Source organism: Methylomonas sp. BG-2, assembly GCF_057766305.1.
Window position 1 is genome coordinate 1 of record NZ_JBYMAP010000004.1, and the last position, 43,581, is coordinate 43,581.

General features: G+C 58.1%; 43 protein-coding genes, 1 tRNA gene and 1 riboswitch. Of the genes, 19 read left to right on the top strand and 25 right to left on the bottom strand.

What is annotated here, in order from left to right:
* Together AC3B8H_RS00805 and katG are read right to left on the bottom strand one after the other, a co-directional pair.
* The coding region (locus tag AC3B8H_RS00805; protein ID WP_488439725.1) for a HupE/UreJ family protein at window positions 1-392 on the bottom strand (392 nt) is incomplete at its 3' end.
* A 639-nt stretch (window positions 393-1,031) separates the two neighbouring features.
* Complete coding sequence (gene katG / locus AC3B8H_RS00810; RefSeq protein WP_488439726.1) at window positions 1,032-3,254, bottom strand: catalase/peroxidase HPI; 2,223 nt, start codon at window positions 3,252-3,254, stop codon at window positions 1,032-1,034.
* 373 nt (window positions 3,255-3,627) lie between these two features.
* Between katG and AC3B8H_RS00815 the strand changes: the two genes are divergently transcribed.
* Window positions 3,628-4,503 carry a LysR substrate-binding domain-containing protein gene (locus AC3B8H_RS00815; protein ID WP_488439727.1) on the top strand — a complete coding sequence of 292 codons (876 nt, stop codon included), beginning with the start codon at window positions 3,628-3,630 and terminating at the stop codon, window positions 4,501-4,503.
* Window positions 4,504-4,656: 153 nt separating this feature from the next.
* On the opposite strand, the gene AC3B8H_RS00820 is transcribed toward AC3B8H_RS00815, so the two are convergent.
* From AC3B8H_RS00820 to AC3B8H_RS00835, 4 genes are all read right to left on the bottom strand, one after another.
* A complete protein-coding gene (locus AC3B8H_RS00820; protein WP_488439728.1) occupies window positions 4,657-6,981 on the bottom strand; it encodes a TonB-dependent receptor family protein in 2,325 nt (774 codons plus the stop codon).
* Between the two features lie 106 nt (window positions 6,982-7,087).
* Window positions 7,088-8,413: an ATP-binding protein gene (locus AC3B8H_RS00825; RefSeq protein ID WP_488439729.1), complete on the bottom strand. Its 1,326-nt coding sequence runs from the start codon at window positions 8,411-8,413 to the stop codon at window positions 7,088-7,090.
* Entirely contained in the window at window positions 8,410-9,075 is a 666-nt protein-coding gene (locus tag AC3B8H_RS00830; RefSeq protein WP_488439730.1) for a response regulator transcription factor, read from the bottom strand. Before AC3B8H_RS00830 ends, AC3B8H_RS00825 begins: the two co-directional genes overlap by 4 nt.
* 111 nt (window positions 9,076-9,186) lie before the next feature.
* On the bottom strand, window positions 9,187-9,588 hold the full coding sequence (locus AC3B8H_RS00835; RefSeq protein ID WP_488439731.1) for a hypothetical protein: 402 nt from the start codon (window positions 9,586-9,588) through the stop codon (window positions 9,187-9,189).
* A 109-nt stretch (window positions 9,589-9,697) separates the two neighbouring features.
* On the opposite strand from AC3B8H_RS00835, the gene AC3B8H_RS00840 reads away from it, so the two are divergent.
* From AC3B8H_RS00840 to AC3B8H_RS00855, 4 genes are all read left to right on the top strand, one after another.
* Entirely contained in the window at window positions 9,698-11,098 is a 1,401-nt protein-coding gene (locus AC3B8H_RS00840; protein WP_488439732.1) for an exonuclease domain-containing protein, read from the top strand.
* 108 nt (window positions 11,099-11,206) lie between these two features.
* Window positions 11,207-11,833 (top strand): transcriptional repressor LexA, encoded by a 627-nt coding sequence (gene lexA / locus AC3B8H_RS00845; protein WP_488439733.1) that lies wholly within the window; start codon window positions 11,207-11,209, stop codon window positions 11,831-11,833.
* A 14-nt stretch (window positions 11,834-11,847) separates the two neighbouring features.
* On the top strand, window positions 11,848-11,997 hold the full coding sequence (locus AC3B8H_RS00850) for a hypothetical protein (protein WP_157197959.1): 150 nt from the start codon (window positions 11,848-11,850) through the stop codon (window positions 11,995-11,997).
* Window positions 11,998-12,019: 22 nt separating this feature from the next.
* Complete coding sequence (locus AC3B8H_RS00855) at window positions 12,020-12,352, top strand: NGG1p interacting factor NIF3 (protein WP_488439734.1); 333 nt, start codon at window positions 12,020-12,022, stop codon at window positions 12,350-12,352.
* Window positions 12,353-12,887: 535 nt separating this feature from the next.
* Here the strand turns inward: AC3B8H_RS00855 and AC3B8H_RS00860 are convergent.
* The 4 genes from AC3B8H_RS00860 to AC3B8H_RS00875 form a co-directional block, all read right to left on the bottom strand.
* Window positions 12,888-13,427: a hypothetical protein gene (locus tag AC3B8H_RS00860; protein ID WP_488439735.1), complete on the bottom strand. Its 540-nt coding sequence runs from the start codon at window positions 13,425-13,427 to the stop codon at window positions 12,888-12,890.
* A 102-nt stretch (window positions 13,428-13,529) separates the two neighbouring features.
* The gene (locus AC3B8H_RS00865) at window positions 13,530-14,372 is read right to left on the bottom strand and encodes an endonuclease/exonuclease/phosphatase family protein (RefSeq protein ID WP_488439736.1); all 843 of its coding nucleotides are present in this window, start codon (window positions 14,370-14,372) and stop codon (window positions 13,530-13,532) included.
* A 30-nt stretch (window positions 14,373-14,402) separates the two neighbouring features.
* Window positions 14,403-14,615 carry a DUF6447 family protein gene (locus tag AC3B8H_RS00870; protein ID WP_488439737.1) on the bottom strand — a complete coding sequence of 71 codons (213 nt, stop codon included), beginning with the start codon at window positions 14,613-14,615 and terminating at the stop codon, window positions 14,403-14,405.
* A 252-nt stretch (window positions 14,616-14,867) separates the two neighbouring features.
* Window positions 14,868-16,025 (bottom strand): PilT/PilU family type 4a pilus ATPase, encoded by a 1,158-nt coding sequence (locus tag AC3B8H_RS00875; RefSeq protein WP_488439738.1) that lies wholly within the window; start codon window positions 16,023-16,025, stop codon window positions 14,868-14,870.
* Window positions 16,026-16,143: 118 nt separating this feature from the next.
* Between AC3B8H_RS00875 and AC3B8H_RS00880 the strand changes: the two genes are divergently transcribed.
* From AC3B8H_RS00880 to AC3B8H_RS00895, 4 genes are read left to right on the top strand one after another with little or no spacing between them, the layout of a single operon-like run.
* Window positions 16,144-17,187, top strand: coding sequence for a tRNA (5-methylaminomethyl-2-thiouridylate)-methyltransferase (locus AC3B8H_RS00880; RefSeq protein WP_488439739.1), 1,044 nt, complete (start codon window positions 16,144-16,146; stop codon window positions 17,185-17,187).
* Window positions 17,184-17,408: a sulfurtransferase TusA family protein gene (locus tag AC3B8H_RS00885; protein WP_488439740.1), complete on the top strand. Its 225-nt coding sequence runs from the start codon at window positions 17,184-17,186 to the stop codon at window positions 17,406-17,408. The genes AC3B8H_RS00880 and AC3B8H_RS00885 overlap by 4 nt, the downstream gene beginning before the upstream one ends.
* A gap of 45 nt (window positions 17,409-17,453) precedes the next feature.
* Window positions 17,454-18,668: a bifunctional glutamate N-acetyltransferase/amino-acid acetyltransferase ArgJ gene (argJ, locus tag AC3B8H_RS00890; RefSeq protein ID WP_488439741.1), complete on the top strand. Its 1,215-nt coding sequence runs from the start codon at window positions 17,454-17,456 to the stop codon at window positions 18,666-18,668.
* Window position 18,669: 1 nt separating this feature from the next.
* On the top strand, window positions 18,670-19,626 hold the full coding sequence (locus AC3B8H_RS00895) for a Nudix family hydrolase (protein ID WP_488439742.1): 957 nt from the start codon (window positions 18,670-18,672) through the stop codon (window positions 19,624-19,626).
* Here the strand turns inward: AC3B8H_RS00895 and yacG are convergent.
* The 7 genes from yacG to thiC form a co-directional block, all read right to left on the bottom strand.
* A complete protein-coding gene (gene yacG / locus AC3B8H_RS00900) occupies window positions 19,611-19,814 on the bottom strand; it encodes a DNA gyrase inhibitor YacG (protein WP_488439743.1) in 204 nt (67 codons plus the stop codon). The two genes, AC3B8H_RS00895 and yacG, sit on opposite strands and share 16 nt — an antisense overlap.
* On the bottom strand, window positions 19,814-20,584 hold the full coding sequence (gene zapD, locus AC3B8H_RS00905; RefSeq protein WP_488439744.1) for a cell division protein ZapD: 771 nt from the start codon (window positions 20,582-20,584) through the stop codon (window positions 19,814-19,816). The genes yacG and zapD overlap by 1 nt, the downstream gene beginning before the upstream one ends.
* Window positions 20,581-21,192: a dephospho-CoA kinase gene (gene coaE / locus AC3B8H_RS00910; RefSeq protein WP_488439745.1), complete on the bottom strand. Its 612-nt coding sequence runs from the start codon at window positions 21,190-21,192 to the stop codon at window positions 20,581-20,583. The genes zapD and coaE overlap by 4 nt, the downstream gene beginning before the upstream one ends.
* Window positions 21,192-22,058 (bottom strand): prepilin peptidase, encoded by an 867-nt coding sequence (locus AC3B8H_RS00915; RefSeq protein WP_488439746.1) that lies wholly within the window; start codon window positions 22,056-22,058, stop codon window positions 21,192-21,194. The genes coaE and AC3B8H_RS00915 overlap by 1 nt, the downstream gene beginning before the upstream one ends.
* Window positions 22,059-22,106: 48 nt before the next feature.
* Window positions 22,107-23,324 (bottom strand): type II secretion system F family protein, encoded by a 1,218-nt coding sequence (locus tag AC3B8H_RS00920; protein WP_488439747.1) that lies wholly within the window; start codon window positions 23,322-23,324, stop codon window positions 22,107-22,109.
* A gap of 2 nt (window positions 23,325-23,326) precedes the next feature.
* Complete coding sequence (gene pilB / locus AC3B8H_RS00925) at window positions 23,327-25,042, bottom strand: type IV-A pilus assembly ATPase PilB (protein WP_488439748.1); 1,716 nt, start codon at window positions 25,040-25,042, stop codon at window positions 23,327-23,329.
* 147 nt (window positions 25,043-25,189) lie between these two features.
* The gene (thiC, locus tag AC3B8H_RS00930; protein ID WP_488439749.1) at window positions 25,190-27,058 is read right to left on the bottom strand and encodes a phosphomethylpyrimidine synthase ThiC; all 1,869 of its coding nucleotides are present in this window, start codon (window positions 27,056-27,058) and stop codon (window positions 25,190-25,192) included.
* A gap of 33 nt (window positions 27,059-27,091) precedes the next feature.
* Window positions 27,092-27,200, bottom strand: a riboswitch (TPP riboswitch).
* Window positions 27,201-27,314: 114 nt separating this feature from the next.
* Between thiC and recD the strand changes: the two genes are divergently transcribed.
* Both recD and AC3B8H_RS00940 read left to right on the top strand, forming a co-directional pair.
* A complete protein-coding gene (gene recD / locus AC3B8H_RS00935) occupies window positions 27,315-28,973 on the top strand; it encodes an exodeoxyribonuclease V subunit alpha (protein ID WP_488439750.1) in 1,659 nt (552 codons plus the stop codon).
* Window positions 28,970-29,389, top strand: a complete 420-nt coding sequence (locus AC3B8H_RS00940; protein ID WP_488439751.1) for a hypothetical protein — start codon at window positions 28,970-28,972, stop codon at window positions 29,387-29,389. The genes recD and AC3B8H_RS00940 overlap by 4 nt, the downstream gene beginning before the upstream one ends.
* 53 nt (window positions 29,390-29,442) lie before the next feature.
* Here AC3B8H_RS00940 and ispB read toward each other — a convergent pair whose 3' ends face one another.
* A complete protein-coding gene (gene ispB / locus AC3B8H_RS00945) occupies window positions 29,443-30,447 on the bottom strand; it encodes an octaprenyl diphosphate synthase (RefSeq protein ID WP_488439752.1) in 1,005 nt (334 codons plus the stop codon).
* Between the two features lie 209 nt (window positions 30,448-30,656).
* Between ispB and rplU the strand changes: the two genes are divergently transcribed.
* From rplU to proB, 4 genes are all read left to right on the top strand, one after another.
* The gene (gene rplU, locus AC3B8H_RS00950) at window positions 30,657-30,968 is read left to right on the top strand and encodes a 50S ribosomal protein L21 (RefSeq protein ID WP_064030963.1); all 312 of its coding nucleotides are present in this window, start codon (window positions 30,657-30,659) and stop codon (window positions 30,966-30,968) included.
* Window positions 30,969-30,987: 19 nt separating this feature from the next.
* Window positions 30,988-31,245 (top strand): 50S ribosomal protein L27, encoded by a 258-nt coding sequence (rpmA, locus tag AC3B8H_RS00955; RefSeq protein ID WP_488439753.1) that lies wholly within the window; start codon window positions 30,988-30,990, stop codon window positions 31,243-31,245.
* A gap of 82 nt (window positions 31,246-31,327) precedes the next feature.
* Window positions 31,328-32,374 carry an Obg family GTPase CgtA gene (gene cgtA / locus AC3B8H_RS00960; RefSeq protein WP_488439754.1) on the top strand — a complete coding sequence of 349 codons (1,047 nt, stop codon included), beginning with the start codon at window positions 31,328-31,330 and terminating at the stop codon, window positions 32,372-32,374.
* Window positions 32,361-33,482, top strand: coding sequence for a glutamate 5-kinase (gene proB / locus AC3B8H_RS00965; protein ID WP_488439755.1), 1,122 nt, complete (start codon window positions 32,361-32,363; stop codon window positions 33,480-33,482). The genes cgtA and proB overlap by 14 nt, the downstream gene beginning before the upstream one ends.
* A 17-nt stretch (window positions 33,483-33,499) precedes the next feature.
* Here the strand turns inward: proB and apbC are convergent, their stop codons facing one another.
* The gene (apbC, locus tag AC3B8H_RS00970) at window positions 33,500-34,588 is read right to left on the bottom strand and encodes an iron-sulfur cluster carrier protein ApbC (protein WP_488439756.1); all 1,089 of its coding nucleotides are present in this window, start codon (window positions 34,586-34,588) and stop codon (window positions 33,500-33,502) included.
* Window positions 34,589-34,777: 189 nt separating this feature from the next.
* On the opposite strand from apbC, the gene AC3B8H_RS00975 reads away from it, so the two are divergent.
* On the top strand, window positions 34,778-36,118 hold the full coding sequence (locus AC3B8H_RS00975) for a L,D-transpeptidase family protein (protein WP_488439757.1): 1,341 nt from the start codon (window positions 34,778-34,780) through the stop codon (window positions 36,116-36,118).
* A gap of 7 nt (window positions 36,119-36,125) precedes the next feature.
* Here AC3B8H_RS00975 and AC3B8H_RS00980 read toward each other — a convergent pair whose 3' ends face one another.
* From AC3B8H_RS00980 to AC3B8H_RS00995, 4 genes are all read right to left on the bottom strand, one after another.
* Window positions 36,126-38,396, bottom strand: coding sequence for an EAL domain-containing protein (locus AC3B8H_RS00980; RefSeq protein ID WP_488439758.1), 2,271 nt, complete (start codon window positions 38,394-38,396; stop codon window positions 36,126-36,128).
* Window positions 38,393-38,731 (bottom strand): hypothetical protein, encoded by a 339-nt coding sequence (locus AC3B8H_RS00985; RefSeq protein ID WP_488439759.1) that lies wholly within the window; start codon window positions 38,729-38,731, stop codon window positions 38,393-38,395. The genes AC3B8H_RS00980 and AC3B8H_RS00985 overlap by 4 nt, the downstream gene beginning before the upstream one ends.
* Before the next feature lie 262 nt (window positions 38,732-38,993).
* Complete coding sequence (locus AC3B8H_RS00990; RefSeq protein WP_488439760.1) at window positions 38,994-39,257, bottom strand: EexN family lipoprotein; 264 nt, start codon at window positions 39,255-39,257, stop codon at window positions 38,994-38,996.
* A 256-nt stretch (window positions 39,258-39,513) separates the two neighbouring features.
* Entirely contained in the window at window positions 39,514-39,912 is a 399-nt protein-coding gene (locus tag AC3B8H_RS00995; protein WP_488439761.1) for a hypothetical protein, read from the bottom strand.
* 214 nt (window positions 39,913-40,126) lie between these two features.
* Here AC3B8H_RS00995 and metG point away from each other — a divergent pair, with 214 nt between their 5' ends.
* From metG to AC3B8H_RS01010, 3 genes are all read left to right on the top strand, one after another.
* The gene (gene metG / locus AC3B8H_RS01000; protein ID WP_488439762.1) at window positions 40,127-42,187 is read left to right on the top strand and encodes a methionine--tRNA ligase; all 2,061 of its coding nucleotides are present in this window, start codon (window positions 40,127-40,129) and stop codon (window positions 42,185-42,187) included.
* Window positions 42,188-42,201: 14 nt separating this feature from the next.
* Entirely contained in the window at window positions 42,202-42,756 is a 555-nt protein-coding gene (locus AC3B8H_RS01005; protein WP_488439763.1) for an RnfABCDGE type electron transport complex subunit B, read from the top strand.
* Between the two features lie 184 nt (window positions 42,757-42,940).
* A tRNA-Arg gene (locus AC3B8H_RS01010) sits at window positions 42,941-43,017 on the top strand.
* 173 nt (window positions 43,018-43,190) lie between these two features.
* On the opposite strand, the gene AC3B8H_RS01015 is transcribed toward AC3B8H_RS01010, so the two are convergent.
* Together AC3B8H_RS01015 and AC3B8H_RS01020 are read right to left on the bottom strand one after the other, a co-directional pair.
* The gene (locus AC3B8H_RS01015) at window positions 43,191-43,325 is read right to left on the bottom strand and encodes a hypothetical protein (RefSeq protein ID WP_488439764.1); all 135 of its coding nucleotides are present in this window, start codon (window positions 43,323-43,325) and stop codon (window positions 43,191-43,193) included.
* Window positions 43,326-43,347: 22 nt separating this feature from the next.
* On the bottom strand, window positions 43,348-43,581 hold a 234-nt coding region (locus tag AC3B8H_RS01020; RefSeq protein ID WP_488439765.1), incomplete at its 5' end, for a hypothetical protein.

Here is a 43,581-nt window from a genome sequence, read left to right on the forward strand (position 1 = left end):
AACACCGCCACCAACCCGATGTTGAACAGTCCGACGCCCAACGGCACTCTAGCCCCCAAGACCAACGATAACCCCAGCGTCGATATCGCAACCATCGTGACCGCCTCGGCACTGGGAATTTCGACGGAGACCAACGTCAAACCGCAGCCGATTGCCATGGCCACCACAAACCCCAACGGCAGCAAACCGCGCCAAAGACCGGGGGTTTGCGCAATCCACAATCCGACGGCCAGCATCGTGAGCAGATGATCCGCGCCGCTCACCGGATGGAGCAAACCACCGATAAAGCCGAGGGATTCAGCCGCCCAATGCAACGGATGGGCCTCGACAACCAGAGGCTGCATGAGGAATACCGCAATCATGCGTTGTAAAAAACCTGCCTTGCCATTCATCGCTACCTCCAATCAACGCTGTTGAATACTGACCGATACCCCAGGCGTCTTGCCGGAAAACAACGAAAAACTTGGCCCGGCCGATAGGATTCAATCCAGGCAACCGCGCCAAGAGCGGACTATGACAACTGTGAAGACATGGCGGAACCGAGAAGATCGGCACTTGGACCGTAGTCCAACAATAGGCCGATCCCTAGCCATGAGGGTATCGCTACGCCTTGCCCAAGCCAACCTGAAATACCTCAACGCCGGCTGGACGAATAGGGCGAGCATATTCTAGCAGAGATATGAACTAATAAAAATATTTCATAATGATTCGGAATTTTTCGGTCCCTGCTCAACGCCGGTGCCCAAAGCCGCTAGAACCGGTCTCGGCGGCGGATGCCGACAGGGCCGAGTTCCCACCTTTTGACAGCGGGTGGGAATTTTGTCGATTGACAGCATAAGGCGCCGGTGTTCGAGTGCAAGAAGCGATCGCGACAACGGCCTGGGGCGCCCGACCCGGCCGGCCGAGAACGGATTCAGGCGCGCCGCCTTCCGACACCGCCGAGCCTCGTCTTTATCGTGAAGCAAGGTGGGATTCGCAAGCCGCCCCACTTGACCGGACAGGTGACAAGTGGGGCGGCGAGCAAACGGTAGTCAACGCGCGTCGAATCGATCCAAATCCATCACCTTGGCCCACGCATTGGCAAAATCCCGGACGAACTTGTCCTTGGCGTCGTCGAATGCATAGACTTCAGCCACCGCCCGCAACTCGGAGTTGGAGCCAAAGATCAAGTCCACCGGCGTCGCGGTCCATTTCAGCTGGCCGGTCGCCCGGTCCTTGCCCTCGTAAATGCCTTCGGTCGCGGACTTGCTCCATTGGGTACCCATATCCAGCAGATTGACGAAGAAATCGTTAGTCAATTCGCCGGGCCGGCTGGTGAAGACGCCGTGTTTGGCGTGGCCGGCGTTGGCATCCAGCGCCCGCATGCCACCGATCAGCACCGTCATTTCCGGCACGCTCAAGCTCAGGTAGCTGGCGCGCTCGACCAGCATTTCGGTTGGTGAATGGGCGCTATCCTTTGCAAAGTAATTGCGGAAACCGTCGGCTTTGGGTTCCAGTACCGCTGCGGAATTCACGTCGGTTTGTTCCTGAGAGGCGTCCATCCGGCCCGGCTTGAACGGTACCTGTACTTTAAAACCGGCTTTCTTGGCGGCTTCTTCCACCGCCGCCGAGCCGCCCAGCACGATCACGTCGGCCAGCGAGACTTTTTTGCCGCCTTTCAGCGAGCGGTTAAAGTCGTTCTGGATGGCTTCCAGTTTAGCCAACACCTTGGCCAGTTCGGCGGGATCGTTGGCTTCCCAATCCTTCTGCGGCGCCAGCCGAATCCTGGCGCCATTGGCGCCGCCGCGCATGTCGGTGCCTCTAAAGGTTGCCGCCGAGGCCCAGGCAGTCCGTACCAGCTCCGGTATCGTCAAATCCGACGCCAGAATGGTCGATTTCAATTTCGCAACGTCCTTGGCGTCAATCAGTTTGTGATCCACTTTGGGAATCGGGTCTTGCCAGACAAAGTCTTCGGCCGGCACTTCGGCGCCGACATAGCGGGCCTTGGGTCCCATATCGCGGTGCAACAGCTTGAACCAAGCTTTGGCGAAGGCGGTTTCGAATTCTTTCGGGTTATCCAGAAAGCGTTTGGAAATCTTTTGATATTCCGGGTCCATTTTCAGCGCCAAGTCGGTCGTAAACATGATCGGCGGGTGGCGCTTGGTCGTATCGTGGGCGTCCGGCACGAAGTTTTCGCCCTTGTTATCCTTGGGTATCCACTGCGTCGCGCCGGCCGGACTCTTGGTTTGCTGCCAATCGAAGGTGTACAACCAGGTCAGATAGTCGTGGGTCCAGCGGGTTGGGTTGGTCGACCAGGCGCCTTCCAGGCCGCTGCTGATGGTATCGACGCCGTTGCCCGCGCCGCATTGGTTGGCCCAGCCCAAGCCTTGCTGTTCGACGCCGGCCGCGGCCGGCTCCTTGCCGACGCATTCGTCGGGTTTATGCGCACCGTGAGCCTTGCCGAAGGTGTGGCCGCCGGCAATCAATGCCACGGTTTCCTCGTCGTTCATCGCCATCCGCCCGAAGGCTTCGCGGATATGTTTGGCGGCGGCCAACGGATCGGGGTTGCCGCCCGGGCCTTCCGGATTGACGTAGATCAGGCCCATTTGCACGGCGGCCAAGGGTTTGGCCAGTTCGCCTTTGGCGTCGTGGCGTTCGTCGGCCAGGAATTTTTTCTCCATGCCCCAATTGACGTTCTCGGCTTCCCAATCATCGGCACGGCCGCCGGCAAAACCGAGGGTTTTGAAACCCATATCCTCCAGCGCCACGTTTCCGGCCAACACCATCAAGTCGGCCCAGGACAGTTTGGCGCCGTATTTTTGCTTGACCGGCCACAACAGGCGGCGAGCCTTGTCCAGATTGACGTTGTCCGGCCAACTGTTGAGCGGCTCGAAGCGTTGCTGGCCGCCGGACGCACCGCCGCGACCGTCAAAGATGCGGTACACGCCGGCGCTATGCCAAGCCATGCGGATGAAGAAAGGCCCGTAGTTGCCGTAGTCCGCCGGCCACCAGGGTTGCGAGGTATGCAAGACAGCGATGATGTCTTGTTTGACCGCTTTCAAGTCCAGGGTTTTGAATTGTTCGGCGTAGTTGAAGGCCTTGCCCAACGGGTTGGATTCGGCCGAGTTTTGGCGCAGCGGTTGCAGATTCAGTTGCTCCGGCCACCAAAAGCTGTTGGTGGTGGGCTGCGTGTCGGCCTGTGCCGGCATCGCGTGCAACGCCGCGGTAATAGCGACCGCCAAAGCGGAAGCCAGGAAGGTTTGTCGGGTTTTCATGATGCACCTCTAGTCCTGATGATGGTTGGTCGAAATGCTTGCCATTGCCCAATCGGTCGACTTCGCCGCTAACAGGCCAAGCGAGGGCAAGCAAAATTGTAGTGCCAATGTTCGGAATCGGCCGGTTCGGCCCTCGGCCGCGACGGCATTCCCGAACCGGTGATGTGTTATCCAAGGACAGCGCTCGAATTTCGCGCTCGCCTTGAAACGTTGTCGGCGGGGCTATTCAACCGAACTACGCCATCGAATTGAAATTGATTTCCTGGATGGGCCGATAGCTCGCATCAATAGCAGCGGAACCCGCGCAATCATGGATAATGTTTCCGGCCGCCGGTTCAATTCGGCACAGCTTAACCACAGGGGGTTACCACGAATGAATTTGCGCGATTTAAGCTATCTGGTCGCGGTAGCGGATTTAAGAAACTTCAGCCAAGCCGCCGAACATTGTTCGATCAGCCAGCCTACCTTGAGCACGCAGATCAAAAAGCTCGAGGATTATCTGGGCGTGGACTTGTTCGTGCGGGATAAAAACCACGTGGATTTAACCGAGGCCGGCCGCGAGATATTGCCCATCGCCCGCCGCATTCTGGACGACGCCCGCTCGATACGGCAAATCGCCGCCCACGCCAGCGGACGGCACCGCAATCAGTTGTCGTTGGGCGCCTTCCCCACGCTGGCGAGTTACGTGCTGCCTGAGTACGTGTTTCGGCTCAAGCAACACTATCCGGAGCTGAAATTGCAGTTGGTCGAGGAAAAAACCCAGGCTCTGATCGCACTGCTGCTGGGCAAAAAGCTGGACGCGGCGCTGCTGGCGCTACCGGTGAGCATCGACGCGCTGGAGCAGCGCGGCTTATTTGAAGACCCGTTCACGTTGGCGGTTTGCGCCGACCACCCGCTGGCCGAGTTGGACGAGGTCGAGCTGGGCATGGTGGCCCAAGAGCATCTGCTGTTGCTGGACGAAGGCCACTGTTTACGCGATCAAGCGTTGAAGCTGTGCGATCCGTCCCGCTTCGTCGAACACGATTTCCGGGCGTCCAGCCTGGAAACCCTGCGCTACATGGTCAAGAACGGCGTCGGCGTAACCTTGATGCCATCCGTCGCGGTACAACCGGACGACAAGGACATTCGCTACATCCCGATCCGCCAGCGGCCCAGCCGTACCATCGCGCTGGTATGGCTGAAGACCCATCCCCGCGCCGGCTTGCTCGAGGACCTGGCCGGACTGCTGGCATACAAGCCCGTGGTCTGACATTCGATCCGCCGCCGAAGCGCGCCGCGTTGGACGTACTTTACTGGCAAGCGGAGCTTCCTCCCCGAGCCGGACACCTTCGATAGCGGCAAAAGCCGCCCCCAAGTTTTGCGATTTGGGGGACGAAGCAGGGCGAACGCGATTGCACGCCCGCTAAAACTCGTACTTGAAACCCGCCTGCACCAAGCGCGGCATGCCGGGCTGTATGCCCCGCACCCGATCGGCGATATAGGTGTTGTCCAGCAAGTTTTTCATCGCCACGAACAAGGTCAAATCCTTCCGCACTTTGTACGAGCTGGCGAAGTTGACGACCACGTAGTCGTTGATTTTGCCGTAAGTGCCGCCCAGCGCGGCGCTGCTGGTGGGCCCGCTCGGGTGATCGGCGCCATTCTCCAGATTCAAGAAATCCGCATATTGCTCGCTGACGAAAGCCGCTTCCAAATGCGCATCGAAGCCACTGGGATGCGAGTAACCCAAGGTCGCGGTCAACAAGCTTTCCGGTGCGTACGGCGCCCGCTTGCCCGCCGCGGAACCGAACACATAACCGCCCGGACAGCTCGTGGGTATTGCCCCGCTGGACAAGGCCATGCAACGGAAGGCCTCGGTTGTCTCGGCGGTCGGCAGCCACATGTAGGCAATTTGCGCGTAAGGATTGTGGGTCCAATTGAACACATCGCCGAAATCGGCCCGCGCCAGCCATTCGATGCCTTCGTAAAGGGCCTTGCCTTGCGCGACCGGCACGGTGCCGCCGCCGACCGTCCCCAATACCGTCAGGGCGTCGAAATCGTTATGAAAATAGGTCAACTCGGTTTTGACGCCGCGAGCCGGCCGGGCTCGGATACCGAACTCGGCATTCCAGCTGATTTCCGGGCCGATTTCGGCCGAGCCGCCGGTGTCGTTGTAAATCGCGTCCTCGACCCTGGGCGGCGCGAAACCTCGGTGGATACCAAAGAACAGCGTGGCCTGATCGATCGGCGAATACGTCATCGCGAACGACGGCAAGATTTCCGTCAGGCTGCTTTGACCCGTTGTGCCAAGCAGCAGGTTTTTACGTTCATAACCGACGGACTCGACCCGGACGCCCGGCGTGAACGTCCAATCGCGCCAGATGAATTGATTCTGCAAGAACCCCGAATAAGCGTCGGCGAACCGTTGGTTGTTTTCGGTCAATTGGCCGTAATTGCCGCCGCCAGGATTGCTGGCGTCGCGCGCGTCCGCCGAACTGCCGCGAATAAAACGCCGATACTGGTTCTCGAAATGCGCCCGAAAACCGGCATCCAGTTGGCTCTCGATGCCGAACAAGTGGTGCCTGGCATGCAAGGTCGGCGCCACGCCCCAGGTTTCGTAGGTTCGTAAACGGCCGGAGTTGTAATTGCACAAATCCATATCCACCGGGATGCCGTTTTGCCGGTCTTGCACATAAGTGGCAATTCCTCGGCCGACACACTGGTTTTCGGTCGGAAATTCGTTCTGCTGCCGCCACCAGTTGCGCTCGTAGGACGACCAGTAAAAGCTGGTCTCCAAGGTCACGTCGTCGTTGAAACCGTGCTCGTAGGTGGCCGAGGTGGACCAGCGGTCGTTAATGAAACTGGCGTTTTTATCCGGATTGTAGCGGGCACCGAGCTTGCGGTATTCGGCGTCGGTCAAGCCGAAGGCGGCGCCTTGCTCGTCCTGGTGGTAAAAGTCGCCGCGCAGGGTCAAGCGGTTGCGGGCGTCGAAATCGATGATGCTTTTCAGGTTGGCGTCGTCCACCACGGCGAAGGTATTGTCGCGATTTTCCATGCCTTCCTTGTGAATGAAATCGACCACGCCGCCAACCGCGTCCAGGCCTTGCACGTGCTTGAGCATGCCGCCGTAGCGGGCGTGGCCGTTGAGATAGTCGCGGTTGCCGCCGGTAAAACCGACAAAACCGCCCGGCGTGGTTGGCACCTTCGGCGTCAAATAATTGATCGCGCCGTTGATGGTTTGCGGGCCGAACTGAGTCAAGTCGGCGCCTTTATAGATCTCGATGCCGTCGTAGCGTTCGATCGGCGGATGGTAGTAAATGTCGTTGTCGCCGTAGGGCGCGAAATTGAAGGGTATGCCGTCTTCCAGAAACAACACCTTGGTGGAGCGGAACGGGTTCTGGCCGCGAAAGGCGATATTCGGCCGCAAGCCGAAGCCTTCCTCGTCACGCACGTAAACGCCCGGCGCCTTGCGCAGCGCTTCGTTGACGGTGAACACCTGATCGCGTTCCAGGGTTTTCTTGGTTATCACCGAGGTGGAGCCGGAGAAGGTCGCGGCCTTCTCGACGCTTTCGGCGACTTCGACGCTGGGCAAGGCCTCGCTTTGGTCGGCGTCCGCTGTTTGATTTCGAGGCGACTCGGCCGCTTCGCCGGCAAACGCGCCCTGGGCCAGCGCGCCGAGGATCAGCGCCGGCCATATTCCGTTGTTATTCCGCATTTCGTTCAATTCCCGTTCGAATTTGAGTAGGCGCATCCGCCGCCCCGGCCGGCTTTCCCGCCGGAATCCGCCGGCCGAAGCCCGGATGCTTAACGCAATTTAACGAACTCGCGTGAATCGAAACTGAAAAACGGTCAATGAATTAACGGCTCAACGGCAGGCGCAGCGTCACCAAAAAACCGCCCAAGGCCTTGCTGCGACCGAACTCCAAACTGCCTTTGTAACTCTCGACGATATCGGCGACGATGCCCAAACCCAGACCGTGGCCTTGCACCGACTCGTCCAACCGATTGCCGCGCCGGGTCAATCCCGGCAATTCGGCTTCGGCGCAACCCGGCCCGTCGTCGGCGACCCGCAACAGCACCTCGTCGGCAAAGGCCAGTTCGACGTCAACGCGCCGCCGCGCCCATTTGCAGGCGTTGTCCAGCAAGTTGCCTAGCATTTCCATCATGTCTTCCCGATCGAAATGCACCGATGCGTCCGGCGCGGTCAACTGAATATCCAGGTCTTTATCGGCGTAAATCGCCCGCAGGGTTTTTTTCAGCGCGACTAATTCCTGGCGCGGATTGAAGGCGGCGCTGGCTTGCTGGTCGCCGGCGATCCGGGCCCGTTTCAGTTCCCGCTCGATGCAGCGCCGGATGGTTTCGGTTTGGCCCCGCACTTGCCCGCGCAAGTCGGGATGATCCAGAAATACCGGCTCTTCGGCGACCCGGAACAACAAGGCCATCGGCGGTTTCAGCGCATGCGCCAGATTGCCGATCGCGGTGCGGGACTGTTGCAAGCGCCGGGCGACCAGTTCCAGCAAATGGTTGATCTCGTTCACCAGCGGTTTGATCTCGTCCGGCACGTCCAATTCGATACGCTGGCGCCGGCCGCTGCAGACTTGCTCCAGTTCGCCGCCCACCGCCGTCAGCGGCCGCAACGCCCGGCCGACATCCCAGCTCAGCACGCCGATCGCGCCCATCAGAATCGTCAGCGTCAACGCAAAATAAGCGGCGCGTATCCAGGTGATATCGTGATCGACCGCCGACAAATCCTCGGCGATATGAATGTTGATTCGATGGCCGAAGCGCACCGCGCCCAAGCCCAACACCAGCAAGGGGCGGTTTTCCGGACCTGACAAATGATAAAGCGTCTGTTGTTCGGGGCCGACCGCTTGCACCGGCAACGAAAAATCCAGCAGCGACGGCGACGGGTGGGCTTCGGCGTCGATTTTGACCAGATAGTAATGGCCGGACAGCGGCCGGCTGTATACCGAGCTGATCCGCGGACGGATAAATGTGACCGTATCGTTGTCGGCGTAGGCCAGCGATTCCAGCAGGGAATAGCCGTCGTCGGCCAACCGGTTCGCCATCTGGCCCTCGGCGACGGTGCGGATCACCCAATCCGCCGCGACCCAATGCACGACGAAAATCACGCACAGCGCCGCGATCAGGCCGCGGCCCAGGCGCTGGCGCAGCGCCATCATGGCCGGCTTCCGAACACGTAACCCTGGCCCCGGCGGGTCTGGATCAAGTCGCTGCCGACAATCTTGCGCAAGCGTTTGACATAGACTTCGATAACATTGCTGTCCGGCTCGTCCGCTTCGCTGTAGATATGTTCGCTCAATTGCGATTTGGTCAGTACCTTGCCGGCGTTCAGCATGAAGTAGCGCAGCAAGCGAAATTCGATGGCGGTCAACGGATAGGCATCCCCACCGTTGACCGAGGCGGTTTGCTCGTCCTCGTCGAGCAGGACACCCAGCACCTGCAACGTGAACTGATTGTGGCGGTAAACCCGTTTCATAATGGCTTGCAGCCTGACCAGCAATTCTTGCGGATGAAACGGCTTGCCCAAATAATCGTCGGCGCCGGCCTTGAAGCCATCCACTTTTTCGTACCAGGCGTCGCGGGCGGTCAAGACGATCACCGGCGTGGCATTTCCGGCATCCCGCCAGCGTTTCAGAACGTCGAGGCCGGACAATTTGGGCAAACCCAAATCGAGTATCGCCGCGTCGTAATGTTCGGTCGCGCCGAGAAATTCGCCGCGCTCGCCGTCCGAGGCGGTATCGACGACATAGCCGGCCCGCTCCAAGTCCATCTTTAGCGGTGCCGCCAAGGCGGCGTCGTCTTCTATCAACAACAATTTCATCGTCTAAGACCTGTCCCTTCTCCGCGCCCGGCGCAACCCCCGCCGGGCTTCCCAACCTCCATTCAGGTGCCTATCGGCCAACACGGTCAAGTACCGAACCGCCCGAGCCAATCACTGAATTCGCAACAAATATCCGTCGGTTTTCTCGCAGCCAGGCTTGCTGTGCGCGGTGACGCTGAGCCGGGCGAAACCGTGCTCGATCGGCCGCGGCAATTTACCCCTGACTTCGGTCTGGCCGTTTTTCAGCGGAAAAAACTTCAGCTCCTTGGCGGATAAATGATATTGAATAGACCCGGCGCTGATATTGGCGACAATGGAAGTCGTCGTGGTATTGGACGAGGCAATAAAGCTGAATTCGGTAAACGACTGCAGGTATTTGTTCGGCGCCGGTTGAAACTCACTGAATATCGGTTTGTCGCAATGGCCGGAACTGGAGGAACTGCCGTATGCCAGCGCATCGCCCACCGCCAGGCCCAACGCCAACGCGGTGACTGTCTTGATTGAAGCCTTCATGTTTACTCTCCCGTTTAGTTATTATTTGGGACATAGCTTATCAACAAATCCGCGACGAGCGGATGAATTCGGCCCATCCGCCCATCCAGCATTTTAGCGACTCAATACCATGCCAGCCCTAGCCTTTGTCGATTTGGAAACCACCGGCGCCTCGCCGCAGCAAGATCGGATTACCGAAATCGGTATTGTCTTGGTCGATGCCGACGGCGTCCGGGAATGGAGCCAGCTGGTCAACCCGCAAATGCGCATTCCACTGTTCATCGAACAAATGACCGGTATCAGCAACGAGATGGTGGCCGGCGCGCCGTCCTTCGCCGCGATTGCCCGCCAGGTCTGGGAACTGTTGGAAGAGCGGATCTTCATTGCTCATAACGCCCGTTTCGATTACAGCTTTCTGAAAAACGAATTCAAGCGCCTGGACCTGCCGTTTCGGCCGCAAGTGCTTTGCACGGTCAAATTGTCGCGCGCACTCTATCCGCAATTCCACCACCACAATCTGGACAGCCTGATCGAACGGCATGGCCTGACCGCCAAGGACCGGCATCGCGCGCTGGCCGACGCCCAATTGATTCATCAGTTCTGGGAACAGCTGCATCGCGAATTTCCGTCCGAGCGTTTGGCCGACACGGTGGCCGGTTTGCTCGGCAAATCCAGCCTGCCCTCGCAGATCGACCCGTTGTTGACGCACGACCTGCCCGACGCGCCGGGCGTGTATTTGTTTTACGGCGAAAACGATTTGCCGCTCTACATCGGCAAAAGCGTGAATATTCGCCAGCGGGTGCTCGCCCACTTCGCGGCCGACCACCGCCACGATAAGGAAATGAATCTGTCTCAGCAACTTCGGCGCATCGACTGGCTGGAAACGTCCGGCGAGTTGGGCGCGCTACTGACCGAAGCCAAGTTGATCAAACAAATGATGCCGGTCTACAACCGCCGCCTGCGCCGCAAGAATGCGCTGGGTGCCTGGCAACTGGCGCGGCACGGCGAGCAATTGCGCCCCGAACTGGTCTGGGCCGATGCGCTGGATTTCGGCGATCAGGATAATCTGTACGGTCTATACCACAGCCAGCGCGATGCCCAAAAAGCCTTGCGCGGTCTGGCCGAACAACACGGCTTGTGCCTGAGCGTACTGGGTCTGGAAAAAACCGCGCGGGGAAGACCCTGTTTCGGCTACCAATTAAAAAAATGCTTAGGCGCCTGCGTCGGCGCCGAACCGCCGTTGGCGCATGCCAGCCGTTTACTGGTCGCAATGCAAAAGCTTAAATTGGCGACCTGGCCCCATCCCGGTCCGATCGGCGTTCGGGAAGGCGACGACATACACGTCGTCGACCGCTGGTGCTATCTGGGCAGCGCCCGCACCGAGGCCGACATCGCCGAGCTGCTCGAGGCCGGCAGGCCGGCTTTCGACCGCGATACCTATACCTTGCTCGCCAAGATGTTGAAAAAGGCCCGGATTATTCCGCTGAAAAGCCGCTCGCCCGCCACGCTCGACCCGGATCAAGACTTCTAAACCACCGCCCCGCCGAACCGCCGCGCGGCGGCTGATAGAACCGATAAAAAACACTTGTTCTTAATTTGTTTTGTTTGTATAGTCTTACAAAACAAACACAGAACAACCATGGCCCTGACCCGTAAACAACAAGCACTGTTCGACTTTCTACTGCAAAACCAGGACAGTTTTGCCCATCCGCCGACGCTGGAAGAATTGTGCGCGGCGATGGGCTTGAAATCACGCGGCTCTCTGCATAGCCAGATCAAGGCCCTGATCGACGCCAACCTGGTCGAAGCACCGGAACGCAAGCAGCGCGGCATCCGCCTGACCGATTACGCCAAATCGCTGGCCGCCCCGGCTCGGGATGCCAGCCTGCTGCCGCTGGTCGGCTATATCGCCGCCGGCCGGCCGATCGAAGCCATCGAAAACATCGCCTACATGGCGGTACCCGAGCCGCTGAAAACCGACAAACCCTGTTACATCCTGCGGGTCAAGGGCGACTCCATGCAGGAAGCCGGCATCTTCGACGGCGACTGGGTTGTCATCGAGCAACGCAGCCATGCCCGCAACGGCGAGATTGTCGTGGCCTTGGTCGATAAGGCCGAAGCCACCTTGAAATTTATCGAGCAATACCCCCACGAAACCCTACTGGTTCCCGCCAATTCTCAGATGCAGGCCATGCGTTTTCGGCCAGAGCAAGTGGAAATACAAGGTGTGCTGGTAGGCCAGATGCGCAGTTACACCCACCCTTAAAACCGGAGGCAACCATGATTCGTCACACCGTCCACATGCGCGACCAAAAAGCCAACCAAGTCGCGATGCTGAACCGAGTCGCCCGTCAATCGGCGATCAATATGCTGGAAGAAATCACGTTGGTGATCGTATTGTGGGGTGTGTTTTTACTGGCGACCGGTTGACGCCAGCCGGCGGATATTGGCAATGTTTAAGCTGTGTTTTTTCGTACCCGCCAGCCATCTGGAACCGGTCAAAAGCGCGCTGTTCACCGCCGGTGCCGGCTGCTTCGGCAATTACGACCGTTGCTGCTGGCAAACTCTCGGCATCGGCCAATTCCGTCCGTTACCGGGTAGCGCGCCCTATACCGGCCAAACCGGCGAATTGACGCAAGTCGAGGAATTCAAAGTCGAGATGGTTTGCAGCCCGGCCGCGATTCGCCCGGCGCTGGCCGCGCTAATCGCCAGTCACCCTTATCAGCAACCGGCTTACGAAATCCACCGTTTGATCGATCCCGATGCGCTGCCGGAAGCCGATTAACCGATTTGCCAGCTGAATTCGAATCGGCGCGAGGCGTTGACTGGGGCGCGTTTTCGGATTTTAAAACGGCCCGAAGGCACAGCCTTCAGCTTTTTTCAGACTTGCATATCCGCCGCAGGCACTTCCACCAACCGTTATCGCGCGCTAAACCGTCCCGACCGGATATAAAAATCCCCGGAAGGCATTTCCCAGCGTCTCGGCCTTACCCTCGCGACTCTCGAAGGCGCGCCCAACACTGCCCCCAGCGCCGCCGCAACCGGCGGCGGCCCCGCTTAGGGTCCTGACAGTACCGTCCAGGGCTTTTCATACGCGCCCAAGCTGGGTTGCTATCCGGTCAATCCGACGGGAAGTGCGGACCAAGCGAGTTTTGAGTTGTTTTCCGTCACCAAGCATAGAGATTCCCCTCTGTTAGGCTTGGCCCGCCGGAGGCTTCGGCCCTAGCCGCTGCCGGATATCGCTGACCGGATCAGGAAAGATCGCTCGCGTCGGTTATGCGATTCGCAACTAGGCATGCTCCATCCGGGCAGCCGTTCGCTCAATTGATTTCGTTGAGCACGTCGTCAACGATGTAGAAACGGTTTTCGGTAATCACGTCCGCCGCGATTCGACTGTTAAGCAAGTTATCCACGTCTTCGAGCACACGGTCGAGAATTCTCGGGAGTTCGGCGCGTTCGGCCGATTTGCGCAAGGCTTCGCCCCATATCCCGATATGTCGGGTCGTGATGCGGCGCACCGTATTATCCTTGGCCCATTCCACGGCGATAGCCAATCCCAAACGCTCCAGTTTTCCTTGCATTTGGTGTTTTTGCGAGGGGTCGGTCAGCTTGGTCGTCAAATCCCGGCTCACTTCGAGCCAGCCGGTCGGATGCAGCTCCCACCCCAGGTAAAAGCGTTCGACCCAGGTCAGGTATTCCGGCAAACTTTGCAGTTCGGCATTGCGGCGGTCTCGCTGGTAATGCTCGGCGAACACGGCATGCGCCGGCACGTTTTCCGGCCACGCGGATTGGCGGAAGTTGGCTGTCGAGCAACCCCAGAGCAAACCAATCGCCAGGCAAATCGGAACGCGGACTTTCATTGCATTGCTTCCAGTTCGGAAAGGAATGCGAGGATTGTAGCGGGAGCCCGATGACAGAACGATTAAGGTTCGGTTACCGCAATTTGACGCCAGGCCCCCTGCTTAAAAAAGCTCGAATCGAGCCAGATAACCGAAGTGGTCCGACACCACGGGATAGAATTCATCGTTGAAGATCGGCTTCATCTCGCGGATACGCAAGGGATGTCCGTTCCGTTTGAAGATGTAATCGATACGCCGAGGCGGACTATGCCGCCAGCCGTCGATCTGCCCGCGAAAGGTCGGCTCGTGAAACCGATGCGGATGCAGCTCGAAATATTGATCGACGTATTCGCCGTTGCCGACAATGTGCCGGTAGGCTTGGTCGCCGGCCGGCGCGTTGAAATCGCCGACAATCAAATCGCCTCTGACGCCGAAATGCAGGCGGGAAGCGATCAACTGTTTCAAGCGGGCGTATTCTTCGTGAAAGCCGTGGTGCGCCCAACTTAGATGCACGTTGGCGACGTGCAGCAAGCCAAATCGCGGCAGGTCGATGCAACTGACGGTCACGTTGCGCGACATATAATTATCCTTGCCGCAATCGTGAGACACGTAAGCGGCATGGTTATGCCGCAACGGATAGCGGCTTAAAATGGCCGTGCCTTCCCGCCATTGGTGAAAACCGATATGGCTCCAATCCTGGTGGATATGAAACCAATCCCCCCATTCCCTTAAACGCCGACAAATCCGAAACGCCATATTCGACGGCGACTCCCCATACGGATGCGTGATTGGATCGTGCCGGTACTCCCCGACTTCTTGAAAACAGGCAACGTCGATGCGCTGCTGGGCGATGGCTTCGGCGACGATTTGCACTTCGCGCTCGTGCAAATGCATGGTTTCGAAACAATTTTGCCGAGGGTGTTGCTGATAGGTATGCAGATTGAGGGTTAACAGCGTGAACGCCATGATTCCGGACGACGGCGGTTGCCGATGACCTCAACCCAATTTGGCGAACTCGGCCTGCAAGGTGGCGAGAAAACTTTCCCGCGCGACTTGGGCTATGCCCAACTGTTGTTGCAGCCGCTGGATTTCGGCATCGACGATTTGCAGATTGGACAGTTGAGTCTTTGCGATGTCGCTCAGACTGTCGATCGGGTGAGTCTTGTCGCCTATCGTCAGGGTTGGCATGTTGGTATTTGGGTCGGCCATCGATTATTTCCGGAATAGATCAAAGTGATCGGTTGGGCATGCGCGCCCAACCGCGTTGCAGTTTAGCCGGGGAATATTACAAATTCGTTATCGGCGGCCACGCCAGCCCGTTTTGGGCGAAAACGGCGGAGCCGGCGGATGGATGGCGAAATCGAACGCGCCGGCGCAATCTTAGGCATCAGCGAAGCTGGAACGCGGCGGCCCCATCCGCCGCGGCAGCCACGCCGCTGTCCATTCCGGGACCGAAGCCAATCAATGTCCGCCCTCGTCCTCTCCTTCCTCGGGCTTGACGATCTCCTGCAACGACAGCGTATCGGCCAAGTTGGATTTGTCGCCGGTCGCCGAACCCAGGCCTTCGCTGAGGTTGATCTTGAGTTTTAGGTTGTTCGGCGAGTCGGAGTTGCGCAGCGCTTCGTCCAGCGAAATCACGCCGCTTTTGTAGAGCCTGAGCAAATGGCTGTCGAAGGTTTGCATACCGATATTTTCCGATTTTTCCATTGCTTCCTTGATCGCGTGTACATCGCCTTTCTGGATCAAATCGCTGACCAGTTTGCTACCCAGCAAAATCTCGATCGCCGCTACCCGCTTGCCTTCCACGGTCGGCACCAAGCGTTGCGACACAAAGGCCTGTAAGTTCAGCGACAAGTCCATCAGCAATTGCGGACGCCGTTCTTCCGGAAAGAAATTGATGATCCGGTCCAAGGCTTGGTTGGCATTGTTGGCGTGCAAGGTCGACAGACACAGGTGGCCGGTTTCGGCAAAGGCCAGCGCGTGTTCCATCGTCTCCTGGCTGCGTATCTCGCCGATCAGGATCACGTCGGGCGCTTGGCGGAGGGTGTTCTTCAGCGCGTCTTCGTAGCTGAGCGTGTCGACGCCGACCTCGCGCTGATTGACCAGCGATTTCTTGTGCGGATGCACGAATTCGATCGGATCTTCGATGGTAATGATGTGGCCGGATGCATGGCTGTTGCGGTAATCGATCAAGGCCGCCAGCGAGGTGGATTTACCGGAGCCGGTGCCGCCGACGAACAAGATCAAGCCGCGCTTTTCCATGATTTTGTCCTTCAACACCTGCGGCAAGCCCAAACTGTCGGCGTTGGGGATATCGACCTTGATGTTGCGGATCACCAGTGCGTAATTGCTGCGCTGCTTGAAAATGTTCACCCGGAATCGGCCCACGCCCTCTTCGGCGATGGCCAGATTCATTTCCGGCACCTGTTCGAAGGCGGCGCGCTGTTCGGCGTCCATAACGGCATGGGCGATCTCCCGCAGCCTTTCGTTGGTCAACCGAACGTTTTCCAGTGGCCGCAGCGCGCCCTGAAATTTCGCGGCCGGCGGCGCGCCGACGGTCAGATACAAATCCGAACCGTCTTGTTGAACCAAAATTTTCAGGTAATCTTTAAATTCCATTGCACAGCCTCGCGTCGGGAAGTCCGCCCAAGTGTAGGCCAAGCCATCAACAAGTTGAAGCCCGGCCACGCCGAACCGGTATAATGACCGGCTTTTTCTCGATTAGACGTTTGCGGTTATGATTCAACAACGTAAGGCGGTAGCCCTGATTTCCGGCGGCCTGGATTCCATGCTGGCGACCAAGGCCATCCTCGAGCAGGGTATACACGTCGAGGCCATCAATTTTTTCACCGGCTTTTGCGTAGAGGGCCATACGCATGCGATCCGCAAGCAAGACGCCGACAAGATCAAGCGCAACAATTCGCTGTGGGTCGCCGAGCAACTGGGCATCAAGCTGCATATCATCGACATCATCGAAGAATACAAGCAGGTATTGCTGAATCCCAAGCACGGCTACGGCGCCAATCTGAATCCCTGCCTGGACTGCAAGATTTTCATGGTCAACAAGGCCAAGCAATGGATGGCCGAAAACGGCTTCGACTTCATCATCACCGGCGAAGTCGTCGGCCAGCGGCCGATGTCGCAACGCAAGCAGACCATGCCCATCGTCGCCGCCGAATCCGGCGCCGACGACTTGCTGGTGCGCCCCTTATCCGCGCAAAACCTGCCGGCCACGCTCCCGGAACGCGAGGGTTGGATCAGCCGGGAAAAATTATTCGGCTTCAGCGGCCGCTCGCGCAAGCCGCAGATGGCGCTGGCCAAGCAATACGGCTTCAGCGATTACGCCCAGCCGGCCGGCGGTTGCTGCTTTTTGACCGACGCCGCCTATTCCCAAAAATTGGCCGACTTGTGGCAGTCGCGCGGCAAACGCGACTACGACCTGGACGACGTGATGCTGTTGAAAGTCGGCCGGCATATTCGGCCCAAGCCCCACTTTAAATTGATCGTGGCCCGCGAGGACGGCGAGGCCCGTTTCATGAGCGGCTACAAAAAAGAATTCGTCAGCATGAATTGCGCGAGCCACCGTGGGCCGCTGGTGCTGATCGACGGCACGCCGGACGAAGACGACCTGCGACTGGCCGCCCGCATCCTGGCCCGTTACGGCCAAGGCCGCGATGCCGAGACCGTGGACGTCACGATACGCGACCGGCAAGGCAACGAGTGGCAAATCAGCGTGGCGCCGTTGGCGGCCGACCAAATCCCCGAGGCTTGGTTCGTATGAGCGAGATCACTTTAAACGCCCGCCGCCTGCTTTGTCCGTTGCCGGTGATCCGCACCCAGGACAAAGTCAAAACCCTGCAAAGCGGCGACATACTGACCGTGGAATGCACCGATCCCGGCGTGATGCAGGACATTCCGGCCTGGTGCCGGATTAACGGCCACGCCGTGTTGGAGGCCCGCGCGGAAAACGGCGAGTATGTTATTGTTTTACAAGTGGGCTAGGTTCCACGTCAGAGTTTTCGGACCACAGGGTTAACAGGATAGAAAATGGCAGTAGGTCACATCGAATTTCCGGTCATGCACGCCATCCAAGGCGTCAAACTGGGCACCTGCAACGCAGGCATTAAACAAACCCAACGCGACGACATTCTGGTCGTCGAAATGGCCGACGGCGGCGGTTGCGCCGCGGTGTTCACCCAGAACGCCTTTTGCGCCGCGCCGGTCCAATTGGCTAAATCCCATCTGAGCATGGCGCCGCGCTGGCTGCTGGTCAACTCCGGCAATGCCAACGCCGGCACCGGCAAGCAAGGCCTGCAGGACGCCTTCGCCTGCTGCGCCAGTCTGGCCGGCGAAGTCGAGGGCATCGCCCAACAAGTGCTGCCGTTTTCGACCGGCGTCATCGGCGAGCCGCTGCCGGTCGCCAAGTTGACCGCCGCGCTACCCAAGGCGGTCGCCGATCTGGCCGAGACCCACTGGGACAAGGCCGCCCGCGCGATCATGACCACCGACACCTTCCCGAAAGGCGCATCGACCGTCATCGACATCGACGGCCATCCGGTCGCGATCACCGGCATTTCCAAGGGCGCCGGCATGATCCAACCCAATATGGCAACCATGCTGGGTTTCATCGCCACCGACGCGACAATAGACTCAGCCTTGTTGCAGCAATGCCTGACGGCGGCGGCCGAAGTCTCGTTCAACCGGATTAGCGTCGATGGCGACACCTCCACCAACGACGCCTGCGTGCTGCTGGCCAGCGGTGCAAGCACCGCGCCGGAAATTCTGGCCGGTAGCGAGCACTACGCAAAATTTGCCGATGCGGTCACCACTGTCTGCAAACGGCTGGCCGAACTGATCATTCGGGATGGCGAAGGCGCCACCAAATTGATCCGCATCCGGGTCGAAAAAGCTTCGAGCACCGCCGAAGCGGTGCAAGTCGCCAAGACCATTGCCCACTCGCCACTGGTCAAAACCGCGTTCTTTGCCAGCGACCCCAATTGGGGCCGTATTCTGGCCGCGGTGGGCCGGGCCGGCGTCGAAAATCTGGTGTTGGAAAACATCGAGATTTATCTGGGTACCGTCTGCATCGTCGAGAACGGCGGCCGCTCGCCGCTGTACACCGAACAGGACGGTCAACGCGTGATGAACCAGGAGGAGATTCTGGTCACGGTCAGACTGGGCCGGGGCGAGGCGTGCGAGGAAGTGCTGACCTGCGATTTCTCCTACGACTACGTCAAGATCAACGCCGAATACCGCACCTGAGATGCTTGGCGCCAGCCGCCCGCTGCATGTCGCGGTGGGCGTGATTCGCGGCCGCGACGGCCGGATCCTGATCGCCGAGCGGGCAAGGACGGCCCACCAGGGCGGCCTCTGGGAATTTCCGGGCGGTAAGGTCGAAGCCGGCGAAACCGTATTGGAGGCCTTGCGCCGCGAGCTGCACGAGGAAGTCGGCATTCGCGTCGTGGACGCCACGCCGCTGATCAAGCTCACTCACGATTACGGCGACCGCCAAGTGTTGCTCGATGTTTGGGAAATTCGGCAATTCGAAGGCCAAGCCCACGGCCGCGAAGGCCAAGCCATGCAGTGGGTCGGCGCCGAACAGCTAAACGACTTCGCTTTTCCGGCTGCTAACCGCCCCATCATCGCCGCTGCCCGATTGCCCAGGGAATACGCCATCCTGGAGGCCGCCACGCCGCGGCAAGCCTTGGAGCGCTATCGTCTGCTGGTCGAACAAGGCATCCGGCTGATGCAAATCCGGCTGAAATCGTTGGCGGCGGCCGAACTCTCCGCCACGCTGGAACGCATCGTCTCAGACGCTGGCGGCGCCGACGTCACGCTGATGATTAACGCCGATCTGCCGGTAACCGACGCCAGTTTCGCCGGCTTACACCTGAGTAGCCGGGCCTTGCGCGCTTGCATAACCCGGCCGGACGGCTATCGCTGGGTCGCGGCGTCCTGCCACGATTTGGACGAACTGCGCTTGGCGGAGGATTTGGGATTGGATTTCGCGGTACTGGCACCGGTCCAGCCGACCGCCTCGCATCCGGGCGCGACCGCATTGGGTTGGGAGCGCTTCGCGGCGTTGGTCGAGCGGGTCGGTTTGCCGGTTTACGCGCTGGGCGGCCTGCTACGCGAGGACGGCGCCCGCGCCGCCAGTGCCGGCGCGCAAGGCATCGCCGGGATCAGCGCATTTTTGAATGCCGCTCAATTGTCGGGGTAGGCATCGTCGTCGGACGGCTCGTCGGCTAGCGGTTCGCCGGGAATCTTATGGGCCTCGGTGGCCCAATCGCCGAGGTCGATCAGCTTGCAACGCTCGGAACAGAAGGGCTTGAACGTTTCGGCGGCCACCCAGGCCACCGGTTTTCGACACGTGGGGCAAGCCACTGTCGTCGTGGAACGGGCGCTCATCAGAACATGCAGCGGGTCAATTGAAAGTCGATATCGTCGAGTATTTGGTTGGGGCGATTTTCGTCGGTGGACGGCTTCATGAAGCGGATGCTGAAGCGGTGTTTGCCGCCGCTGATTTCGGCGAAACACGGCAAGGCCGCCGCGATCCCGACCCGCAGCAATTGCACCGGATGGCTTTTGTCCAACGCCAACTGAAAGAATCCGGCCTTGGCGACTTCTTGAGTCGGCACGTGACTTTGACGAATGAAGCCCAGGATCAGGTCTATCGCCACCCGAATCGCCACGAAGGGCTGAGTCCAGCGCTCCAGGTCCTTTTGTTGTTCGGCCTCGTCCTGCTCCAACCAGTAATGAAACGCCGGCAAATCGAACGAACAACTGCCGCCCGGTATCGAGTTGCGTTGGGAAATGCTTTGAAACAAATCGCTTTCCATGACGCTGATGCCGATCTTGCCGTTGGCACTGTAAAGGCTGCGGCTGGCTTGGCTGACCTCGGCTAAAATCTCCTGGAGTTTTTCCGCGTCAACGCCTTGACTATTGGCCAATTGGTTCAAGACTTTAGTATGCCTGTCCAGCTCCTTGAGTAATTCGGATTTCAGATCGCTACGGCTGAAGATGGTCAAAATGTCCAACAGGACGGAAATCGCGGCGCGTTTGTCGAACACCGAGGCGCCCAACATAAAGTGACTGAGTTGTTGAAAGAGCTGCTCCAAGCGCATAAACACACGAATTCGCTCATTCAGGGGGAATTCGTAGATGGTGAGAGTATTCAAGCCGTGGGTGTCCTAACAGAGGCCAATAAATTATAGGAATTGTGCAGGCTTTTAACCTGTTCTGCAAGCCGCTCGGGATCGCCGCCGTTATCCAAAACGTCGTCGGCCCGCGCCAGGCGCGCCTCTCGGGAGAGTTGGCTGGCGATGATGGCCCGCGCCTGATCAATCGCCAATCCATCTCGAGCCAACACCCGCCGCAGTTGCTCCTCCGGCGAGCAATCGACCACCAATACCCTATCCACCCAACTTTCGCCGCCGGTTTCCAGCAATAACGGTACCGCGACAACCGCGTAGGGCCGAGCCAAACCGGCGACTTGGCTGGCGATTTCGGCATAAACCAAGGGATGCAGTATCCCCTCCAAACAGCGCTTTTGCAGCGGATCGGCAAACACCTGGTCGCGCAACAGCGCGCGATTCAGCGAACCGTCGGCTTGCAAAACCGCGTTGCCGAACGCCGCGACGATGTCTCGCAAGGCAGGTTGGCCCGGTGCCACCAACTGCCGGGCTATCAGGTCGGCATCGATAATCGGTACTCCCAGCGCCTCGAACAGCCGGCAAACCGTGGTTTTGCCGCAACCGATGCCGCCGGTCAAGCCGATCGTCAGCATCAGCTTAATCCGGCAAAATGCAGATACCAGCGGTTGATGTCGTCACCCCACAACAGGGCTATCCAGCCGGCCGCCGCCAGATAGGGCCCGAACGGCATGGGCTTGGACGCTTCGCGCCGGCCGGTCGCGATCATCGTCACGCCGACCAACGCGCCGAACAAGGACGACAACAACACGATCTGCGGCAGATATTGCCAACCGAACCAGGCGCCGAGCAAGGCCAGCAGCTTGAAGTCGCCATAGCCCATACCCTCCTTGCCGGTCAGCAATTTGAAGCCTTGATAAACGCTCCACAGCACCAAGTAGCCGGCCGCCGCGCCGATGATCGCGTCATGCGGATCGGTATAAACCTCGAACAGACTCAGCAACAAACCCAGCCACAGCATCGGCAGAGTCATGTTGTCGGGCAACAATTGATGGTCGAGATCGATGAAGCTCAATGCAATCAAGCTCCAGGTCAACAGCAAGCCGAACGCCGTGCCCGGTCCGAAGCCCAGCTTCCAGGCCACCAGCGCGGAACATGATCCGGTAAGCGCTTCCACCAGCGGATAACGCCAAGCGATCGCGGTGCCGCAGTGCGCGCACCGACCGCCCAACAGCAAATAGCTCAGCACCGGAATATTCCGATAGGCCTGGATCGGCGCATTGCAGGACGGGCAATGCGACGCCGGCCACATCAAGTTGAACACCTCGGCGGGCTCCGAATAGGGCAGTTGCAGAAACTCGTGGCAATCGCGCCGCCAATCGCGTTGCAGCATCAGCGGCAAACGGTAAATCACCACATTCAAGAAGCTGCCGACCAGCAGACCGAGCACTAGCGCCACGCCGATCAGCAGAGGCGGAAATTGTTCCAACAATGTCAACATAGTATCTCGCGGAAATGTCCGGACCTCGGCGCCGGAGGCGAAGGACCGCTATATCGCGGCTCCGAGCTTGAAGATGGGCAAATACATCGCAACGATCAGGCCGCCGACCAATACCCCCAAGATGGCCATGATGATCGGTTCCATCAGACTGCTGAGGTTGTCGACCAGGTTGTCCACCTCTTCTTCGAAGAAATCGGCCACTTTGTCCAACATTGCGTCGATGGACCCGGATTCCTCGCCGATCGCCACCATTTGCACCACCATGTTCGGGAACATGCCGGTCTGTTCCAACGCGAACTTCAACTGCTGCCCGGTGGATACCTCGTCGCGGACATTCATCACCGCGTCGTGAAACAGAATATTGCCGCAAGCACCGGCCACCGACACCAAGGCCTCGACCAGCGGCACGCCGGCCGCCGACATCGTCGATAGCGTACGGGCGAAACGGGCGATCGCCGATTTTTCCAAAATCATGCCGACCACCGGTATTTTCAATAAGGTCTTATCCAGAAAATGGTTGAAGGCTTTCGAGCGCTTTTTAAAATAACTGAAGGTGTAGCCGCCACCGCCGACCACCGCCAACACCGCCCACCACCATTCCTGAACCCAGGCGGACAAGGCGATGACGAATTGGGTGAAGGCCGGCAGATCGGCGCCAAAGCTTTTGAACAAGTCCTCGAACACCGGCACGACGAAAATCAGCAAAATCGCGGTAACGATGAAGGCCACCACCAACACCGCGATCGGATAAGTCAGCGCCTTCTTGACCTTTTTCTTGATCGACTCGGTTTTTTCCTTGTAAGTGGCTATCTTGTCCAGCAAGGTCTCCAACACCCCGGCATGCTCGCCGGCCGCGACCAAATTGCAGAACAAATCGTCGAAATAAATGGGCCGTTTCGCCAAGGCCTGGGCCATCGTGTCGCCGCCTTCGATGTCGACTTTGATCGCCAGCAACAGCTCAGCCATGCTGGGATTGTCGTGGCCGCGGCCAATGATGTCGAAGGACTGCACCAGCGGCACGCCGGCGCCCAACATAGTGGCTAATTGCCGGGCGAATACCGCAATGTCGCCGGTGGTAATTTTCTGAACCTTGGCGCCGAATAACGGCTTGGCCTTGCGCTTGATGCCGACGACGCGTATCCCCATCCGCCGCAATTCGGTTCGGGCGATCACTTCGCTTTTCGCCATGATCGTGCCCTTGGTTTTCTTGTTCTGCTTATCGAAGCCGTCCCAATTGAACTCGATTTGTTCGTCTTGCTTTGCCATGTTTATTCCTTGGTAACGCGGTCGATTTCTTCCAGCGACGTAATGCCCTGCCGAATTTTCAATAAACCGGAGGCCCTAAGATCGTTAATGCCCTCGCTTTTGGACAGCGCGGCCATATCCATGGCATTGCCGCCGCGCAATATCAACGCGCGCATCGCTTCACTGATCGGCATCACCTGATAGATACCGACCCTACCCTTATAGCCATTGTTGCAATGCTCGCAACCGACAGGTTCGTAAATTTTAAAGGTGCCGATTTCATCCTTGGCAAATCCGGCCGACAGCCAAATGTTTTCCGGAAAATCGGCCTCTTTCTTGCAATGCTCGCAAAGCCGCCGCGCCAAGCGCTGGGCCATGATCAGGTTCACCGCCGATACGATATTGAACGGCTCGATGCCCATCTGCACCAGGCGATTGATCGTTTGCGGCGCGTCGTTGGTATGTAGGGTCGATAACACCAAGTGACCGGTTTGCGCCGCCTTGACCGCGATACTGGCGGTTTCCAGATCGCGAATCTCGCCAACCATGATAATGTCGGGGTCTTGCCGCAAAAAGGCGCGCAAGGCTTCGGCGAAAGTGAGGCCGGCTTTGGCGTTGACGTTGACCTGATTGATGCCTTCGACCGTGATCTCGACCGGATCTTCGGCGGTGGAAATATTCCGCTCGACACTGTTAAGGATGTTCAAGCCGGTGTACAGCGACACCGTCTTACCGCTACCGGTAGGTCCGGTCACCAACACCATCCCGTAGGGCCGGTGAATGGCGTCCAAAAAGTTCTTTTGTTGAACCGGCTCGAAACCCAGTTTTTCGATACCGATCTGGGCGCTGGTGGGGTCGAGTATCCGCATCACCACTTTTTCGCCGAACAGCGTCGGGCAGGTATTCACCCGGAAATCAATGGCGCGGTTCTTGGAAATCTGCATTTTGATCCGGCCGTCCTGCGGCACCCGCCGCTCGGCGATGTCCATTTTCGACATAACCTTGATCCGCGATATGATCCGATTGGCAATACCGACCGGCGGACTGGCGACTTCGGACAAAATACCGTCGGCCCTGAACCGAATCCTGAATTTCTTCTCGAACGGCTCCATGTGAATATCCGAGACGCCGCGCTTGATCGAATCGAGCAGGATTTTGTTGACGAAACGGACGATGGGCGCGTCGTCGATATCCGAGCCGCCGACTTCCTCGGCCGGCTTGGCTTCGTCGCCGGCGGAGATATCGATGTTATCCAGATCGTCGTCGAGCAAATCCTTCATCGATGTATCGGCCGCTTCCAGCGCGGTATCGATCATCTTCATCAATTTGTCTTCTTCGACCAGAATGTTCTCGGTATTGTGCCGAGTGTGGAACTTGATTTCGTCCAGCGCCTGGAAATTGGTCGGGTCGGCGGTGGCGACGAACAAGCGGTTGCCGCGCTTGAACAGCGGCAGGGCATGATGCTGGCGGATCAGCTTTTCGCTGACCATTTTGATCGGCAGCGAGGCCACGTCTATCGCATCCAAATCGAAAAACGGCACGCCAAACTCGGCGGACGCGATGGAAGCCACCATCCGGCTATCGAGAACTTTATGCTCGACCAGATAGCTGACGAAGGCTTGCTTGCGTTTTTGGGCTTCTTGCAGGTAGGCGGCGGCGGTATCTTCAGTCAGCAGGCCTTTTTGGATCAGGCACTTGGCTAAGCCGCTGAAGTGAATGTTGGAAGGAGCTGTCGCCATGGAAAAGAGTCGGGAACGGATTTACTGGAAGTTTAGGCTGCAACTATAGATGATGTAAGGATTTATTCCAAACCCACGTCGCATCCGAACCGACTCGGCCGGCGCCGGCACCACCGGCCTGTCCGGCCGGCGGACTCCAGCATGGCTTTAAACTTCGTGGTAAATCGCCGCGCCTTCCTCAAGGAATTGCTTGGACTTTTCTTCCATACCTTTTTTCAAGGCTTCTTCTTCTTCCAAGCCTTTCTGTTCGGCGTAGTTGCGCACGTCCTGGGTGATTTTCATCGAGCAGAAATGCGGGCCGCACATCGAACAAAAGTGAGCGACCTTGGCCGATTCTTTCGGCAGGGTTTCGTCGTGAAAGGAGCGGGCTTTTTCGGGATCCAGCGCCAGATTAAATTGATCTTCCCAGCGGAATTCAAAACGGGCCTTGGACATGGCGTTATCGCGAATCTGCGCGCCGGGATGGCCTTTGGCCAAGTCGGCGGCGTGGGCGGCGATCTTGTAGGTGACGATGCCTTCGCGCACGTCCTGCTTGTTGGGCAGGCCCAGGTGTTCTTTCTGCGTGACGTAGCACAGCATCGCGCAACCGTACCAGCCGATGTTGGCGGCGCCGATCGCCGAGGTGATGTGGTCGTAGCCGGGCGCGATGTCGGTGGTCAGCGGTCCCAGGGTGTAGAACGGCGCTTCGAAGCAATCTTCCAGCTGTTTGTCCATATTGACCTTGATCATTTGCAGCGGCACGTGGCCGGGGCCTTCGATCATGGTTTGCACGTCGTGCTTCCAGGCGATTTGAGTCAGTTCGCCCAGTGTTTCCAATTCGCCGAACTGGGCGGCGTCGTTGGCGTCGTAAATCGAGCCAGGACGCAAGCCATCCCCCAACGAGAACGACACGTCGTAGGCTTTCATGATTTCGCAGATTTCTTCGAAATGCGTATACAGGAAGCTTTCGGTGTGGTGCGCCAAACACCATTTGGCCATGATCGAACCGCCGCGCGAGACGATGCCGGTTAGACGTTTGGCGGTCAGCGGCACGTGGTGCAGGCGCACGCCGGCGTGGATGGTAAAGTAATCAACGCCTTGTTCGGCTTGTTCGATCAAGGTGTCGCGGAAGATGTCCCAGGTCAGTTCCTCGGCCTTACCGTCGACTTTTTCCAGCGCTTGGTAAATCGGCACCGTACCGATAGGCACCGGCGAGTTGCGCAATATCCATTCGCGGGTTTCGTGGATGTTCTTGCCGGTGGACAAGTCCATGATGGTATCCGCGCCCCAGCGGATGCCCCACAGCATTTTTTCGACTTCTTCTTCAATCGAGGAAGTGATGGCCGAATTGCCCAGGTTGCCGTTGATCTTGACCAGGAAGTTGCGGCCGATGATCATCGGCTCCAATTCCGGGTGGTTGATATTGGCCGGAATAATCGCGCGGCCTCTGGCAACTTCCGAACGCACAAATTCCGGCGTAATGAAGGACTGGATATTCGCGCCGTAGGAAAAACCGGGATGCTGGCCCTGGTAACGGTCGCGCATCGCTTCCAAATTCTGGTTTTCGCGGATGGCGATGTATTCCATTTCCGGCGTGATGATGCCTTTGCGGGCATAATGCATCTGGCTGACGTTATGGCCGGACTTGGCCCGGCGTGGATTGCGGGCCAACTCAAAACGCAGATGCGCGGTTTTCGGATCGTGCAAACGCTCATGGCCGAATTTGGAGGTCGGGCCGCTCAGCAATTCGGTGTCGCCGCGTTCTTCTATCCATTTGCCGCGCACCGACCCCAGGCCTTTATGAAGATTGATGTCGACGTTCGGATCGGTGTAAGGGCCGGAGGTGTCGTAAACGTAAATCGGCGGATTCTTTTCGGCGCCGAAATGCGCCGGCGTATCCGACAGGTTGATCCGGCGCATCGGCACGTGCATATCGGCTCGGCTGCCGGCGATGTAGATCTTTTCCGACGCCGGATAGGAATCGATCCGGATGCTACTGCCGGTATCGGTCGTAATTTCGTTGCGGACAGCGCTCATGCTTATCTCCAAAAAACAGAATAAATCGCGAGCGCAGGGAAGATCTGGCTTTCCTACGCCGGCATTAACCGGTTCAGGTTCGAAGGGTTTTTCTCAGCTTTCCGAATTTGATTTGGTACGGAAAGCACCCCTAGCCTTTCAGGTGGCCGACTACGGTATATGATTATGCTTGGGAATGCAAGTCCGCCACAACCGACTCCCAGCATAAAAAGCTTATGAAACAATGGGTTTTAGCCCTCTCCAGCCAACAAGCCAGATGAGTTTAACCGCATCCATGAATTCGCCGGAAACACCTCAAAGCAAGCTGACCGGCCACTTTGCCGAATTCCTGACCTCGCGCCGCAACCTCTCGAGCACCGACAGTGCCCGCCTTTACTCACTGGCGGCAACGCTGGCCGAACAACAAGCCGCCGGCCATAGCTGTATCGAACTGGCCCCGGCTGACGCCGAGTTGCTGCTGGCGTCCGGCCTGGCCTCCAACAACGCATTAACGCCGCTCATCGTCGAATCCCAACGCCTCTACTTACGCCGCTATTGGCAGTACGAAACCCGGTTGGCGACGCAACTGGCAACGCTCGCCGATACTCAATTCGATGTACCCGATCCGGAACCGGCGCTGGCGCGTTACTTCCCGGCGACCACGGGCCAGGGCCGGCACGATGCTCAACAACAGGCGGCGCGCGCGGCGTTAAACCAGGCATTGACGGTAATTACCGGCGGCCCGGGCACCGGCAAAACCACCACGGTATTGAAAATCCTGGCCTTGTTGCTGGAACTCAGCCCCAACCCGCCATTCATTGCGTTGGCGGCACCGACCGGCAAGGCGGCAATGCGCTTGCAAGAAACGATCATCGCTAACAAAGCCCAACTGAATTGCCCGGAAACGATTAAACAAGCCATACCTGAGAGCGCCCGCACGCTACACCGTTTGCTCGGCGCTCAACCGCCATCGCCCAATTTCCGTCACAACGCCGACTTCCCACTCCCTTACGACGCGGTCGTGGTCGACGAAACGTCGATGGTCGATCTGGCTTTGATGAGCAAACTGGTCGATGCGTTAAAACCGGGCGCTCGCCTGATTCTGCTCGGCGACAAGGATCAACTCGCGTCGGTCGAAGCCGGCGCGGTTTTGGCGGACATCGCCCGCGGACTGCCGGAGCAAACCGTCGAGCTGCGTCACTCGCACCGCTTTCAAGGACAAATCAAGGCGTTGGCGGAGGCCGTCAATCGCAGCGACGCCGACCAGGCTTGGCGGTTGCTGCTGACCGGCGACGACGCGGTCCACCGGCTGGAGCACGACCCGATCAGCTATATCGGCGAACGCTATCGTCGCTATTTCCAACTGATAACGGCCGGGGCCGACGTGAACGAAATCTTCGCCGAATTCCAGCGTTTTCAGGTGCTATGCGCCAATCATCACGGCTCCCATGGCGTGGAAGACATCAATCGACGGGTTGAGCGCGCCGCCGTTGCGTCGGGGACGCTGAGCATCGGGAACACTTGGTACCACGGCCGGCCGGTGATGATTTCCCGCAACCACGCCGCGACCCAACTGTACAACGGCGACATCGGCATTTGCCTGCCGGATCCCGCCGACGGCCAGCCGCGCGTGTTTTTTCCCGACCGTGACGGTTTTCGCGGTCTTCGTCCGTCCCGGCTGCCCGCGTGCGAGACGGTATACGCAATGACCATACACAAAAGCCAGGGCTCGGAGTTCGACGAAGCGATGCTGGTGCTGCCGGAACGCATCAATCCGGTACTCAGCAAGGAATTATTGTATACGGGCATCACCCGGGCGAAACGCCGGGTAACCCTCTACGCCGGACGCGGCATCTTCGAAACGTGCGTCGCCCGCCAAGCCGTCAGACACAGCGGCTTGGGCGAAAAACTAACCGCGGCCGGGAGCCGACCATGAAGACGACAAAAAAACGCGGCAAGCGCCTGTTAGCCGACATCGCCGGACAAGCCGGCGAATTGGCGGTGCTGACCGAAGGCCTGAGCTTGTTAAGCGAACTACACGCTCTGGCGCGGCGGGTCTTGGAATTGGCGAACGCGCTGGCCTTGCAAACCGAAGAACTGAAGAAGAAACACTACCTGAGCGCGCTAATCTCGTCCGAGGCATTCGGCGAACTGGCGGAGATCGCCGACACCGACGCCGTCAGCCAACTCGAAGACCGGCTGTTTGCGGCAAACCCGGACTCGGCACTGGCCAGCGACCGCTTTTTTCAGGAGTTATTGGAGAAAATCGACGCGCGTTTCGCGCGGTTGACCGATGCGATACAGGATTTACTGCATCTGGCCGAACCGGAATCGGACCAGGAAGACGATTAGGCGCTTATGGCTCGACTGAAACAGACATTCAGAGGCCGGCGCGGCTCCCGCCGTTAGTGACTGCGCTGCACCGAGAAATGGGCCAAGGCTTCCAAGGCGCGCTTGTATGTCGAGTCCGGCAGGCATTGCAGAGCCGCGATGGCATCGGCGGCCGCGCGATCGGCGCAGCGCTCGGTGTATTCGATCGCGTTGGTCGCCTTGACGACTTCGTAAACTTCATTGAACGCTTCCCGCGAACCTTGGCGAATTGCATCGACCACCACCTTGGCCTGGCGCTCGTCGCCATGTTGAATCGCGTAGATCAGCGGCAAGGTTGGCTTGCCCTCGGCTAAATCATCGCCCAGATTTTTACCTAATTCTTCGCTGTTGGCCTTGTAATCCAGCGCGTCGTCGATCAATTGAAATGCCACGCCCAGTTGCTGTCCGTAGACCGCCAAGCCGTTTTCGACGGCAGCGTCGGCGGCCGATACCACCGCCGCCAGCCGGGTCGCCGTACTGAACAGGATCGCTGTTTTGCGGGCGATCACTTCAAGGTATTTGGCTTCGCTGGTTTCGGGATTATTGCAGTTCAGCAATTGCAGTACTTCACCCTCGGCAATTGCAGTGGTGGTTTTGGACATAATGTCCATCACCCGCATATTGTTGGTGCGCACCATCATTTCGAACGCGCTCGAATACAGATAATCCCCGACCAACACGCTGGCGGCATTGCCCCAAACCGCATTCGCGGACTCCTTGCCGCGCCGCATCGCCGATTCGTCGACAACGTCGTCATGCAATAGCGTCGCGGTATGAATGAACTCGATCACCGCCGCCAGCGTCAAGTGATGATCGCCCACCTCGCCCAACGCTTTCGCCGCCAGCAGCAGCAGCATGGGCCGCAACCGCTTGCCGCCGTTGCCTATGATGTAATGCCCGATTTGATTGATCAAAACGACATCCGAACTCAATTCTTGCAAAATCAACCGGTCGACAGCTTGAGACTCCTCGCTGGTCAAATTTTTGATCGAATCAAAATCTATGGCACCGGTAGTCGGCGCTGAATCTGTGGCTATCATGGGAAGAGTCTGAACGCTGATCACTACGGCAAATTTTGTCTGGTTAGCCAGCCATGCTATGAATAATACCGAATAGTGTCAATAGTACTAATCCGAACATAGCGTTAAACCTTTAGAGCTAAAAGCATTTTTTGTTTGACGTACCTTGCGGCCAACCCTATAATCTGCTGTTCACTTTTAACAGTTTATGCTTGATGGAGCTTACACCGATGTATGCGGTAATTCAAACAGGTGGCAAACAGTACCGTGTCGCAGAAGGTACTACCTTAAAAATCGAAAAACTGGAACTAGGCGCGGGCGACAGCGTGGAGTTCGACAAGGTATTGATGGTTCAATCAGGCGACTCTGTAAAAGTTGGCCAGCCTTACGTTGAAGGTGGCAAAGTCACCGCAACCGTGGTTTCTCAAGGCCGCCACAAAAAAGTCCGTATCATCAAATTCAGAAGACGTAAGCACCACATGAAAAAACAGGGGCATCGTCAATATTACACGGAAGTCCAGATCACTGGCATTTCCGCATAACATTTACAGAGGTTAGATCATGGCTCACAAGAAGGCAGGCGGTAGTACCCGCAACGGTCGCGATTCCAACGCACAGCGTCTGGGTGTAAAACGTTTTGGCGGCCAAGTGGTTAAAGCGGGTAATATTCTGGTTCGCCAACGCGGCACCCAATTTCATCCTGGCACCAATGTCGGCATCGGCAAGGACCACACCCTGTTCGCGACCGTGGACGGCAAAGTGGTTTTCGAGGAAAAAGGGCCGAAAAACCGCAAATACGTCAGCATCGCGGCAGCGTAACATCACCAGTAGTGCCGCAAGGCACCACTGAAAGGAAAAGCCTCGTTGTTCAGCGGGGCTTTTTTGTTTATACCGGTACATTATGAGATTTGTTGACGAAGCGGAAATCCGCGTGGAAGCAGGCGACGGCGGCAACGGCAAGGCGTCGTTTCGCCGCGAAAAATACATACCGCTGGGCGGCCCGGACGGCGGCGACGGCGGCGACGGCGGCAGCGTTTATTTGGTCGCGACCGAGAACGTCAACACCCTGGTGGATTTTCGCTATCACTCGGTGCATCGTGCGCAGCGCGGCCAAAATGGCGGTAGTCGCGATTGCACCGGCAAGAAAGGCGACGATTGCTTCGTCCCGGTACCGCCCGGCACGATCGTCTACGAAGCCGACACCGGTGAAAAAATCGGCGACCTGACCAAGCCCGGCCAGCAGCTGTTGGTCGCCAAGGGCGGCTTTCACGGTCTGGGCAATACCCGCTTTAAAAGCAGTATCAACCGCGCCCCGCAACAAACCAGCAAGGGCACGCCTGGTGAACACCGCATGCTGCGCCTGGAGTTGATGGTCATCGCCGATGTCGGCCTGCTCGGCATGCCCAACGCCGGCAAATCCAGCTTGATTCGCGCCGTCTCGTCGGCCCGCCCGAAAGTGGCCGACTATCCGTTTACGACGCTGCATCCCAATTTGGGCGTTGTCCGAGTCGACGACATGCGCAGCTTCGTGATCGCCGACATTCCCGGCGTCATTGAAGGCGCGGCCGAGGGCGCCGGGCTCGGCCTACAGTTTCTGAAGCATTTATCTCGCACCGGCCTGCTGCTGCACATCCTCGATATCGCCCCCTACCAAAGCGACGAATCGCCGGTTTCCGCCGCTCAAAAAATCATTGCGGAAGTCGAAAAATGGAGCGACGAACTGGCCGAAAAGCCGCGCTGGCTGGTACTGAACAAAATCGACAACGTTCCGGACGACGAACTCGACAACCACTGCCAGGCCATACTCGACGAACTGGAATGGGACGGGCCGGTTTACAAAATCTCCGCATTGAAAAATCAGGGTACTCAAGAGTTGATGTACGCGATCATGGATTTTCTCGAAGCGGAACGCCAACCGCCGGAGCTGACCAGCGATGAGCCGCTCTGAGTTCGCCAACGCCAATCGCGTCGTCGTCAAAATCGGCAGCTCGCTGCTGACCGACGGCGGCCGCGGACTGAACAAGACTGCGATTGCCGGCTGGGTCGAGCAAATGGCGGCGTTGCGCAAGCAGGGCGTCGACGTGGTGCTGGTCTCGTCGGGATCGGTCGCTGAAGGCATGAGCCGTCTGAAATTAAAAACCCGTCCGAAAACGCTGCACGAACTGCAAGCCGCCGCCTCTGTCGGCCAGATGGGCCTGGTGCGCCGCTTCGAAGATGAATTCCAAACACACGGCTTGCTGGCCGCGCAAGTCTTGCTGACCCACGACGACCTGTCCGACCGGCAACGCTATCTGAACGCCCGCAGCACCTTGCTAACCTTGTTGGATTTCGGCGTCGTTCCGGTTATCAACGAAAACGATGCGGTCGCCACCGAGGAGATCCGTTTCGGCGACAACGACACCCTGGGCGCGCTGGTCGCCAATCTGGTCGAAGCCGATCTGCTGCTACTGTTGACCGACCAACTCGGCCTGTTCGACGCCAATCCCAGCCTGAACCCCGACGCCAAATTGATTTCCGAAATCAGCGTCAATGAAAGCCTGCTCGACGAAGTGGCCGGCGGCAGCATCAGCGGCCTTGGCCGCGGCGGCATGTTCACCAAGGTTCGCGCCGCCCGCCTGGCGGCCAGATCCGGCGCCGCAACCGTCATCGTCTCCGGCAAGCTGGACCAAGTCGTCAATCGGGTATTCGCCGGCGAAGCGCTCGGCACCTACATGATCCCCAACATCGCCCCGCTGGCGGCCCGCAAGCAATGGCTGGCCGGACAATTGCAGCTTAAAGGCAGCCTCACGCTGGACGACGGCGCCGTCAAAATCCTCAAGGCCGCCGGCAAGAGCTTGTTGGCGGTCGGCGTCAAGGCGGTGGCCGGCCAATTCCAACGCGGCGATTTAGTGTCCTGCCTGGACGCCAACGGCCAGGAAATCGCCCGAGGCCTGATCAACTACGGCGCCGAGGATGCCGCCAAAATCGCCGGCAAACCCAGCAGCGAGTTCGAAGCCTTGCTGGGCTATGCCGACGACGACGAGCTGATCCACCGGGACAATCTCGTGCTAGTCTAGCGGGTCCCGGCCTCGAATCAGGTATTCTGAATCACAATATTCGGGAATCGACCGCTGAAATCCTTGGCTCTCAGCGCCAGTTTCCCGGCCATTTTGCGGGCGATGGCCTTGTAGATTTGCGCCGGGCGCCCGTCCGGATCGGCGACCACCGTCGGTCGGCCGCTGTCGGCAAACTCCCGGATTTTAATATCCAGCGGTAACGCTCCCAACAGGTCCACCCCGTTTTTGGCGGCCATCGCCACGCCGCCGCCCTGGCCGAAAATCGCCTCCTCATGCCCGCAATTGCTGCAAATATGCACGCTCATGTTTTCAACCAGGCCCAATATCGGCACGTTGACCTTCTCGAACATGCCCAAACCGCGCTGGGCATCGATCAGCGCAATATCCTGGGGCGTCGTGACGATAACCGCGCCGCTGACCGGAATCTGCTGAGCCAGCGTCAGTTGAATGTCGCCGGTGCCCGGCGGCAAATCGATGATCAAATAGTCGATGTCGTGCCACTGGGTCTGCCCCAGCAATTGCTGTAGCGCACCGGTCACCATCGGGCCGCGCCAAATCATGGGCTGATCGGCATCGACCAAGTATCCGATCGACATGGTCTGCACGCCGAAAGACAATTTGGGCTGCAACAGCTTACCGTCCTCGCTGTCCGGCTGCCCCGACAAGCCCAGCATGGTGGGAATGCTGGGGCCGTAAATATCGGCGTCCAAGATTCCGACCTGGGCGCCTTCCGCGGCCAGCGCCAGCGCCAGATTCACCGAGGTGGTCGATTTGCCGACGCCACCCTTGCCCGATGCCACCGCGATAATGTTTTTCACGTTAGGCAAGGGTTTCAAGGTTTTTTGCACGGCGTGCGACACCACCTTGAACGATACCTCCACGTCCAATTTGCCGATTCCAGGCAACGCTTGCAGACGTTGCTCCAATTCGGCGCGCAGCTCGCCGACATAGCTCTTGGCCGGATAACCCAATTCCACCACAACGCTGACCGCGTCGCCGTCCACCGTGATTTTCTTGACCGCCTTGGCCGACACCAAATCGGTCTCGACATTCGGATCGATGAAACTCTTCAATATATTTTCGACAGCAGCTTTTTCAATAGCCATTCGCAACTCCCACAATAAACCAATAACCAAGCAAAATAGTGGGGGAAGATACCATCTTCCGCGGTGCCGAGAAACCCGGACGACCAAATCCATGGGCTTTCTTGCCAGCTCGCGCCAAACGCGTTACCCTCCGGTACGAACCAACTGATCGGCGCCAAGATACCTTCCGGCGCCCAAATCCCCACCATCATGATTGCCGCCACATTTCCGCTTACCCGTCGCCCCGTCGAAGACACCCCGCTGCTGCTTCCGTTCGCGCTGATACTGGCTTCGCTGCTGAGCGGCTGCCAAACCTTGGCCATCTTTTCCGAGCCGCAATCGGAAAAAATCACCTGGACCGTCAAGCCCAACGAAATCGTCGAGACTCACGAATTCAGCCTCTCCGCCGACTTGAGCATCGTCGGCGGTCTGGCCACCATTTCCAGCCGGGAAAACGATACGTTGTCGGACATTGCTCGCCATTACGGCCTGGGATACAACGACATCACCCTCGCCAATCCCGCATTGGATCCGTGGAGCTTGGCGAGCGACAGCACGGTATTGCTGCCCTTTCAATTCATAATCCCCGACGCGCCGCGCCAAGGCATCGTGTTGAATCTGGCCAACATGCGCATGTTTTACTTTCCGAACGCCCGGTCGGTCTTGACCTATCCGGTCGGCATCGGTCGCCAAGGCTGGAACACGCCGCTGGGCCAGACGCAAATCGTCGCCAAGAAAGCCAATCCGGCCTGGACCGTGCCGGAATCGATCCAACGCGAACACCAAGCGCTGGGCGATCCGCTCCCCAAAGTCATTCGCTCCGGCCCGGACAATCCGCTCGGCTATTACGCGATGCCGTTAGGCTTTAAGGGCTATTTGATACACGGCACCAACAAACCCTACGGAATCGGCATGCAAGTCAGCCACGGCTGCGTACAGCTCTATCCGGAGGATGTCGAATATCTGTTCAATCAAGTTGACATCGGCACGCCGGTGCGCATCGTCCATCAACCTTTTCTGGCCGCGTGGCAGCAAGACGTGTTGTACCTGGAAGCGCACCAGCCGTTGGAAAAATGGGAAAAGCAGCGCAAGCAACTGGAAAAAGACCTGCGCGGCAAGCTGAAGCAACTCGCCGCGGAACGGCAAGCCACGCTGGATTGGTCCAAGGTGGAGGCCGTCCTCAAACGCGCCGACGGCGTGCCGACACCGGTGCTGACCGGCAGTCCGGAGCTCGGCGAGCTGACCGCCGCCGCCCCACGGCTCGATCATCCCGAGCGGCTGTTCGGTCAGCCGGAGATCGGCGAGCTGGACGCTGGCGCCTGGTCTACGATCATCGTCGACGTGTTTCAAAGCGAAACCGAAGCGCAAAAGCTGGCGGCGATGTTGAATCACCAGGGCCCGCCGATCCCGGCGCGCAAAATTGCCAGCAACGGCAATTACCGGGTGTTAGCCGGTCCGTTCAAAACCAAGTCCGAAGCCAAGGCTGCGGCAAAACGCATCAAACAGAACTTCGATATCGACGCGACACCGCAAGCGCCGCCGACGGATTAAACCGCCGTCATTCCGACAACGCACCGGGCCTCAGCAACGCGGTAGCCTGCTCCACCGGAACCGGTTTGCTGAAAAAATAGCCTTGGCCGTAATTGCAGCGCTGCCCGGACAAGAAGGCCAACTGTTGTAAATCCTCTATCCCCTCCGCCACCAACTCCAATTTCAATTGGCCGGCCATCGCGGTAATCGCGGACACGATCGCCCGATCGCTGTCGTCGGTGGAAACGTCCTTGACAAAGGCCTTGTCGATTTTCAACGTGTCAAGCGGAAAACGCTTTAAATAGCTCAGCGACGAATAACCGGTGCCGAAATCGTCCACCGAGATACGCACGCCCAAGCGCTTTAAGCCTTGCAGAGTGGCTAGCGTGGTATCCACATCGCGCATCATGATGCTTTCGGTGATTTCCAGTTCCAACAATTCCGCCGGCAAGCCGGTTTCGGCCAGCACGGCCGCAACCACGTCCAACAAGCCGCGTTGATGTTGAAAATCCTGGAATTGCCGGCCGGATAGATTGACCGCGACGCGCACCGGCGTACCCGCCTCGCGCCAACGCTGGGCCTGTTCGCAAGCAGTCCGCAGCACCCACTCGCCTATCGGCACGATCAACCCGGTTTCCTCGGCCAAACCGATAAACTGATCCGGCATCACCATGCCCAAGGTCGGACTATGCCAGCGCAACAGCGCCTCCATGCCGATCACCGCCCGGCTATCGATTTGCACTTGCGGCTGGTAATACAGTGACAGCTCGCCCTGACCCAGCGCGCAGCGCAAATGATGTTCGAGTTGCAGATACCGCTGCGCGGTACTGTTCATTTCCGACGTGAAAAACTGATAGTTGTTCTTGCCGAGCTTTTTAGCGTGGTATAGCGCGGAATCGGCCTGGGCCAACAATTCGTCCAAATCGCCCGCGTTCTCGGGAAACACGCTGATGCCGATGCTGGCCCGCGAATAAATCTTGTTATGGTTGATGACGAACGGCTCGTTCAGTATCCCCAAAATCTTGACCGCCACCTTGGCGGCGTCCAGGCTGTCCTTGATGCCTGGCAACATGATGATGAACTCGTCGCCGCCCATGCGCGCCGGCGTATCGCCTTCACGTAGACACGAGGCGATGCGCTTGGCCACCTCTCTGAGCAATTCGTCGCCAACGGTATGGCCGAAAGAATCGTTGATCGTCTTGAAATTGTCCAAATCGAGAAACAAAAAAGCCACCACCTCGCTTTTGCGTTGCGCCCGTGCGATAAATTGCAAGGCCCGGTCGGTCAGCAGCGTACGATTGGGCAGATCGGTCAGGGCATCGAAATGCGCCATGTAATCCAGGCGCTGGCGGGCGCGTTTGACCTCTTCCATCTCCCTGGCATTGTCAATAACCAACGATAACGAGTGCGCGAAACTGGCCGCCAACTCTTCGTCGTTGGCGCTAAACGCCTCGCCTCCGGTCTTGTCGCACAGATAGATTCGTCCATAAACCCGGCCGTGCCGCGAAATCGGTACCGCCAACAGCGACTTCATCGGCGGATGGTGCGCCGGAAATCCAACGCTGCGGGGATCGGTACGCATATCGGCCAAGCGTAGCGAAATATCCTCTTCGATGACCACTCCCAACAGGCCTTTGCCTTGCGGCAGCTCGCCGATTTGCTTGGCTTGGGTTTCGCTGATACCGGAAAAGATGAATTCGGCCAGCCCCCCTTGTTCATCGACAATACCGATCGCCCCATATTCGGCGTCCAACAGCTTACGCAGGGCATCAAGGCCGGCTTGCAGCAATTCGGTTTCTATCGACGTCCGAGCCAACACCCCCAACAAGCTTCTGGCGGCTTCGTTGAGCGCGGCCAAGCGCTCCACCCAAACCACGGTCTGGCGATGGTTTTCCTCGGCAATGTCCCGCAAACGCAAGCTTTCCCGTAGCAACTGCCTATCGCGCTCCAGCAAGGCCTGCAAAATGCTTTCCCGGGTCACGACGCCGATAAACTCATCGCGACTCATCACGGCCAACACTTCCAAGCCACGTTTTCGCAGGGAACTCAATGCGGTCCGGATCCCGGCACCGGCCGGCACGGTCGCGACATCGCGATGCTCGACCAAATCGGCAAAGATCCAGCTAGGGTGTTGGGAAATATCATGGTGCGTGGCCAATCCGCAAAAGTCTGCGCTAAGCCCGGCATCGCGAAACACCGCGTACACGGTACTGCCTCCGACCCCGCTTTGAGGCCGATCTTCTTCCCGAACTCTGACCACGTCTGGCCAAAGACAGGCTTTTACCGTCAATTCCTTCATACCTTGGCGCTCAAACGTACCGACACGTCCAGTTCAGCATGCAAAATTTCGTCGACACTCATCAGCGGCTTGACCTGCCCTATCACAAACTCGATCAATGCCTCGCGCGAAGCGCGGTTCAACAGGCTTTTTCGGACCAAAATATCGCTGATGATGTCGTCGTCGCACTCGATATGCTCGAACGGCGCCTTCACCAGCAACTCGATGGCGCGGCGCATCGCGATACAACCGATCGGCGAATCACGCCCCAAAATCAACATGTCTTTAAGCGGAGGAATGCTGTATTCGCCGAGTACGGCGGAGATATTGACCTGATTCTGAGTTTGCTTGAACATGCCGGTAACCTAATTTCCCTAAATTTAATCGGTAATTTAGCAGAAATTAAGCTTTCCCAGCACCAGGCCTAGAAACGGTCCTCGCCAGCGCGCGTTAATTCAAAGGCGCAACGAAAAGCGGAACCGCCGAACAGACGGTTCGCGAGAACGATGGACAACGACACCAACCCCGGTTGGCGGCATTGAAATATGAGAGTTGGAGCACAAAAAACCGGACGAATAAACTTCCGCCCGGCTGACCGCGAAAACGCCGGCAGAGATGTTAGTTGCCGCCCTTGAAGCTGATTTGCAGCGCGTGCAGCGAATTCACGCAGTCCGCGCTGGCTTGGAGATTGGGATTATCGTGGCAGGTTTGATTTTGCGCCTTCGCTTCCTTGATGTTGGCAACATACCAAGCCACGGACTTACCCTCGGAAGCTGCCTTGTCTTCGTTAACCTCGGAACTGGCATTGGTGACGTTCAGGATTATGGCTCCCCCGAGTACCGCAACCGCGGCGGCAGCTATCAATTTGTTGGCGTGTTTCATAAAGACTCCTTCGCTATCTGTTACCGGAAATTTGGAATCCCGTGTTGGCGGGATGCCGGTAATCTAACAAAAAAGTCTAGCGTTAAAAATGTGGCGGATTGCCGCGCGACAATCTGTCCGAATATCGCGGCAAATAACATAATTCAATTAAATCGCCGAACCAGTCGGCGTACTTAATACCCTAGCCGCCCATCTTGAAATCCACCGGCGAAAGCGGCGCGCGGGCCTTGCCGATCGCGCCGCACGGCGGACTAATTTATTTGATTTTCAATAATTCCTTGCCGTCGCTAGCGAATTTGCAAATCCCGGCTGCAAAATAAGTGCATTCTTCGGACTGCTCCAGTTTGGCACCGTTTGGTGTCAAATGTACTTTTACCGAGCAGGACCGGGCTTCACCCTCGATATGCTTTTTCAAAACCAACTCGTTTTCCGCGACGACTTTCGCTTCGCCGCTAACTAATGCGGAGCACGCGTGTTTACCGGCTTCGTCGGGATTCGGTTCGAAATCCACATCGACGGTGACATTCGTGTCGTTACCGACTTTGTTGATCTTCATGTGCTGAACGTGGTTGCCGTCGCGCAGTAAAAAATGGTCGGTGGCCGCCAGGGCGGAACCTGACATTAACGCGATGGCCAAAAACAAGGTTTTTTTCATGATAAGCCTCTTTTATTGTGATTTGAAGTCGGGCAAGCCCCACGCGGAAAAATCCCGATCGACGCGCCGGCATCGCCGAGGCGTCGAGCTTGGCGGCGATTGTACCTTACTGCCGGACAGAGCCCAACCCGATGCCTGCGGGCTCGCCTCCAGCCATGAAACGACGATCGATTTATGCCATAATCGCCGGTCCTCTTTTGGCTGACCCGAACCCATGTCGAAGCGTAAAATCCTTGTCACCAGCGCCTTGCCCTACGCCAACGGCCCGATCCATCTCGGCCATCTGGTCGAATACATTCAGACCGACATTTGGGTGCGCTTTCAAAAACAACGCGGCCATGAGTGCTATTACGTCTGCGCCGACGACACCCACGGCACGCCGATCATGTTGCGCGCCGATAAGGAAGGCATCAGCCCGGAGCAACTGATCGCCGGCGTCGAGCAGGAGCACCGCGCCGACTTCGACGCCTTCGGCGTGGCCTTCGACCAATACCACAGCACCCATTCGCCGGAAAACAAGGCCTGCGCCGAACTGATTTACCTGAGGCTGCGTGACGGCGGCCACATCAGTAGCCGCAGCATCACCCAAGCTTACGACCCGGTCAAAAACATGTTTCTGCCGGACCGTTTTATCAAGGGCGAATGCCCCAAATGCGGCGCGCCGGACCAATACGGCGACAACTGCGAAGCCTGCGGCGCCACTTACTCGCCGACCGAATTGAAAAACGCGGTGTCGGTCGTGTCCGGCGAGCAACCGATCGAAAAAGACTCGGAGCACTATTTCTTCGAACTCGGCCACTTCGCCGAAATGCTGAAAGACTGGACCACCGCCGGCCACTTGCAAGCGGAAGTCAGCAACAAAATGGCCGAATGGTTGCAAAACGGCTTGCAACAATGGGACATCTCCCGCGACGCGCCGTATTTCGGTTTCGAAATCCCGGACGCGCCCGGCAAATATTTTTACGTGTGGCTGGATGCGCCGATCGGCTACATGGCCAGTTGCCGGCGCTTATGCGAGCGCACCGGATTGGACTACGACGGCTTTTGGAGCCCGGACAGCGACGCCGAGTTGTACCATTTCATCGGCAAGGACATCATTTATTTCCACGCGCTATTCTGGCCCGCCATGCTGCACGGCGCCGGTTTCCGCACCCCCAGCGCGATCTTCGCCCACGGCTTTTTAACGGTCAACGGCGAGAAAATGTCCAAATCGCGCGGCACCTTCATCAAGGCCCGCACCTATCTGGACCATCTGAACCCGGAATACCTGCGCTATTACTTTGCCGCCAAACTCAGCGCCGGCGTGGACGATATCGACTTGAACTTCGACGATTTCACGCTCCGGGTCAATTCCGATCTGGTCGGCAAAGTCGTTAACATCGCCAGCCGCTGCGCCGGTTTCATCGCCAAACGCTTCGCTTATCGCCTGTCCGGACACTGTGCCGAGCCCGAACTGTTTCAGCAATTCGTCGCCGCCCACCAAGGCATTGCCGACCTTTACGAAAGCCGAGAATTCGGCAAAGCGATGCGCGAAATCATGGCGCTGGCCGACAGGGCCAACCAATACATCGACGAGAAAAAACCCTGGCTGATCGCCAAGGAAGACGGCCGCGACGCCGAGCTGCACGCCGTTTGCAGCATGGGCCTGAACTTGTTCCGCTTGCTGGTGGTTTATCTGCGCCCGGTGATACCAACGCTGGCCGCCAATGCCGAAGCCTTTTTGAACATTCCGCCGCAAGGTTGGCCGGCCGATGCTCAGCCGCTAACAGACCACGCCATCAACGCCTTTACACCGTTGATGACCCGCGTCGAGGCCGACAAAATCGCCGCGATCGTCGAAGCTTCCAAGGAAAACCTGGAGAAAACCCCGTCGGTCAAGGCCAAACCTGCCAAAGCCGTCGGAGACGCCGCCAAACCCACCGAAAGCCACAAGCAAGAGCCCATCGCCGAAGCCATCGAAATCGAGGACTTCGCCAAAATCGACTTGCGCATCGCTCGTATCGTCAAGGCCGAAGCGGTGGAAGGCGCCGAAAAACTGCTGCAATTGACCGTCGATCTCGGCGACCACACCCGCAACATCTTCGCCGGCGTGAAGTCGGCCTATGCACCGGAAGATTTGGAAGGCAAGCTGACCGTCGTCGTCGCCAATCTGAAGCCGCGCAAAATGCGCTTCGGCACCTCGGAAGGCATGATGCTGGCGGCAGGTCCCGGCGGCAAGGACATTTTCGTGCTGTCGCCGGATGCCGGCGCCCAACCGGGCATGCGCGTCAAATAAAAACGGAACCGGGCATGCTGGCCGACAATATCGACGCTCTGCTGCCGCAGACCCAGTGCCAAAAATGCGGTTTTAACGGCTGCCGGCCTTATGCCGAAGCCATCTCGCGCGGCGCAGCCGACATCGACCGCTGCCCGCCCGGCGGCGAAGCCGGCATCGGCAAATTGGCGGCATTGCTCGGCGTCGCGGTCAAGCCGCTCAATCCAGCCTATGGCATTGAACGGCCGCGCCTGCTCGCGATCATCGACGAAGACGCTTGCATTGGCTGCACCAAATGCCTGCCGCCCTGTCCGACCGACGCCATTCTAGGCACGTCCAAGCATATGCACACAGTCATTGCCGATCTGTGTACCGGCTGCGAATTGTGCGTGGCGCCGTGCCCGGTCGCCTGCATTGCGATGGTTCCCGCGCCCAACCCCACTTGGACCCAGACCGACGCCGACCGCGCCAGACTGCGCCATCTGGCCAAACAACAACGTCTGACCAAGTTGGAAGCCGAAAAAGCCGAACGCCTGCAACGCCAAAAACAGCTGTTGTCGAAGATCAAATCCGCGAAAAACCAAGATTAACGCGATCGGCCATGACTTTGACCGCAATTACTTTTATAATACCCGACTATTCAATACGCGCCCGTAGCTCAGCTGGATAGAGCGCAGCCCTCCGGAGGAAGCAGTCAGCCGGATTTTGGGTTTTAGGGAAACGGTCAAAACCGCTTGACCGAATAGACTGTATCGTTAGACAGCAAATCGCATTGCGCCCTTAGCTCAGCTGGATAGAGCGCGGCCCTCCGGAGGCCGAGGCCAGAGGTTCGAATCCTCTAGGGCGCGCCATTTTGACCTCTTCCCCCAAACCGCGTTTTTGGCTCTGTGCCCTGGATGTGCCCTAACCGTGCCACGCACTTTAAGTCATTTTACGCGCATTGTCGCCAAACGACCTTCGCCCTCAAATCGGTAGAAAGTTAAAATTTTGAATATTCGGCCCGATAAAACATAAGGCATCAATTCTAAAGCTCATCTCGAATAAACCAGGTATTCCCCAAGCCATTGATACCCACCAAAACTCTATTTTCTGATGAAACCTCGCCAATCAAATTAATTCTTTCGACTTTGGTCATAACTGCTGCTGGGGATGTTTGCATGCAGAAGTTTCCTCGGCGCGGATCAAGATTCAATATTGATCAATTTACGAAGATGATTGGCGTAAACCACCAGTTTTTGGTTGACCGCTTTCATTTCCGTCACCAGTTCTTGGTATTCGGGATATTGGCGCTGCAGTTCCTGTGGCGTCATATCCTTATTCGCTGGATCCTCTATGGCGCTATTCCACCAACGTCGGTATCTGGCCTGCCATCGCGTTAGGTGGGGACGAAGTTCTTTGTTTAGGATATGGATAGA

Excerpts from the sequence above, each read along its gene's own strand:
- proB (WP_488439755.1), top strand. The coding sequence starts at position 32,361 with ATGAGCCGCTCTGAGTTCGCCAACGCCAATCGCGTCGTCGTCAAAATC.
- ispB (WP_488439752.1), bottom strand. The coding sequence starts at position 30,447 with ATGATAGCCACAGATTCAGCGCCGACTACCGGTGCCATAGATTTTGAT.
- recD (WP_488439750.1), top strand. The coding sequence starts at position 27,315 with ATGAGTTTAACCGCATCCATGAATTCGCCGGAAACACCTCAAAGCAAG.
- cgtA (WP_488439754.1), top strand. The coding sequence starts at position 31,328 with ATGAGATTTGTTGACGAAGCGGAAATCCGCGTGGAAGCAGGCGACGGC.
- coaE (WP_488439745.1), bottom strand. The coding sequence starts at position 21,192 with ATGCTGACGATCGGCTTGACCGGCGGCATCGGTTGCGGCAAAACCACG.
- AC3B8H_RS00895 (WP_488439742.1), top strand. The coding sequence starts at position 18,670 with ATGCTTGGCGCCAGCCGCCCGCTGCATGTCGCGGTGGGCGTGATTCGC.
- AC3B8H_RS00830 (WP_488439730.1), bottom strand. The coding sequence starts at position 9,075 with ATGAAATTGTTGTTGATAGAAGACGACGCCGCCTTGGCGGCACCGCTA.
- katG (WP_488439726.1), bottom strand. The coding sequence starts at position 3,254 with ATGAAAACCCGACAAACCTTCCTGGCTTCCGCTTTGGCGGTCGCTATT.
- lexA (WP_488439733.1), top strand. The coding sequence starts at position 11,207 with ATGGCCCTGACCCGTAAACAACAAGCACTGTTCGACTTTCTACTGCAA.
- AC3B8H_RS00940 (WP_488439751.1), top strand. The coding sequence starts at position 28,970 with ATGAAGACGACAAAAAAACGCGGCAAGCGCCTGTTAGCCGACATCGCC.
- AC3B8H_RS00875 (WP_488439738.1), bottom strand. The coding sequence starts at position 16,025 with ATGGAATTTAAAGATTACCTGAAAATTTTGGTTCAACAAGACGGTTCG.
- rpmA (WP_488439753.1), top strand. The coding sequence starts at position 30,988 with ATGGCTCACAAGAAGGCAGGCGGTAGTACCCGCAACGGTCGCGATTCC.
- AC3B8H_RS00825 (WP_488439729.1), bottom strand. The coding sequence starts at position 8,413 with ATGATGGCGCTGCGCCAGCGCCTGGGCCGCGGCCTGATCGCGGCGCTG.
- metG (WP_488439762.1), top strand. The coding sequence starts at position 40,127 with ATGTCGAAGCGTAAAATCCTTGTCACCAGCGCCTTGCCCTACGCCAAC.
- AC3B8H_RS00885 (WP_488439740.1), top strand. The coding sequence starts at position 17,184 with ATGAGCGAGATCACTTTAAACGCCCGCCGCCTGCTTTGTCCGTTGCCG.
- AC3B8H_RS00860 (WP_488439735.1), bottom strand. The coding sequence starts at position 13,427 with ATGAAAGTCCGCGTTCCGATTTGCCTGGCGATTGGTTTGCTCTGGGGT.
- AC3B8H_RS00985 (WP_488439759.1), bottom strand. The coding sequence starts at position 38,731 with ATGTTCAAGCAAACTCAGAATCAGGTCAATATCTCCGCCGTACTCGGC.
- AC3B8H_RS00865 (WP_488439736.1), bottom strand. The coding sequence starts at position 14,372 with ATGGCGTTCACGCTGTTAACCCTCAATCTGCATACCTATCAGCAACAC.
- AC3B8H_RS00920 (WP_488439747.1), bottom strand. The coding sequence starts at position 23,324 with ATGGCAAAGCAAGACGAACAAATCGAGTTCAATTGGGACGGCTTCGAT.
- AC3B8H_RS00870 (WP_488439737.1), bottom strand. The coding sequence starts at position 14,615 with ATGGCCGACCCAAATACCAACATGCCAACCCTGACGATAGGCGACAAG.
- AC3B8H_RS00815 (WP_488439727.1), top strand. The coding sequence starts at position 3,628 with ATGAATTTGCGCGATTTAAGCTATCTGGTCGCGGTAGCGGATTTAAGA.
- AC3B8H_RS00855 (WP_488439734.1), top strand. The coding sequence starts at position 12,020 with ATGTTTAAGCTGTGTTTTTTCGTACCCGCCAGCCATCTGGAACCGGTC.
- AC3B8H_RS00835 (WP_488439731.1), bottom strand. The coding sequence starts at position 9,588 with ATGAAGGCTTCAATCAAGACAGTCACCGCGTTGGCGTTGGGCCTGGCG.
- AC3B8H_RS00990 (WP_488439760.1), bottom strand. The coding sequence starts at position 39,257 with ATGAAACACGCCAACAAATTGATAGCTGCCGCCGCGGTTGCGGTACTC.
- AC3B8H_RS00915 (WP_488439746.1), bottom strand. The coding sequence starts at position 22,058 with ATGTTGACATTGTTGGAACAATTTCCGCCTCTGCTGATCGGCGTGGCG.
- rplU (WP_064030963.1), top strand. The coding sequence starts at position 30,657 with ATGTATGCGGTAATTCAAACAGGTGGCAAACAGTACCGTGTCGCAGAA.
- AC3B8H_RS00975 (WP_488439757.1), top strand. The coding sequence starts at position 34,778 with ATGATTGCCGCCACATTTCCGCTTACCCGTCGCCCCGTCGAAGACACC.
- AC3B8H_RS00820 (WP_488439728.1), bottom strand. The coding sequence starts at position 6,981 with ATGCGCCTACTCAAATTCGAACGGGAATTGAACGAAATGCGGAATAAC.
- yacG (WP_488439743.1), bottom strand. The coding sequence starts at position 19,814 with ATGAGCGCCCGTTCCACGACGACAGTGGCTTGCCCCACGTGTCGAAAA.
- pilB (WP_488439748.1), bottom strand. The coding sequence starts at position 25,042 with ATGGCGACAGCTCCTTCCAACATTCACTTCAGCGGCTTAGCCAAGTGC.
- apbC (WP_488439756.1), bottom strand. The coding sequence starts at position 34,588 with ATGGCTATTGAAAAAGCTGCTGTCGAAAATATATTGAAGAGTTTCATC.
- AC3B8H_RS00850 (WP_157197959.1), top strand. The coding sequence starts at position 11,848 with ATGATTCGTCACACCGTCCACATGCGCGACCAAAAAGCCAACCAAGTC.
- thiC (WP_488439749.1), bottom strand. The coding sequence starts at position 27,058 with ATGAGCGCTGTCCGCAACGAAATTACGACCGATACCGGCAGTAGCATC.
- AC3B8H_RS01015 (WP_488439764.1), bottom strand. The coding sequence starts at position 43,325 with ATGCAAACATCCCCAGCAGCAGTTATGACCAAAGTCGAAAGAATTAAT.
- AC3B8H_RS00880 (WP_488439739.1), top strand. The coding sequence starts at position 16,144 with ATGATTCAACAACGTAAGGCGGTAGCCCTGATTTCCGGCGGCCTGGAT.
- AC3B8H_RS01005 (WP_488439763.1), top strand. The coding sequence starts at position 42,202 with ATGCTGGCCGACAATATCGACGCTCTGCTGCCGCAGACCCAGTGCCAA.
- argJ (WP_488439741.1), top strand. The coding sequence starts at position 17,454 with ATGGCAGTAGGTCACATCGAATTTCCGGTCATGCACGCCATCCAAGGC.
- AC3B8H_RS00995 (WP_488439761.1), bottom strand. The coding sequence starts at position 39,912 with ATGAAAAAAACCTTGTTTTTGGCCATCGCGTTAATGTCAGGTTCCGCC.
- AC3B8H_RS00840 (WP_488439732.1), top strand. The coding sequence starts at position 9,698 with ATGCCAGCCCTAGCCTTTGTCGATTTGGAAACCACCGGCGCCTCGCCG.
- AC3B8H_RS00980 (WP_488439758.1), bottom strand. The coding sequence starts at position 38,396 with ATGAAGGAATTGACGGTAAAAGCCTGTCTTTGGCCAGACGTGGTCAGA.